Genomic DNA, 44,992 nt, shown 5'->3' on the forward strand with positions numbered 1-44,992 from the left:
CGCACTGAGGGCACCGTGGACACGAGCCCGGTGCTTCGCCGGCTCGTGAGACCCGACTTCTGTCGCACGCATCGCGCTGACCGCTTGGTCCAGGACGGAGGAACGGCTCATCACCTCTGCGGTGGCCCACGCGGCGTCGAACGCTGCACGATGCAGAGCCGATCTGGCACGATCTGCCAGGACGTTCCTGGCGGACACCCGCTCGGGATCCCAGTTCATCTCGGTATCCGGCCGGGTTCGGTCGGCGGCGGACAGACAGCGCACTGCCTCCTCGACGTCGCCGACGACGAAGAACCATTGCGCGAGGGCATCGAGGACCATGACCCCGAACCACCAGTTCAGCCGACGACTCAGGTGTGCTGCATCGAGGACGAGCAGGCGCGCCGTGTCGAGTTCGCCCGATGCGAGCCGCGCAGAGGCCAGTTCCGATAGGACTGAGGTGAGCAACTCCGGGTCGCCGATCGTGCGAGCGAGTTCCACGCTTTCGGCGAGCAGCTGCTGGGCGCGCGCGGCGTCCGCCTCGGTCATGGCCAGGTGCCCGAGGTGACCCAGCGTCGTCGCGACGCGGGAGGCGTCGCCGGACTGACGGGCCAGTCTGAGTGCAACTTCGAAATGATCGCGTCCCAGACCATCGTCGCCTCGCCGGTATGCGAGGAGACCGAGTGCAGTAAGCAGGTCCACATGGAGCACGATCCCAGCACTCGCACGGCGTGCGAGCGCGAGCCCTCGCTGCAGCCGTTCATCGGCGGTCGCCAAGTCTCCGCGGTACACATCCGTCAGCCCGAGCGCACACAACGTTTCCGCCATCCCGTCCTCGTCCCCTGCCCGTTCGTACTCGCTCAGCGCTTCGTCCAGGGCCGAGAGCCATCGCTCCGATGAGAGGGCGTGTGTCGAAGCGAGCCGTTGCAACGCCCGTGCGCGGACCCGGCCGAAGACATCCACGCCTGTCACGAGCCCTGCCTCCAGCCAGCGCCGAGCCTCGCTGAGATCCAGATCTCCGATGGCGAGCCAGAATCGACGATCGAGCGCGCCGCCCAGTCGCAGGAGGCGCTCCCCATCGCCGCGCGCGAGCGCGTGGGCGAGGGCGGCGCGGATGTTGTCGCTCTCCACGGCGAGCCGGTGTGACTGCGCCGCCTGCTCGTCTCGTTCCACCACTTCCGCAAGTCCGATGTGGAAATCGAGGTGACTGTCTCTCACTGACATGAGTTCTGCGCCCGTGAGCTGATCCAGGGCGAACTGGCGGATGGTCTCCAACATCCCGAAGCGCACCGAGCCGCTCTCATCCGGTTCGACCTGCAGGAGGCTCTGGTCGACGAGATCACTCAGTTGGTCCAGCACATCGGCGTGCGGCCGGTCGGCGGAACCTGCCAGTACGTCGGCGGCGGCGGCAAGCGTGAAGCCGCCGACGAAGACGCCGAGGCGACTGAGATCATGTTGTTCCACTCGGTCCAGCAGCTCGTAGCTCCACGTGATGGTCGCTTGGACCGTACGCTGCCGATCCGGGACGTCGGTAGGTCCCGTGGCAAGGGCTGGGAGCCGACGATCCAGGCGATGCAGGAGCGCCTCCGCCGAGAGGACCTTCATCCGAGCGGCGGCAAGCTCGATTGCGAGGGGCAGGCCATCGAGGCGGCGACAGATCTCGACGATCGCATGCAGGCTGCGCTCGGTCAGAGCGAAGTCGGGTCGAACCGCCCTGGCGCGCTCGGCGAACAATGCGAGCGATTCGATGCCGCGGGCGATCTCCGTCGAGACCATCGCCTCCGGACCCGCGAGCTCGAGCGGGCTGACCAGATACTCCTGCTCCGCCGCCAGGTGCAGCGGAGTGCGGCTCGTCACCAGCACGCGAAGCGTCGGGCTCGCCGCGAGCAATCGGGCCACATCGGGGCTGGCGCTCACGATGTGCTCGAAGTTGTCGAGGATGAGCAGGGTCTCTGGCCTTCCAAGGCGCTCGGCAACCGCCGTGATGGTCGAGGATCCATCGAACTCGCCGACGCCGATGGCTCGGCCGATCGTCGCCAGCAGGAGCTGCGGTTCACGCAGGCCGGCGAGCTCGACGAAGAAGATGCCGCCCACGAAGCGCTTCGGTGATCGACGCGCAGCCTCGATGGCCAGACGCGTCTTTCCGATCCCACCGGGCCCGGTCAGCGTCAGCAGGCGCGAGTCCGCGAGGAGTCGCTGGACGCGATCGACCTCGCGCCCGCGCCCGACGAAGCTCGTCGTGTCCGCAGGAAGGGCCGACCTGCCCGCTGAGGCTCGCCCGTCTCGTGACTCCCCGACCCCTACTCCGGCGACCATGCCGGCCTCCCTTCGTGGGAGAAGTCCACGCCGGCTTCGACGGACGCCTGTGGAATCTGAGGCGTCCTTAAGGCGCTGCCCGATGCCGACAGTCCTCCTTATCACAAGGCTGGTCCCATCACCAACGAGAACATCAGGAGGAAGGTGGCAGTCATGGACACGCTGGACCGCCCCGTCGTTGACGAGGCTCGACTTCAGGCGCTGGTCGGGAAGGCAATGGGAGACCTCGGCGCAACACTTTCGACAGCGATGATCTCAATCGGCGATCGTCTGGGCCTGTTCAGTGCGCTGGCCACTGGAGCCGCCACCCCTGCCGAACTCGCGGCGCGAACCGGCACTCTCGAGCGCTACGTCCGCGAGTGGCTGGCTGCCGTCGCGGCCGGCGGATACGCGGAATACGACGCGGAGAGCGGCCGATTCTCGCTCAGTCCCGAGCAGCAGATCGCCCTGGCCGACGAGACGAGCCCGTACAGCGTTCTCGGCGGTTTCGAGTCGATCTTGGCGGCCACGCGCGCCGAGCCCATGATCGCCGAGCGCTTCACGACCGGGGAGGGTTACGCATGGGAGAACCACGACGCCCGCCTGTTCGAGGGCGGAGAGCGGTTCTTCGGAGCCATCTACGATGCGCGACTCGTGGCTGCCTGGATCCCGGCACTCGATGGAGTCGACCCCAAGCTCCGCGCCGGGGCCCTCGTGGCCGATGTCGGCTGCGGGCACGGTACATCCACCATCGCGATGGCCCGCGCCTTCCCCGCGTCCACGTTCGTCGGCTATGACAACCACGCGCCATCGATCGCCCGTGCGTCGGACCTGGCGGAGCAGGCCGGTCTGAGCGACCGCGTGCGCTTCGAGACCGCCACCGCGGCCGACTTCCCAGGCGATGGCTACGACCTCGTGGCTCACTTCGACTGCCTCCACGACATGGGTGACCCGCTCGGTGCGGCTCGACGGGTACGACGCGCGCTCAAGCCTGAGGGCACCTGGATGATCGTGGAGCCGCAGGCGCGCGATCGGCTCGAGGAGAACCTCAATCCCGTGGGCCGGCTCTTCTATGGCATGTCCACCCTCATCTGCACACCGCATGCCCTTTCGGAGGGTGGCGAATCCGCGCTCGGGGCACAGGCCGGTGAGGCCCGGATCCGGGCCATTATCGAGGCGGCCGGATTCCGACACATTCGGGTGGCCGCCCAGACCCCGTTCAACCTGGTCTTCGAGGCACGACCGTAACCCCCGGGACCGTATCGATCAGGGTTACCCGAGCAGATCGGCTCGGAGACGAGCGGATGCCGCGACGCGACGCTGCGGCATCCGTCAGCTCGCCTTCGGCTCGCGCTCCTCGCGCACGCGCTGGCCGACGACCGCGGAGACGCCGTCTTGACGCATCGAGACGCCGTACAGTGCGTCGGCGATCTCCATGGTGCGCTTCTGGTGGGTGATGACGATGAGCTGGCTCGAGTCACGCAGATCTTCGAACGTCGAGAGCAGGCGGCCGAGGTTGGCGTCGTCGAGCGCGGCCTCGACCTCGTCCATGATGTAGAACGGGCTCGGCCGGGCCTTGAAGATCGCCATCAACAGCGCGACCGCAGCGAGCGAGCGCTCGCCGCCCGAGAGCAGCGAGAGCCGCTCGATCTTCTTGCCGGCGGGCTTCACGCTCACCTCGATGCCCGTCGTGAGCATGTCGTCGGGATTCGTGAGCGTGATGCTGCCTGCGCCGCCGGGGAAGAGCACCGGGAACACCTCGGCGAAGGCCGCCTGGGTGTCGTCGAACGCGCTGCGGAAGATCGACTCCATCTTGGTGTCGATCTCGTCGATGATCGTGATGAGGTCTTTCCGGGTGTTCGCGAGGTCGGTCAGCTGCTCGCTGAGGAACTGGTGGCGCTGCTCGAGGGCAGCGAACTCCTCGAGGGCGAGCGGGTTCACGCGACCGAGCTGCGCGAGCTTGCGCTCGGCTGCGGCGAGGCGCTTCTGCTGCTCGCCGCGCTCGAAGGCCCGAGGCTCGCCGCCCTCGTCTTCGGCCGGGATCTGCTGCTCGGGGCCGTACTCGGCGATGAGCACGTCTTCACTGAGGCCGAGCTCGGACTCGGCGCGCTCGACGAGCCCACCGACGTGCAGCTTCTTCTCGTAGATGCGCAGTTCGAGTCCGTGCACGTCTTCGGTCACAGCGTGCAGGCGCTGCCTGACCGCAGCCTCGTCGCGGCGCACGGCTTGCAGTTCTTCGTTGCGGCTCGCCCGTTCGGCTTCGGCGCGACCCAGGGCGACGCGTGCCTCGGCGACCGACGCGTCGACCGATGCGAGCGCCTGCGGTAGCACATCGGCCACCCGGCGCGCGGCCTCGAGCTGTGCGCGACGGATCACCGCCCGGCGTGCGGCTTCGGCCGCTGCCTGGCGCTCGGCATCGAACTGCGACTGCATCGCCCGGATGCGCGCCTCTTCGGCCCGCACCCGCTCCTTCGCGGTCTCGAGCCTGAGCTTCGCCTCGACCTCGGCCTCGCGTGCCGTCTCGAGCGCCGCGAGCGCGCCCTCGCGAGCCGCAGTGTCGAGTACCGGTCGAGGCGTGGCCCGCACGCGCTCGAGCGCCTGCTTCGCGTCGGCGGCGGCGCGCTCGGCCTCGGCGACACGTTCCTCGGCGTTCGCCGCAGCCTGCCGTAGGCGCTCGGAGTCGGCCTCGGCCGCCTCGGCCTGCACGCGCGCCCGGTTGAGCTGCTCGGTGCGCTGGGCGAGTTGCGCGTCGAACTCCCTCAGCGCCGCGAGGGCGCGCTTGGATTGCTCCTTCGACTGCTCGACGATCTGCCGCTGCTCGGCGAGCTCGAAGCGGCTGCGCTCGATCTCGGTGCGCACCTCTTCGAGGCGCGCCGCCGCGTGGTCGCGCTCGGCGATGAGCTCGATGCGACTCTGCTTCTGCCCCGACCCGCCGCGCAGCACGAACCGGCCGATCACGGTGCCGTCCTTCGTGATCACGGTGGCGGGCCGCGTCGACGCGGCGATCGCCTGTTCGGCAGCTCGGGCCGCGGCGAGATCGTCGGCGATGAGCACCTCGGCGAGCAGTCCCTGCACCCCCGGGGGTGCAGTGACCACGGCCGACGCCGCGGTGAGTCCGTCGAGCTCCGGCAGCGGTTCGGCGACCGCACTCGATGCGACATCGGCGAGGGCCAGCGCGACCCGGCCCAGCTCACCCGTCTCGGCCCGGTCGAGCGCGCGGTACGCCGCCTCGCGGTCGTCGACGAGCACGGCGTCGGCGAGTGAACCGAGCGCGGCGGCGATGGCGGCCTCGTAACCCGGCTGCACCTGCATCGCCTCGGCGAGCAGGCCGCGAACGCCGTCGACACCGGCCGCCACGAGTGCCGCCGAGCCGTCCTTCTGGTCGAGTGCGAGCGACAGGGCCTGCGTGCGCGCTCCGAGCGCGCCATGCTCGCGCTCGCGCCCGTGCAGCTCATCGCGGATGCGTTCGATCTCGGCCTCGGCCTCGAACACCGCGGCCTGTGCGAGCTCGTAGGCCTCGTCGAGGTCGGTCTCGGCGGTCTCGCGGGTGTCGGCGGCGGCCTCGGCCTCGGCCAGCGCAGCGGCGGCGCGCGAGCGGCGCTCGGCCGATGCCTCGAGCGCGTTCTCGTGGCGCAGCACCTCGCCGCGCACGGCCGCGAGCTTGGACGCAGCGGAGTCGGCCTGGCCCGCAAGCTTCGAGAGCTCGAGGTCGTAGGCCGAGACGAGCGCGCTCTGGCGGGCGATGCCCTCGTCGACGGTGTCGAGTTCGGCGCGGCGGCGCATGGTCGCCTCATGTGTGTCGTCGAGGGCGGATGCCGCAGCACCGACGCTCTCGCGGATGTCGTCGAGCTCTGCCGCGGCGCTGTCGATCATCTCGCGGGTGACGCTCGGCGAGGCATCCGTCTCTTCGGAAGCGCTTTCGAGCAGTGCGATGCGCTGCCGGGCGAGTGAATCGAGCGACCGCAGGTTGCCCTGCGCCTGCTCGAGCGCGAAGCTCGTCGACCGCGCCCGGTCGACGTCGTCGCCCGACTGCGCCGCCTCGAGCCGCGTGACCTTGGCCTGGTGCCGCTCGAGCTGGTCTTGCAGTCCCAGCCGCTCGGCGTGGCGTTCATGCTCGCTGCGGCCGTGCGCGTCGAGGGCGCGGCGCAGGCCCACGACCTCATCGGCGAGCAACCGTGCCCGGGCATCGCGCACGACGGCGGCGATCGTGGCGGCCTCGCGGGCGACCTCGGCCTGGCGCCCGAGCGGCTTCAGCTGGCGACGGATCTCGCCAGCGAGGTCGGAGAGGCGCGTGAGGTTCGCCTGCATGGCATCGAGCTTGCGCAGCGTCTTCTCTTTGCGGCGCCGGTGCTTGAGAATGCCGGCGGCCTCTTCGATGAAGCCGCGCCGGTCTTCTGGGGTGGCACGCAGCACCTGGTCGAGCTGGCCCTGACCGACGATGACGTGCATCTCGCGGCCGAGCCCTGAGTCGCTCAGCAGCTCCTGCACGTCGAGCAGGCGGCACTGCTCGCCGTTGATGGCGTATTCGCTGGCGCCGTTGCGGAACAGCGTGCGCGAGATCGTGACCTCGCTGTACTCGATCGGCAGGGCGCCGTCGCTGTTGTCGATCGTCAGGCTCACCTCGGCGCGGCCGAGCGGACCACGGGTCGACGTGCCCGCGAAGATGACGTCCTCCATCTTGCCGCCGCGCAGCGTCTTGGCGCCCTGTTCGCCCATGACCCAGGCGAGCGCGTCGACGACGTTCGACTTGCCCGACCCGTTGGGGCCGACGATGCAGGTCACGCCCGGTTCGAACGCGAACGAGGTCGGCTGTGCGAAGGACTTGAAGCCCTTGAGCGTCAAGCTCTTGAGGTACACGTCCCACCCTCCCCTGTCCGCGAGAACGCTGCGGACTACGGTAGCCGAGGTTCGGGCGGGCGAAGCGCACGCGCGCCGTGCGCGAACGAAGCCGCCCTTGCCGTGGACCGAGCGCCTCGATAGCCTGAACGGCTGTCCGATCGGCAGCGCACACCGACGTCAGGAGACCACCATGGCGGTCGAGATCCGACCGATCACGATCCCCGACCGGCTCGGCACCCCCGAGTCCGCCGAGTTCGAGCGTTACGCCGAGCTCCAGACCGCCATCGAGGTCGAGCGCTGGGGAGACGACCGGTTCGCCTATACGCCGGCCGAGATGCTCGCGATGTACCGCGACGACCCGTACGAGATCAGGCGGGCCTTCGCCGCGTGGGACGGCGATGCGTGCGTCGGACGTTCGATCACATGGGGCGAGCGCGATGCCGACGCGAAGAGCGGCATCGTCATCGTCGAGGTCGCCGCAACGCACCGCCGTCAGGGAATCGGCAGCAGATTGCTCGACCACGCCGAGGGCGTGATCACCGCCCTCGGAAGAAGCACCAACACAGGGTGGGTCGACTATCGCCTCAGCGACCTCGACCTTCCCGGGCCGCGGCTGTCGGCCCCCGACGGCGACGCCTCGATCCCAGCCGACCTGCCGAGCGTTCGGTTCGCGACCAGCCACGGGTACGTGCTCGGGCAGCTCGAGCGTTCGAGCGCGCTCGAGGTCGGCGGCCGCAACGAGGAGTTCCGCACCGAGTCCGCGCGGCGCGAGGCTGGGGCATCCGACTATCGCCTCGTCGGCTGGATCGACAACGTACCCGGCGCACTCGTCGACAGTTACGCGGCGGCACGCGCACGCATGGTGCTCGACGTGCCCGCCGGCGGCCTGACGATCGATGAGGAGCACTGGGACGCCGATCGCGTGCGCGCGCACGAGTCGCAGGCCACCCGCGGTGGGCGCACCCTGCTCGTGCAGGCCGCCGTCGCCGCCGACGGCTCGATCGCCGGGTACACCGAGCTCGAGCTGCCGCCCGGTAAGCGGGTCGTCTACCAGTCCGACACCCTCGTCGTCGCCGCCCACCGGGGCCACGGCCTCGGCATGCGAATGAAGCTCGCGAACCTCGTGCAACTCGCCGAGGTGGCGCCCGAGCGCACGACGGTCTACACCTGGAATGCCGACGAGAACGAGCACATGCTCGCCATCAACATCGCCCTCGGATTCGAGCCGCACGGCCTCTCGGCCGAGTTCCAGCGCGGCTGAGCGGCTGGGGATCGAGCGCGGTCAGGCGCCCGCCGCCGCCGCGCGCCGCGGCGCGCGCTGCCGCTGACACCGCGGGCACCGGTGCGACGAGCGGTTCATGAATGGCTCGCGCACCATCGGCGTGCCGCACCGCGGGCACGGCAGTCCGGCGCGTCCGTAGGCGTTCAGCGAGTGCACGAAGTAGCCGGATGCCCCGTTGACGTTGACGTATTGGGCGTCGAAGCTCGTGCCGCCCTCGGCGAGTGCCTTGGCGAGCACCTCGCGCACGGCGGCGAGGAGTTCACGTGACCGCCTGGCGCTGATCGACGAGGCCTGCTGCTCGGGATGCATTCGCACCGCCCAGAGCGACTCGTCGGCGTAGATGTTGCCGATGCCGCTGATGACGCCCTGATCGAGCAGCACCCGTTTCACGCCACTCGACCGGCGAGCGAGGGCCGCGACGAACCCGGCATCGGAGAATGCCGGGTCGAGCGGGTCACGCGCGATGTGGGCGACCTGCGTGGGAATGGCGCGCGCCCACTCACCCGTGACGTCGGCCGAGAACCCGGCCACCTCGCCGTCGATCGTCGGCACGAGGCGGTCGACCGCCAGCGAGCCGAAAGTGCGCTGGTCGACGAAGTCGACTCGGAGTTCGCCGTGTTCGGGGTGCTCGAGGTGCAGTCGGATGCGGGCGTGGCGATCGTCGCCCGGGTGGTCGGGCGTGCGCAGCAGGATCTGCCCGCTCATGCCGAGATGGCCCACAATCGCCCGCTCAGCCCCGATCGGCAGCCAGAGGAACTTTCCCCGGCGCACGGCGGCGTCGATGCGCGCGCCGGTGACGAGCGTCTCGAACGCGCCGCTCGTGCGGTCGTGCCGCGTGAGCGCGCGTTCGTCGAGCACATCGGCGGCGGCGATGCGCGCGCCGGTCACCGCCGGAGCGAGCCCCGCGCGAACGACCTCGACCTCGGGAAGCTCGGGCACGTCAGCGGGTGGGGTTGAGGCGGGTCCACGCCTCGAGCGCAGCGGCCATCTCGGCTTGCTTCTTGCTCGAGCCCTCGCCCGAGGCTTCGACGAGGTCGCCGACGGTCACCGTGGCGACGAAGTGCTTGTTGTGATCGGGTCCGCTCTCGACGACCGAGTACGACGGCGGGGGTGCTGCGCGGCGCGCCGCGATCTCTTGGAGGCTCGTCTTCGGGTCCATCGCGGCGCCGAAGCGCGTGGGGTCTTGCATGAGGGGACTGATGAGGCGCAGCACCAGGTCGGTCGCAGCGTCGCCTCCGGCGTCGAGGTAGACCGCGCCGATGATCGCCTCGACCGTGTCGGCGAGGATCGACGGCTTGTCGGCGCCGCCCGTCATCGTCTCTCCGCGACCGAGGCGAACGTAGGGCCCGACGCCGATCGCGCGGCCGACCTCGGCCAGCGCGACACTCGAGACGAGGCTCGCGCGGCGCTTGGCCAGTTCGCCCTCGTCGAGGTCGGGATGGTCGCGGAACAGCTGCACCGTGACCGCCTGCCCGAGGATGGAGTCACCGAGGAACTCGAGGCGCTCGTTCGTCGGGATGCCGCCGTTCTCGTACGCGAACGACCGGTGCGTGAGCGCGAGCAGCAGCAGCGCCGGATCGATCTCGACCTGCAGCGTGCGCTGCAACTCGTCGAGCGTGCGATCTTCAGCCTGCGTGCGCTCCGTTCGCGTCACGACCGGTCGTCGGTGCGTCTCGGGCCGACTAGACGTCGGCGACCTTGCGGCCCTTGTACTCGAGGAAGAGCGGGGTTCCCGCCGAGTCCTCGACGACCTTCGCGCGGTGCGGAAGGCTGTAGGTGACCTTGCCGTTCTCGACGGTCTTGACGAGCGTGGGGACCTCGGCCTTCCACTGCGACCGGCGCGCGTGGGTGTTGGCGCGTGACTTCTTCCGCTTGGGAACAGCCATGACTATCTCTCTTCTCTCTGCTGAGCAGCACCGGATTCGTGCTCCGTGCCGTTGTCTTCGGAAGCCTGCAATCCCGCGAGCGCGGCCCAGCGAGGGTCGCGCTGCTCAGGGGTGACGAGTTCCGGATGATCGGCCAGTCGGAGCCCGGTCTCGGGGTCGAGACCCGGGCAGTCCGGTCGGCACACCGGCTGGAACGGCAGTGACAGCACTACCGCATCTCGGATGAGTGATTCAAGATCCACGTGGTCATCTTGAACCTCATACTCGATGGCTTCTCCAGAATGATACGCGAAAAGCTCTTGGAACTCGACTTGGACCGGCAGCGCGATGTCGATGAGGCACCGCCCGCACTCGCCCTCGGCCGTCGCATCGACCTCGGCGGTGACGAGGACGCCCTCGTGCACCGACTCGAGGCGCACGTCGAGATCGATCTCGGATTCGGGGCGAACCGACACGAGACCCTCGCCCATCGCATCGTCGACGACAACGGTGAGCTGCTCTTCGCGCATCTCGCCCGGACGGTTGACGAGGTCGCGCACGTTCAGTCGGTAGGGAGAATGCTTGATGGCCACGATCGACGATTCTACGCGCCCGCGGATTGGCGTTCGCCGAACGCCGACTGCGCGCGATCGACGAGCGAGCGGGGCACCAGCACGGCCCGTAGGCGGTCGACCATTCGCTCATCGGCGGCGAGCGCGTCACGTGCGACGGCGAGCTGCCCGATCAGGTCGAGGTCGGCTGCGACGGGGCGCCCGGAAGGACCGTAGCGCTCGTGCTCCACGGCGTCGCGAAGCGCGATCAGGGCGGCCTCGGCGTCGGCGTCGGCGAACGCCTCGCGGTCGGCGACACGTGATGCCACTGCGCGCGGCGTGTCGACGATGCCCACGTCGACCCCGAGGTCGCGTGCGGTCGAGGTGAGCTCGGCCCATGCGGCATCGGCCGGCCGTTCGCCGCGCATGATGCGGCGGTAGCGGCTGGCGCGCTGCCCCGCTCGCAACGCGGCCGGCGCGAGCAGCACCGCGGCGACGAGCAGGGCGACCACACCGCCGCGCAGCCACCAGCTGTCGGTCGCGCTGAGACCGCCGCTCGTGCCGCCCAGCCCGCCACCGGGGTCGACCGCAGCGCGGCCGCTCGCGCTCGGCGCCGCACTGCCCGACTGCGGTACCGGCTCGTTGCCGCTCTGACCGGCGCCCGGGCGCGAGTAGTCGGGCACGAGCCCACGGCCGGGCGTCGGTTCGAACGGCACCCACCCGACCCCTTCGAAGTACAGCTCGGGCCACGCGTGCAGGTCGTGAGAGTCGACCTCGATGCGCTGCACCCCGCCGACGCGCTCCTGTGAGGGGCTCCCCTGTGTGTAGCCGACCGAGATGCGGGCCGGAATGCCTGATTCGCGAGCCATGACCGCCATGGTCGACGCGAAGTGCACGCAGTAGCCCGCACGGGTCTCGAGGAACTGGGCGATGACGTCGAACCCACCACCGTCGTAGCCCTCGTCGACCGGCGCCTCGGTGGAGTACTCGAAGTCGGGCGAACGCAGGAACGCCTGGATGGCGACGGCGGCGTCATATGGCGTCGCCGCAGAGCCGACGACCTGCACCGCGGTGTCGGAGATGACCTGCGGAAGATCGTCGGGAAGGGCGAGGAACGGAGCGAGTTCATCGGGAAGCCGGCGATCGGCGTTGCGCAGCTGCGACGGCGTCGGGTCGATCTCGAGCCAACTCGCCTGGTATTGCTGCCCCGAGGTGTCGGCATCGACGCCCCGCACCGTGAGCGATCCGTCCTCCCAGAACCAGGAACCGCGCAGGCCGTCGACCCGCGTCGTGGGATAGGGCACGGGCAGCCAGGTCGTGCGCACCTGGTCGATGGTCACGTCGATCGGATGCTCTTCGGTCGCCACCTCGCTCGAGAGCCCGTCTGGTTCGGGCATCGCATCGACGGTGTTGTCGCCGTCGATCTGCGCCTCGGTGACCCCCCACGCGGCGCCTTCGAATCGGTCGAGCGTCAGCAAGGTGAAATAGGGCCGCTCGCCGTCGGGCGAGAAGTAGTGGAACGCCGGTCGGGGATCGGGTCGGCGTAGATCACGGCCCAGGTCGATGAAGGGGCTGACGCCACGTCCGAAGATCGAGCCGGGGCTTCCGGTGCCGAGCAACAGGCTCGTCGAGATACTCGGGGTCGCTGCGGCCAGCACGGCGGCGACGACGAGGCCGGTCCCGGCGAGCCCCAGCGTTGCGCCGAGCGTCGACGCGATCGGTACGCGGGCCGGCGAGATCACCGTCGCGGCATCGTCACCTTCGTCGCCGGTCGCGATTCGGGCACGGCGCCGCACCCGCACGTCGACGCGCAGCATCAGCAGGTAGGCCGCCGCGGCGAGCACAAGGGTCGGCGCCTCGGCGCCGGCCTCGATGATGAATCCGGGGATGAGGATCGGCACCAGCGCGGGAGCGGCGGCGAGTGCGGGCATGCGCACCGTCTGCACGAGAATGTCGATGCAGACCGCGAGCAGCCCGACGCCGAGCGCGAGCGCGAACGAGAGCGCCGGCACGGGGATCGCTGGCACCGACTGCTGCTGAATGGTGCGCTCGGCACCACCGAGCAGTTCGCCGAACTCGGTGAACGTGGCGTTGCTGGGCACGATGAGGGCGATGCTCGTCGCGCCGCCGAACAACAGGGTGAGCAGGAATACCAGGATCACGAGCTCGAGTACGGGCACGAGCGACGCGGGGGTGCGGATGGACCGTAGGCCGGCGCCGCCGAAGAGCGTGCCCGCCGCCACGAAGGCGCACATCCACCACCAGCCGCTGCCCGAGATCAGCGGCCCGAGCGCCATCGTCGCCACTGCGATCAGCAGGAACGACGCGGCGGTGAGCGCAAGTCGCTGGCCGCGTGAGAGGGCGATCGGGTCAGGGCGCATCGGCTCGCCCATCGTGCCCGGCCGCATCGGCGTGCCGCGTCGCCAGGGGCGAGTCGGCGGCGACCGTGACCGGCGCGGTCCTCGATCGGGCGCCGCGCCGCGGGTCGGCCGTGCCGGCCCAGGCCCCGCCGATCTCGGTCGGCTTGCGCACTCGCACGACTCGCCAATCGGCGTCTTCGAGCGTGTCGACGACCCGTGTCGAAGTGCTCGCGGTCACGAAGGCGACCGCAGGCTCGAACCCCGGGCGCAGGGCGACCAGGGTCGCCGCGTCGTGCTCGTCGGGCTCGACGAGCACCGCGAATCCCGGCATGCGCGCCTCGCGGGCGCGGGCCGGAGCCGATGATGCCGCCGTCGATGTACGTCTCTCGGGTGATTCGACGCGCACCGGCGATTCGAGGCGGGCGAGGTCTTCGAGCATCGCGCCGTCACCACCGGGCATGTGGTATTCGCCGTCGCTCGTCGAGGCGATGCCTCCGCGCGCGGGGTCTGCGACCGCGTCGCAGCGCACCTGGTAGCCCAGGTCGAGCAGGTGCATGCCGATCGAGGCAGCGATCTCGATGCCCAGCTCGAACCCGGCGTGCACGCGGTCATCGAACTCGTGCTTCGTGCCGTGCGCACGTGCCGACAGCGTCGTGTCGAGCAGGATGCGCGCCTCTGGGTCGCCGCGCTGCTCCTCTTCGCGCACCATCAGCTCGCCGCGGCGGGCTGTCGCCGCCCAGTTCACCCGGCGCAGCGGGTCGCCGTAGCGATACTCGCGCGCGATCAGCTCGTCGGAATTCGGGTGTGTTCGACGCTGCAGCCCGTGCAGCACGCCATCGACGCTCGCCGCGGTGCCGAGCGCGGCATCGAGCGGCGTCACCCGGGGGGTCACGATGAGCTCGCGGGGGTTGCCGACGTCGCGGTCGATACGGGCGAGCGCGAATGGGTCGGTGACGCCGACGCGAAGCGGCCCCACCGCATAGACCCCGCGCCGCGAGACGCGCAGACGGTACTCGAGGTGCACGGTGTCGTCGCCCGACGGGAGCATGCGTTCGAACGGCCCGATCGCGGGCAGCACCGTGTCGGGCGGGGCGACGAGGTCGTCGGGCACGCGGTCACGCCAGTGTGCGCCGTCGAACGTGCGCTTCGAGCGGTTCTTCACCGAGAGCGCCACCCACGTGGACGTACCGGCGGCGATGGTCGCCGGAGTGAACGTGCGGAAGACGGTGAGCCGTGGCGGGCGGAGTGAAACGAAGAGCGCCGCGATCACCGGCATCGCGATCGCGACGAATGCAAGCAGCAGGATGTCGCGCAGGTCGAACCAGAGCGACACCGCCCCGAGCCCGGCTCCCATCAGTACGAGCGCGCCGCCACGCCTCGTGAGTCGCGGCCAGGCGGCGACTCGGGCGAAGCTGGGGCGCTTCATGATCAGTTCCTTCGAGCGCTGCCGACCGGGACCGGCGTCTCTCCTACGATGCGTCGCACGATGGCGTCGATGAGCGGCCCGCTGTCGCGGTCGTGGCTGCCGAGCGCGCGGCTCGTGGGCACGAGGCGGTGCGCCAGCACGGGTACGGCGAGTGCGTCGACGTCGTCGGGGAGCACGAAGTCGCGACCGTGCATCGCCGCGTGCGCCTTGGCCGCGCGGATGAGCTGCAGGGTCGCGCGGGGGCTCGCCCCGAGGCGCAGCTGGCGGTCGTCGCGGGTGGTGCGGGCGAGCTCGACCGCATACTCCTTGACGGGTTGCGACGTGAACACGTGCTGCACGGCGGTGATCATGGCCCGCAGCTCGTCGAGCCCGACGACTGAGCCGAGGTCGTCGATCGGGCTCGAGGTCTCGCGGGTGGCCAGCATCGCCAGTTCGTCGGCCGACGACGGGTAGCCCATGGAGATGCGCGCCATGAACCGGTCGCGCTGGGCCTCGGGCAGCGGGTAAGTGCCCTCCATTTCAACGGGATTCTGCGTCGCCACGACCGTGAACGGCGCATCGAGCCGGTAGGTGGTGCCGTCGGCGGTGACCTGGCGTTCCTCCATGCACTCGAGCAGCGCCGACTGCGTCTTGGGGCTGGCGCGGTTGATCTCGTCGCCGATGACGAGGTTCGCGAACACCGGGCCGCGCTTGAACTCGAACTTGCGGCTCGCCTGGTCGAACACCGAGACGCCCGTCACGTCGCTGGGCAGCAGGTCGGGCGTGAACTGGATGCGGCTGACGGTGGCGTCGACCGAGCGTGCGAGCGCCTTCGCGAGCATCGTCTTGCCGACACCGGGAACGTCTTCGATGAGCAGGTGACCCTCGGCCAGCACCACGGTCAGCGCCGCGGTGACCGCCTCGCGCTTGCCGGCGATGACGGTTTCGACGTTCTGCACGATGGCGGCCGCCCGCGAGCCGACCGCGTCGATGCTCAGGGTCGCGCCCGACGCGACGGGCCCTCGCGTCTCGCCCACAGCTGCGACCGCCTCGCTCATTGGGTCATCGCCGCCTGCAGGTAGTCACCGACGACGGCCGGCACGTATGGGGCGACATCGCCGCCGAGCGCGGCGACCTGGCGCACGAGCGAGCTCGAGACATGCGCGTTCGCCGGGTCGGGCAGCAGGAAGACGGTCTCGACACCGGCGAGGTGCCGGTTGACGATCGCCATCGGAGTCTCGTATGCGACATCGAGTTGCGAGCGGATGCCCTTGACGAGCACCGATGCCCCGACGTCGGTGCAGTAGTCGACGAGCAGGCCCATGCTCCACGAGGCGACGACGATGCGGCCCTCGATGCCGGCGTCGGCGATGGAGCGCTCGATGAGCGACACGCGCTGCGCGATCGGCAGCAGCGCCGACTTGTCGGGGTTGTGCACGACGACGACGTGCAACTCGTCGTAGAGCCCCGCGGCCCGTGCGATGACGTCGAGATGGCCGAGCGTGACGGGGTCGAACGATCCTGGGACGACGGCGATCCGCTGCATACGCCCAGCGTAATGCCCGGCAGGCACCGTTTGAGCACCCGGCGAGAGTCTCAGCCCTTGCTCAGGTAGCCGCTGGCTTCGTCATCGAGGCGCCGTCGCACCGCCGCGGCCAGCGCCGGATGCGCCGCGAGCCCCGGGTCGCCGGCGAGGATCGTCTCGGCGACTTCGCGGGCGTCGGCGATGACGTCGCCGTCTCGAGCGACCCGCAGCAGCTTCAGCGATGAACGACCGCCCGACTGGTCGGCCCCGAGCACGTCACCCTCTTGACGCAGTTCGAGGTCGACCTGCGCGAGATCGAAGCCGTCGAGCGTCGCCGCCACCGCATCGACCCGCTGCCGGGCGAGGGAGCCCGGCACCGAGTTGGTGACGAGCAGGCACAGCCCCGGCACGCTGCCCCGGCCGATGCGGCCTCGCAGCTGGTGCAGTTGCGAGACGCCGAACCGCTCGGCGTCGACGACGACCATGACGCTCGCGTTGGGCACGTCGACGCCGACCTCGATGACGGTCGTGGCGACGAGCACGTCGAGGTCGCCGGCGGCGAAGGCGCGCATCGTGGCGTCTTTCTCGTCGGCGCTCATGCGGCCGTGCAGCGGCGCCACGCGAGCGTCGGCGAAGCGCGGGTGCGCCGCGAGTTCGGAGAGCACCGAGGCCACGGATGTCGCGGGCCCCGCCACATCGGAAGGGGCATCGGTCTCGCCGTCGTCTTCGACGACCTTCGGCTCGATGGCGGGGCACACGACGAACCCCTGCCGCCCCAAGGCGAGCTCTTCGGCGAGCCGTTCCCAGACGCGGGGCCGCCAACCCGGCTTCTCGGCGAGCGGCACGACGTGCGACTCGATTCCGGCACGGCCTGCAGGAAGCTCGCGGATCGTCGAGATGTCGAGGTCGCCGAACACCGTCATGGCGACGGTGCGCGGGATCGGGGTGGCCGTGAGCACGAGCACGTGCGGCGGCTCGGCGCCCTTCAGGCGCAGCGCCTCACGCTGTTCGACCCCGAATCGGTGCTGCTCGTCGACGACCACGAGGCCGAGGTCGGCGAACGAGACCTGGTCGCCGATGAGGGCGTGCGTGCCGACGACGATGCGGGACTGGCCGGCGGCCGCCCGCAGCAGCGCCTTCTTGCGCTCGGCCGCCGGCAGTTGCCCCGTGAGGAGCGTGGGCATGAGCTCGACCGAGAGCTCTGGACCGAGCATGCGGGCGATCGAGCGCAGGTGCTGGGCTGCGAGCACCTCGGTCGGCGCGAGCAGCGCCGACTGGCCGCCGGAGTCGGCGACCGCGAGCATGGCGCGCAGCGCGACGACGGTCTTGCCCGAGCCGACCTCGCCCTGCACGAGGCGATTCATCGGCACGGGCTGCCCGAGGTCGTCGGAGATCTGGGCGCCGACGTCGACCTGGTCGTCGGTGAGCGTGAACGGCAACGCCGCGTCGAAGCGTTCGAGCAGACCGCCCGGTCGAGCCTCGCGGGCGACCGCGTGGTGGGCGCGCAGTTCGGCGCGACGCTCGAGCAGCGCGGTCTGCAGCACGAACGCCTCGGTGAACCGCAGCGTGCGCCGAGCCGCCTTCCAGTCGGCCTCGCGTTCGGGGCGGTGCACCGCCTCGAGCGCCTCACGCTGCCCGTGCAGCCCCCGAGCGGCCCGCACCTCGATCGGAATGGGGTCGTCGACCGTGCCGAGGCCGTCGAGGAGGAACGCGATCGACTTCGCGATCTGCCAGCTCGCGAGCGTCGAGGTCGCCGGGTAGATCGGGATCGGCGCCTCGACCCAGCGTCGGGTGGCGGCGTCGTTCGCGCCGAGCTCGATCGACTCGTCGAAGAGCTCGTAGTCGGGGTGGGCCAATTGGCGCGCGCCCTTGTAGTCGCCGACCTTGCCCGCGAAGATGCCGCGTCGCCCCGGGCGCAGGTCGTGCTCACGCCACCTCTGGTTGAAGAAGGTCAGCGTGAGGATGCCGGTGCCGTCGGAGATCTTCGCCTCGACGATCGAGCCGCGGCGCTGGCGCATGTCGCGCACCCGCACCTCGAGCACCTCGGCCACGATCGTGACGTTCTCGTCGAGCGGGAGGCTCGCGAGCGCCGTGAGCTCGCCGCGCAACGCGTACCTGCGCGGATAGTGCGCGAGCAGGTCGCCTACCGTGCGATGACCGAAGGCTCGCTCGAGCGCCTGAGCGGTGCGCCCGCCGAGCGCGCCCGACAGCTTCGTGTCGAGCGTGTAGCTGCCCGGGACCGCCTCGCCCGGGGCATCCGCCTCTCGCGCCGTCATTCCTCGATCGTAGGCTCCGCCGCCGTCAACGCCGCGATCTCGGCCTGCACGTACCGGTCGTCGGGCCGGGCGACGGCGAGCTCGCGCTGCATCGCCAGGGCCTCGTCGGTGCGGCCGAGGCTGCGCAGGCACCGTGCCACCGACCATCGCGCGACGTGGCGCTGCTCGGCGGTGCCGTAGGCGTCGGCGGCCTCGACCGCCTGCTCGAACTGCATGAGCGCGCCGGTGAGCCGCCCCGAGTCGTGCAGGGTCCAGCCGAGATTGTTGTGCAGCGCCACGCCCCAGCGCAGCACCCGGGGGTCACGCGAGCCGTCGAGCACGTCGAAGCCCTCGGCGGCCCACTCCTCTTCGTGCCCGGCGTCGTTGAGCGCGAGCATGTGCAGCGCGTCGAGCACGAGGAACGTCGACCCCGCGAGCGCCGCTTCGCGTACGCCGCGGGTCAGTTCGGGTACCGCGTCGGGTCGGCGATCGGATGCCGCGATGCGGCCTCGTTCGATCGACACGCGTGCCCGCAACTCGGCGGCGAACGACTCGGGGTCGCCTGGCGTCGACGCGATCGCCGCGACGGCGTCGAGCACCGCGAGGGCTTCGTCGGTGCGTCGCTGGATGCCGAGGGCGCGGGCGAGCTGGGTCGACATCACGGCGCGCAGGTGCGGGCTGTACGCCGCGTCTGCGGCGGCCGCACGGAACCGTTGCTCGCTCGCCTTCGGATCGCCGAAATCCCAGAGGCGGTCGAGCAGCAGCTGCTCACTCCCCCGATGCTTGGACGGTTCGGCGGGCGGGGCGTCGGTCGAGCCGGTGGCTTCATCAGTCAGGGCAGGCACGCTTCCATCATGGCAGCGGCGCGACCCCGCAGTTATGCTTCCGGGAGCATGACGCGCATCATCGCCGGTTTCGCCGGATCCCTCATTCTGCAGGTGCCCCGCTCGGGCACCCGTCCGACGAGCGACCGGGTGCGCGAGGCGATCTTCTCGGCGCTCGAGTCGCGCGACGCCATCGACGGCGCGGCGGTGCTCGACCTGTACGCCGGTTCGGGCGCCCTCGGCCTCGAGGCAGTGAGCCGCGGCGCCGCCGAGGCCGTGCTCGTCGAGCGGGCCAAACCCGCCGCCGACGTCTGCCGCCGCAACGCCGACGCCCTGAAACGACGTGCTCGCGGCCACGCCGTGCGGGTGAGCGTCGCGCAGAAGGTCGTCGCCGCGTATCTCGAAAGCGCCCGCGGCCCATTCGGCCTGGTGTTCATCGACCCGCCGTATGACCTCCCCGAGGCCGCCCTCGCACACGACCTCAGGCTGCTCGCTCCGCTGCTCGCCGACGACGCCGTCGTCGTGGTCGAACGCGGCTCGCGTTCCGCCGAACCCGAATGGCCCGCCGGAATCTCACTCGACCGCCGTCGCGACTACGGCGAGACCACGCTCTGGTGGGCGACCGCCGACCTGGTCGACGGCCCTGCCGACGACGCGGCGCTCGATGACGAGACCGCCGAGGCGCCCGATCAGCCGGCGCGGCCGTCCCAGCCGGCGTAGGGATCCCAGCCCTCGGCAGCCACGGGAGCTGCGTCGACGAAGAGCTCGCCCGTGCCCTCGACGACCCGGCCGATGGCGTCGAACTCGGCCGGCAGTGCCGCGTGCGGCGGGAACGTGGCGAGCAGGCCGTGGTCTTCAGCGCCGGCCAGCGCGAGCCGAACGTCGGCGCCGAGCGTGGCCGCGTCGAAGTCGAGGCCGACACCGCTCGCCTCGGCGAGCCGGCGTGCGTCGCGGGCGAGCCCGTCGGACACGTCGAGCATCGCGGTCGCGCCGGCGAGTGCCGCTGCCACGCCCGCCGATACGGGCGGGCTCGGTGCGAGCTGTGCCGCGATGAGCTCGGGATGCCGCGCACGAAGGGCCGCGGCCAGCTCGCGATCGGGCTCGCCCGAGGCATCCGTGCCCTCGGCGAACAGCAGGCGGAGCCCGCGCGCCGCGTCGCCGCGCACGCCGGCGTGCGCGACCACATCGCCGACCCGCGCGCCCGACCGCAGGATCGGGGCGCGGCCGTCGAGGTCTCCGAACGCGGTCACCGCGATCGTGAGCACCGATGACGCGGAGAGGTCGCCGCCGACGACGCCGGCACCGGGTGCGAGCCGGGCGAGCCCCTCGCGCAGGCCGTCGGCGATGCCCTCGAGCAGCGAGACGGGAGTCGTGGGCGGCGCGGCGATGGCGACGACGAGCGCCGTCGGGCGTGCACCCATCGCGGCGACGTCGGTGAGGTTCGTCGCCGCGGCCTTCCAGCCGAGCTCGAACGGCGTCGACCACGCGAGCCGGAAGTCGGGGCCGTGCACCATCATGTCGGTCGTGACGACGAAGCGACCGTCGGGAGCGCGCACGACCGCGGCGTCGTCACCGACCCCGAGCAGCGCCGCGTCGCCCGGGGTGAGGCGCGGCAGGATGCGCGCGAGCGTCGCCGACTCGCCGAGCTCGGCGACGGTCGACGGTTCGGCGGAGGCGGCGCCCATCGGGTCGGATGCGGCGCTCATCGAGTCGGACACCAGCTCAGCGTATGCCAATGCCGGATACGCTGAGGGTGATGGAACACGCAGTCGCGCCCGCCGCCCGCCGGTGGTTCGCCACCGCCCTCATCGCCCTCGGCGTCGCGCTCGCGACCGCGGGCTGCAGCCCTGCGGTGCCCATGGATGCCGCTGTCGACGCGAGCAGTCCCGACTGCGCCGCCGTCACGGTGCGGCTGCCCGACGTGCTCGCGAGCGGCACCTCGGCCGAACAGGCCGAACGCGAGACGAACGCGCAGGCGACCGGGGCGTGGGGGTCGCCTGCCTCGGTGCTGCTGCGGTGCGGCGTCGAGGCGCCGGGGCCGACCACCGACCGCTGCGTGAGCGTCGACGGCGTCGACTGGGTCATCGACGAGTCCGATGAGCCGCGGTACCGCTTCACCACCTACGGCAGGACACCTGCCGTCGAAGTGCTCGTCGACAACGACGTGGTCTCGGGAACGACCGTGATCGCCGAGCTCTCGCCCGCCGTCGCGGTGATTCCCGCCACCGGCGAGTGCACGACCACCGGCACATCGATCGAAGACGCCATCGGCTGACGGTTCACCCCTGTCGGCCGATCCCCGCCCCGACCCGTCGGCTGATCCCGTCCCAACGGCCCGGCCGTCGAACGTGCATCGGCATAGGCGGTTCCGGGGGTGCTTTCGCGCCAGTCGCACCGTGTTTCGGCCGCGAAAGTGGCAGAAAAGCACCCCTGGAACGAACCTGAGGCGGGTGAGGGACGCTGGGGTCAGCGGGCTCCCGCCGCGTACCCGACCTCGATGAGCTCGGTGATGAGGTCGGCGTAGCTCAGCCCCGAGTTCAGCCAGCAGGTGGGGAACATCGAGATGGGGGTGAATCCCGGCATCGTGTTGATCTCGTTCACGACGAAGCCCTCGCCCGTGAGGAACACGTCGACACGGGCGAGCCCCTGCCCGCCGACCGCCTCGAACGCGCGACGGGCGATGCGCTGCAACTCGAAGAGCTCGCCGTCGCCGAGATCTGCCGGGCAGATGAGTTCGACGCCCGCGGCATCGAGGTACTTCGCATCGAAGTCGTAGAAGTCGCGACCGGTCACGACCACCTCGCCGGCGACACTCACGCGCACGCCCTCGCCAGCCGGCCCCTCGAGCACGCCGCACTCGATCTCGCGTCCGACGACGGCCGCTTCGACGAGCACCGCCCGGTCTTCGGCGAAGGCCAGGTCGAGTGCACCGTGAAGCGCCGACCAGTCGGTCACCTTGGTCACGCCCACCGACGAGCCGGCGCGAGCCGGCTTGACGAACACCGGCAGGCCGAGGCCGTGCACCCGGCGCTTCCACAGCTCGGGGTTCTCGTCGAGCGCGGATCGCGTCAGGGTGACCCACGGCGCCACCTCGATGCCGGCGCCCTCGAGCACGGTCTTCGTGAAGTGCTTGTCCATGCCGACCGACGAGGCCAGCACGCCGTTGCCCACGTACGGCAGCCCGACGAGTTCGAGCAGCCCCTGGATCGTGCCGTCTTCGCCGAAGCGCCCGTGCAGGATCGGGAACACGACATCGACGTCTCCGAGCGACCGCTCGCCCGAGGCATCGGACACCGTCAGCTCGCGTGACGACGCGCTCTGGGGCCAGCGCACGCGGGTGCCGTTGTCGACGACCTCGGGCAGGTGCGCGGGATCGAGCCCGAACCGGGCCGGGTCGTCGGACTCGAGCACATACGCGCCGTCGCGGGTGATGCCGACCGGGATCACCTCGAAGCGGCTACGGTCGATCGCCCCCAGCACCCCGCCCGCCGTGGCGCAGCTGATCGAATGCTCGCTTGAACGCCCGCCGAACAGCAGAACCACCCTCAGCTTGTCCATCTTTGGTCCTTTCGCCCTGGGGCTCGTCGTCGGTCGTGAGATGGGGCGCGATGTCTTTCGGGTCGAGCGTGCCCGCGAGCACCTGCCGTACCTGTTCGACGATGGGCATCTCGACGCCCTTCGCCCGCGCGAGCTCGAGGATCGGCCCGACCGACGCGAGACCTTCGGTGGTCTGCTGCATCTGGTTCACGACGTCATTGAGGTGGTAGCCCTGGCCGAGCAGCCGCCCCGCCGTGTTGTTGCGTGAGAGCGGCGACTGGCTCGTGGCGATGAGGTCGCCGAGACCGGCGAGGCCCGAGAGGGTTTCGGGGTGCGCACCGAAGGCGACCGCGAAGTCAGTCATCTCGACGAGACCGCGCGTGATGATCGACGCCTTCGTGTTCTCGCCGTAGCCCGCACCGTCGACGATGCCGATCGCGACGGCGATGAGGTTCTTGAGCACGCCGCCGAACTCGGTGCCGATGACGTCGGTGTTCACGAACGAGTGGAAGTAGCGGTTGCGGGCGATGGAGGCGACCGCCTGGGCGGTCTCGAGGCTCGTCGACGAGACGACCGCCGCGGTCGGCTGCTCCTTCGCGATCTCGAGGGCGAGGTTGGGGCCCGAGATGACGGCGATCTGCGACTCGTCGATCGGCAGCACCTCGGCGATGACCTCGCTCATGCGCTTGCCGCTGGACTTCTCGACGCCCTTCATGAGCGAGATGACGATGGCGTTCGCGTTCAGGTGCGGCGCGAACATCGTGAGGTTGTCGCGCAGCGACTGGCTCGGCACCGACACGTACACCTGCTCGGCGCCGGCGAGGGCGAGGTCGAGCCGGCTCGTGGCGCGCACGCCCAACGGCAGGTTCACGCCGGGCAGGTAGTCGCTGTTGCGCTTGGCCTCTTGGATCTCGCGGGCGACCTCGGGGCGGCGCGCCCACATGACGACGTCGGCGCCGCCGTCGGCGAGGATCTTCGCGAACGTCGTGCCCCAACTGCCGGCGCCGAGTACGGCGACGCGCTTGCCCGCGACCTTTCGGGTGTGGCTCCTAGTCTTCAAGGCGACCCGTCTCTTTCTGGCCGTGGGCGGCGGGATCCCAGCGCTCGGGCGGCGCCTCTTCGTCGCGCACCTCGGCGAGCAGCGCGGCGATCGCGTTCATGAGCTCGCCCGTGGCTTTCAACAGGCTCGACTGATCGAGGGGCTTGCCACGATAGGCGCTGAGGTCGAGCGGTTCGCCGATGATCACGTCGATCGTCTTGCGCGGGAACAGGCTGATCTTCTTGCCGTAGCGCGGCATGAGCGCCTGTGTGCCCCAGTGCGCGACGGGAACGATCGGGATGTCGCGCTCGAGGGCGATGCGCACCGCCCCGGTCTTGCCGCGCATGGGCCAGAGGTCGGGGTCGCGCGTGAGCGAGCCCTCGGGGTACACGACGACCATGCGACCCTTCTCGACGAGCTCTTCGGCCGCGCGCAACGCCGCGTGGCTCTTGCTGCCCGCCCGCTCGACCGGAATCTGCCCCGAGGTGCGCAGCAGCCAGCCGAGCACGGGGTTCGTGAAGAGCGACGCCTTCGCGAGGAATCGGGGCGCACGCCCGAGCTTCCAGCTCGCGGCACCGATGACGACCGGGTCGATCTCGCTGTAGTGGTTCGGCGAGAGCACGAAGGCACCCGTCTGCGGCATGCGTTCGCGGTGGTGGAAGCGGAAGCGCACCGCGAGGTTGAAGATCGGCAGGACCAGTGCGGCCAGGACCCAGAAGAACGAGGGGCGGCGGGTCTCCGAACGTGCCTTCGCAGGATGTTCGGCAGACGAGTCGTCGTGTGGCACTCCCCTATTATGCTTCGAGCTCGAAGTCGGCTCCGAGCAGTTCGAGCTTCGTGATGAAGTTCTCGTACCCGCGCGCGATGATGCCGACGTTCGAGACGGTCGAGCGACCCTCGGCGGTGAGCGCCGCGATCAGGTGGCTGAAACCGCCGCGCAGGTCGGGCACCTCGATGTCGGCGCCCGTGAGTTTCGCGGGCCCCGAGATGACCGCGGAGTGCTGGAAGTTGCGCTGCCCGAACCGGCAGGCGCCCGCCCCGAGGCACTCCTTGTGCACGTCGATCGACGCACCCATGTCGACGAGGGCGTCGACGAACCCGAACCGCTGCTCGTACACCGTCTCGTGCACGATCGAGACGCCGTGCGCCTTCGTGAGCGCGACCACGAGCGGCTGCTGCCAGTCGGTCATGAACCCCGGGTGCACGTCGGTCTCGATGATGACCGGCTTCAGCTCGCCGCCCGGGTGGAAGAAGCGGATGCCGTCTTCGGCGATCTCGAAATCACCGCCGACCTTTCGGAACACGTTGAGGAAGGTGAGCATCTCGGCCTGGCGGGCGCCGCCGACGAAGATGTCGCCATCGGTCGCGAGGGCCGCGGCCGCCCAGCTCGCGGCCTCGTTGCGATCGAAGAGCGCGCGGTGCGTGTAACCGTCGAGCTTGTCGACGCCCTCGATGCGGATGACCCGGTCGGTGTCGACCGTGATGATGGCGCCCATCTTCTGCAGGATGTTGATGAGATCCATGATCTCGGGCTCGATCGCGGCGCCCGAGAGTTCGGTGATGCCGTCGGCGAGCACCGCCGTGAGCAGCACCTGCTCGGTCGCGCCGACGCTCGGATACGGGAGCGAGACCTTGGCGCCGTGCAGGCCGGTGGGCGCAGACATGCGGATGCCGCTCGGGAGCTTCTCGACGATGGCGCCGAAGTTGCGCAGCACCTCGAGGTGGTAGTCGATGGGGCGGTCGCCGATGCGGCAGCCGCCGAGGTCGGGGATGAACGCCTCGCCCAGCCGATGCAGCAGCGGACCGCAGAACAGGATCGGGATGCGGCTCGAGCCCGCGTGCGCGTCGATGTCGGCCATGTGCGCCGTCTCGACCGCCGAGGGGTCGAGGATGAGCTCACCCTCTTCGGCTCCTGCGGTGACGGTCACGCCGTGCACCTCGAGCAGGCCGCGCACGATGCGCACATCGCTGATGTTCGGAACGTCTTTCAGCACACTCGGGGTGTCGCCGAGGATCGCGGCGACCATCGCCTTCGTGACGAGGTTCTTCGCGCCCTTCAGCTCGATGCGGCCACGCAGCGGCTTGCCGCCGTTGATGGTGATGCGGTCGACCGGAAGTCCGACGGCCGAACCGTGCTGCTTCGCATCATTCACGAGGGTGTTCACTCGGCTCCCTGGTTCTGCGGCTCCCGGATGGGGAGCGTCTTCGGCCGCCACGCCGCTCGATGTGCCTCGAACTCGGCGATGGCCTCTTCGTCTCGAAGGGTGAGTCCGATGTCGTCCAGACCCTCGAGAAGCCTCCACCGAGTGTAGTCGTCGATGTCGAAGGCGACCGTGAGCGCGCCTGCGCTCACCGTTCGTGCAACAAGGTCGACGGTCACGACTATTCCCGGGTCGGCTTCGACGACCTCCCAGAGCCGTTCGACGTCTTCGTAGGCGACCTGCGCCGCGAGCAGCCCCTGCTTGCCCGAGTTGCCGCGGAAGATGTCGCCGAACCGCGAACTCACCACGACGTCGAAACCGTAGTCTCGAAGCGCCCACACGGCGTGCTCACGGCTGGAGCCCGTGCCGAAGTCGGGGCCCGCGATGAGGATCTTCGCCCCCTGGTACTCGGGGTGGTTCAGTACGAACTCGGGGTCTTTGCGCCACTCGTGGAAGAGCGCATCGTCGAAGCCGGTCTTGGTGACCCGTTTCAGGAACACCGCGGGGATGATCTGGTCGGTGTCGACGTTCGATCGACGCAGCGGCAGTGCGCCGCCGCTGACCACGGAGAACTTCTGCATCAGCGTGCCTCGCCTTCGTTGGTCGAGTGGGCCGTCAGGCCCGAATCGAGACCCAGGTCCCACGGACTCGAGAGCGTGCCGCGGATCGCGGTGGCCGCCGCGACGAGCGGCGAGACGAGGTGCGTGCGCCCGCCCTTGCCCTGCCGCCCCTCGAAGTTGCGGTTGCTCGTCGAGGCGCACCGTTCGCCCGGTGCGAGCTGGTCGGGGTTCATGCCGAGGCACATCGAGCAGCCCGCGAAGCGCCACTCGGCGCCGAACTCCTCGATCACCTTGTCGAGCCCTTCGGCCTCGGCCTCGAGGCGCACACGCGCCGAGCCGGGCACCACCATGACGCGCACGCCCTCGGCCTTCTGCTTGCCCTTGATGATCGAGGCGAAGGCGCGCAGGTCTTCGATGCGGCTGTTGGTGCACGAACCCATGAACACGGCGTCGACCCGAATGTCTTTCAGCGGGGTGCCGGCCTCGAGGTCCATGTACTCGAGGGCGCGTTCGGCCGCGGCGCGCTCGTGCTGGTCTTCGATGGTCGCCGGGTCGGGCACGGCGTCGGAGAGCGAGACGCCCTGACCGGGGTTGGTGCCCCACGTCACGAACGGCTCGAGCGTGTCGGCGTCGATGAACACCTCGGCGTCGAACTCGGCGCCCTCGTCGGTGGCGAGCGTCTGCCAGTAGGCGACCGCGTCGTCCCAGTCGTCGCCCGTGGGCGCGTGCGCTCGGCCGCGCAGGTACTCGTAGGTGGTCTCGTCGGGTGCGACCATGCCGGCCCGCGCACCCGCCTCGATCGACATGTTGCAGATCGTCATGCGGCCGTCCATCGAGAGGGCGCGGATGGCGCTGCCGCGGTACTCGAGCACGTAGCCCTGACCGCCGCCGGTGCCGATCTTCGCGATGACCGCGAGGATGATGTCTTTCGCCGTGACACCCGGGCGCAGCGTGCCCTCGACGTTGACGGCCATGGTCTTGAACGCCTTCAACGGCAGCGTCTGCGTGGCCAGCACGTGCTCGACCTCACTGGTGCCGATGCCGAACGCCATGGCGCCGAACGCCCCATGGGTCGACGTGTGCGAGTCGCCGCACACCACCGTGATGCCGGGCTGCGTGAGGCCGAGCTGCGGGCCGACGACGTGCACGATGCCCTGCTCCTTGTCGCCGAGCGAGTGCAGGCGGATGCCGAACTCGGCGGCGTTGCGGCGAAGCGTCTCGATCTGCGTGCGGCTCGTGAGGTCGGCGATCGGCTTGTCGATGTCGAGCGTCGGGGTGTTGTGGTCTTCGGTCGCGATCGTCAGGTCGGGCCGGCGCACCGGGCGGCCCGCCATGCGCAGCCCGTCGAAGGCCTGCGGGCTCGTCACCTCGTGCACGAGGTGCAGGTCGATGTAGATCAGGTCGGGTGTGCCGCCTTCGCCCTTCTTCACGAGATGGGCTTCCCAGACCTTCTCGGCCAGCGTGCGCGGCCGCGCGGTGGTAGCGCTGTCGATGGGTGCGTTCATGCGTTCGTCTTCCTCAGGGTCTCGGTTTCAGCCGACGATGGACTCCGCGACGGGGAAGGCCTCAGAACGAAGCCCCGCCGCGGCGACGAAGCAGGAGTCGTGGCGCGCGCACCACTTCAGGTTACACCGTGTCGATCGAGAGCCGGTCCACGCGCAACCCGAGCTCGCCGAGGTACACGGTGGAACCCGCGGCCACCTCGGTCGGCGCACCGGGCGCCAACTCGACGAGCTCGCCAGAGGGCGGCTGCACTCGAACACCGTTGGTCGAGTGCAGGTCGATGACCGTCACCACGCCCGTTCGGGCGTCGATGACGGCGTGCGTCTTCGAGACGGACCTGGCGGGGTCGACGACCGAGACGGGCCTGGCGTCGGCGTGCAGTACGCCGGACGGCACGGGGTCGCGCCCGACCACGATGGGCACCGTGAGCAGCACCTCGAATCCGCCCGGTCCACTCAGGCGGAATGGGCCGGGCGAAGCGGATGCCGCGTGGGCCGCCTGCGTCGGCGCCTGCTCGACCGGTTCGGCCCGTTCAGCGCGGGGCGAGACGGCCGGCGGCGCGGGCGGGCCTGAAGGCACCGGCGTGAACGTCGGCAGCGCGCGCCCGGGCGCGCGAACCGTGCGCTCGGGCTCGGTCGTCGTCGGAGGCGGCGCTGCGGCGGGCTCGGGCGCGTTCGGGATCAGTCCAGGAGGAGGAACGATGAAGTCCGGCGCAACCACGCCACCACTCTAGCGCCGTGAACGGATGCGGTAGCGGGCGACGAACCTGCGCACGCGACCGACCGCGGCCGAGACCGCGTGGCCCGCGGCATCCGCTTCGGTCCACCGCTCGGTGACCGCCTCGTCGCTCACCGACTCGCCGTCGAAGACGTCGCGATCGACCGTCGCGGCAAGGGTTGCGAGTCGCAGGGGCACGCCGTTCTCGGTCGTGGCGGCGACGCCCTGCTCGACGACCTGGCGATCGAGCTCGTGGGCGGTCTGCAGGCGGGTCGCCTTCGCCGGCGGCTCGAACCCGAGCTCGGCGTACCGGTCGACGAGCTCGTCCCACGCGCCGGCTGCGCCGCGGTCGTTGGGTCCTCGGCGTCGCTTGGCACGCCGGCGCCGCTTCGCGAGGGCGACGAAGAGCAGCGGCAGCAGCACGATGGCGGCGGGGATGCCGACCGCGGCCGCGGTGACCCAGACCCACCCGGGGATCTGGAACGGCCGGTCGCGGTCTTCATCGTCGGTCTCGTCGATCTCGACGGTCGTGAGCAGCTCGTCTTCGACGTGTTCGGAGCGCGGGGGCTGGCGCACCTGCGGCTGCGGCTCGGACTTCGGCTTCGGCGTCTGCTCCTGCGGCACATCGACCTGGTCGGGGGTCGGCCGGAACGAGATCCATCCGACGCCCTCGAACGGCACTTCGACCCACGCGGTGACGTCGCCGCCGAGCACCTCGACCTCGTCATCGCCCTCTGCGATCTCGGGCGCGAAGCCCATGACCACGCGTGACGGGTAGCCGAGGTGGCGGGCCATGAGCGCCATCGCAGCGGCGTACTGCTCTTCGTCGCCGACCATCTGGGTGCGCGTGAACAGCTCGATGAGACGGTCGGCGCCGTGCCCGGCCCGCGAGGCGACCGAATCGGAGGCGAGGCCGTGGCTGAGGAATCCGTTGGTCTTCAGCGCCCGTTCGATGCCCCGCAGCTGCTCGATGGGGCTCGTCGCCTCGCCCGCGTACTCGTCGGCTTTCGCCGCGACCACGTCGGGCAGGTTCTCGACGGGCGTGAGGTCGAGCGACGCGACCGGGGTGTCGATGAGCTGCTCGGTGTCGGGCTCCCGCTGGATGCGCGCCTCGAGGCGGTACCGGGCGCCCTCGTCGATGCCGCTCGTGAGCACGGCCGTGCCGGCCGCCGCGTTGTAGCGCAGGTCGCCCCCACGATCGGCGGTCGCGCTGTCGAGCAGTCGCAGCGAGGACCCGTACCCGACGGTCGGAAGCCAGACGTCGCCATACGCCTCGACCGAGATCTCGACGTCGCGCGAACTGCCGAGGGTCGCGAGCTCGGGCGCGGGCAGCGTCTCGCCGACGATCGCGTACCCGCCGTCGGCGGCCGCCGACCCGGGGCCGGCCACATTCCAGAGCCGCCCGGTGTACGAGTCCATCGCGGCGAGCCGCAAGGTGTCACCTGGCTCGAGCCCGGTCGCGGTGAAGAGCGGCTCCTCGGCGAGGTCCTTCGTGTAGTTGCGGAACCCGGCGAGCGGGCTCGGAAACTCGAGCGGGTCGAAGGGCGGCACGATCTCGTCGCGCAGCACGAATCGCTCGGGCGCGACGGGGGCGATCGCGAGGCCGGCGACCGCCCCGATCGCGACGGCCCCGGCGACGACGACCGCCGAACCGCGCAGCTTCTGCGCACGCAGGCGCCTGGCGCCGTCGCCGCTCGCCTCGACGTCGGCGCCGCGACGCCAGGCCAGCCAGACGAGGGCGATGGTCGCGAACGCCACCCCGCGCACGCCGGCGAGGTAGGCCTCGTCGGTGCCGAGCAGGATTCCCGACAGGTAGAGCAGCACCGGGCCGATGAGCAGCAGGCTCGACCGCAGCACCGTGCGGCGCTTCGGCAGCCAGCGGATGACGAGCATGGCACCGACGAGCGACACGAGCCAGGCCGCGAAGTACGGCACCGCGGCGATGTAGTAGGGCGCCTCGACGGGCGTGCCGATCGTGACGATGTCGGCCCAGCCGTAGACCGCCCCCAGGGCGAGTCCGGTGAGCGAGGGAAGGCTCGGCAGCACGCCGAACAGCGCCAGCCCGGGCATCGTGAAGGGCGTTCCGAGCAGAAAGTAGGCGGCGAGGCCGAGCAGCACGGTCGTCAGCACGCCGAGGCGCAGCAGCGACCCGGCGACCGCGACGAGCGTGCCGATGACGATGCCCGCGACCGCGGCGATCAAGAAGTTGAGGTCGCCGAAGCTCGTCTCGTACCCGGCGATGCCGAGCAGCGACAGCACCGACAACACGATGAGGTCGGTGACGACGGTACGGGGCATCCGGTTCACGGGCGCACCCTCCGAACGAGTCGCTGCAGGTCGGAGAGCGAGCCGACCGTCACGACGGTCGTGCCGGCGATGCCGGCGATGCGCGATGGGGCGCCGACCTCGACCCGGAAGGCGAGCATCTGCGTGTCGGGCCCGACGACCGTCTCGACCGACCTGAAGTCGGCCAGCGGCACGGCCGAGCCGCCCACGACGATGGCCACACTGGCGACCGCAAGTCGCTTGGTGCCCTCGCGCACGAACTCGCGAAGGGAGTCGAACGCACCGTTCACGGGCTCGATGCGGCTGGTGTCGTCGAGCAGGGCCGTCGGCGTCGCGGTGCGCAACTTGCGCCCTTCGGTGACGACGTCGAGGCGGGTGCCGTCGCGGATGACCTGCACACCGAGCGAGGCGAGCACCGAGACGCCGAGCTCGAACTCGTCGTCGGAGGCGTAGTGCGAGCGCTCGGTCGACTGCAGCAGCACGAGCTGCGAGCGCCGTGTCTCTTCGTACTGGCGCACCATGAGCTGGCCGGTGCGCGCCGACGTGCGCCAGTGCACGTTGCGCAGTGCATCGCCCGGCTCGTAGGCGCGCAGCGCATGGAACGAGATGTCGTTGTCGGTGATCGTCTTCGTGACCTCGCCCTCGAGATCGCGCACGAGTCCCGCGGCTGAGGGCTGCAGCCTCGCCGTGACCGGGTGAACGAAGAGCTCGACGGGCTCGGTCCAGCGCACGACACGGCGCAGCAGGCCGAGCTGGTCGCCGCGCACCGACGCGGCGGGCCCGGCCACGATGACGGCACGTCGGTTGGTCGGCACCGCGAACAGCTCCTCATGCCGCTCGGCCGGCGCGATGGCGGGGATCACGAACTCCGCGAGCCCCGCGCCGACCGGAAGCTCGAGCCGCGACGGGATCGACGGCGCGCCGCCCACGTTCTCGACCACGAGTTGCCCGAGTGCCCGCTCGCCCGCGACGACGCGGCTCGGCTGCAGGGCGATGTCGACCCGGTACTGCATGCGCCCGAAGACGAACGGCACCGACACGAGCACGGCGGCCGCGAGGGTCGCCCCCAAGAATGCGAACTCGACCCAGCCGAAGCCCCACGCGAGCGCGAACGACACGACGACGGCACCGAGCACGAGCCATCCGGTCGTCGAGACGACCCCGGTGACGGGCGCCGTGAACGCGGCCACCCGCTTCGCCGTCGCCGCGATCCGGCCGCCGACAGAACGAGCGGATGCCGCGACCGAACGCCCGACGGCACGGAATGCGATGCGCGCCTGCGAGGGAACCCGGGGCGCACGTGCCTCGGCCGTCATGCCGCCCGGTAGGCCGGCGGGGCGACGTCGACGAGCACGCCCGAGACGATGTCTTCGGCGGCGACGCCGGCGAACTCCGACTCGGGGTCGACGATGATGCGGTGCGCGAGCACCGGCACGGCGAGGTCGCGCACGTCGTCGGGGGTCACGTAAGTGCGCCCGTGCGCGATCGCCCAGGTCTTCACCGTGCGGGCGAGGGCGAGGGCGCCGCGCATGCTGACGCCGAGCGACGAGTCCTTGTGCGCACGCGTCGCGGCGACGATCTGGTTGAGGTACGACAGCACGGCCGCATCGACGTAGACGTCGGAGGCCAGCTGCGCCATCGTCGTCACCGAGCTCGAGGCGATGATCGGCGAGACCTTCGACGCGCGCGCGCGGTTGGCCGAGTCGAGCAGCAGCGTCACGGCGGTGTCGTGGTCGGGGTAGCCGAGTGAGGTCTTGATGAGGAACCGGTCGAGCTGCGCCTCGGGCAGCGAGTACGTGCCCGCCTGCTCGACGGGGTTCTGCGTCGCGATGACCATGAACGGGCTGCCCACTTCGTAGCTCACGCCGTCGACCGTGACCCGGCCCTCCTCCATGACCTCGAGCAGCGACGACTGGGTCTTCGGGCTCGCCCGGTTGATCTCGTCGGCGAGCACGATCGACGCGAAGATCGGGCCGCGGTGGAACTCGAAGTGCCCCTTGCCCTGGTCGTAGATCGTCACGCCGGTGACGTCGGAGGGCAGCAGGTCGGGCGTGAACTGAATACGCGAGTGGGTGCCATCGAGCGTGTTGGCGAGCGCCTTCGCGAGCACCGTCTTGCCGGTGCCCGGAAAGTCCTCGAGCAGCACGTGGCCGTCGGAGAGCAGCGCGGTGACGACGAGCTCGATCACCTCGCGCTTGCCGAGGATCGCCTGGTCGATGTTGTCGACGAGCTTCGAGAAGGCGTCTTGGAACCACTGCGCCTGTTCTTGGGTCACTGCCATGCGTTCGTCTCTCTCTTCATTGCTCTGAGGTCGTGGTGCACGTGCTCACCACGTGTTGTAGGCGATGTTGTTCCACTGGCTTCCGCTGATGGCGCCCAGGGTGCGCGAGGTGCCGCCGCTGACGTTCTCGAACCGCACCGCGATCGTCTCGCCGGCCGCTCGCCTGCCGAGGTGGTTCTGCAGTTGCAGATTCCCGCTCGCGCCGATGTCGTAGGTTCCCTTCCAGTTGCTCCAGGAGCCGTTGACCGTCACGTAGATCTGATATCGGCCCGCATTCATGTTGTTCCAGGTGATGCGTACCTCGGCACATCCGCTGCCGCCGCTGTCGCACGCCATGCTCGGCCCCTTGCCGATCGAGCCTGACGGCACCGGCGGTGGTGCGTTCTGCACACCGACATTGGTCGATGCGATGCCGCTCGTGCCGCCGCCGTTGTTGTTCACGGCGACCACATCGACGCGGTGAGTGCCGGCGCCGACCCCGCTGAATGAGGCCGAGGTGCCGCTCACGGTCTTCCAGCTGCCCCCGGCGATGCGGGCCTGATAGTGCACGCCACCGCCGCCGGTGTCGCTCGGGGCGTTCCAGTCGACGTTCACGGTCGTCGGCGCGTATCCGGCTGCGTTCGCGGTCACGTTGCGGGGCGGGCTCGGCCGACCGTACGGCGTCTTGCTTGTGCCGGCCGATTGGGCGCTCCACCCGATGCCGTTCTCGGCGCGCACGGTGAACGTGTAGGTCGTGCCATTGGTGAGCCCGCCGATGGGCTGGTTGACACCCGCCGCCGAGGCGTCGAACATCTTCGATCCGCCGTTCCAGCGCACCTCGTAGCGGGTGATCGGCGAGTTGTTGGTCGCCGGCGCGGCCCAGCGCACGGTCGCGGCGCCCGACGCCGCCGTGACGGTCGGCGCATTCGGCGCGTCAGGCACGTCGCGCACGATCACCGTGACGCGTCCCTGCGTTTCGCGGGCCGGGTCTTTCGTGCCGTCTTGGATGCGGTAGATCACGCTGAGCGTGCCGGTGAACGCCGCGCCCGCGCGCACGGTGATGCCGGTGTCGGTGTGGCTGACCGACGCGTTCGACCCGACGTCGACCTGGTCGATCGCCGCGGCGACGACGCGCAGCGGCACGCCGTCTTGCTCGAACGGGTTGAAGTCGTTCGCGAGCACGTCGACGGGGATCGACGCCGATCGCTTCACGTACTCGGGCCCGTCGTCGTTCGCCTTCGGCAAGGCACGCGTCGATGAGACCACCTTGACGTCGATGTAGCCGGGCACGGTGAACTCGTTGAAGTTCACGTCGAACGTGAGCCGCGTGGCGGCACCCGGCTGCACGCCGAGCGGTGACGACACGCGCAGCGTCGCACCGTCGACGATCTCGGCGGCGATGTCGCCGGTCGTGCCCGAGAGGTTGGTGTAGGTGATGCGTTCGATGTTGTCGGGGTTGGGCTGGTCGCTCGACGAGCGCAGGTCGAGCTCGATCGGCGCCTCGCCGGCCTCGAGTGTCTCGGATCGCGGCGTGAACGTCGGCGGCGTGTCGTTGAAGTCAGGGTCGCCCACGGTGATCGGGATCGTGAGCACCGCCTTGCGGCCGATCGGGTCCTCGGCGCTCGAACCGTCGGTGACCTCGAACGTCAGCGATGCCTCGCCGCGATAGTCCTGCGCGGGGGCGTACCGCAGCGTCGTGCCGTCGACGAACGCCGGTTCGCGCGCGTTCGTCGACGACGCCGTCAAGACGAGGGCGGGATTGCCCGACGGCACCTCGACGAGGTCGGCGACGCTCCACTCGATCTGCCCGTTCATGGGCACGATGACCGCGCCGATGTCCTTGAGGAACGGGGCCGGGAACTTCGCACGCTCTTCAGCGGCGAGCTCTTCGGGGGTCTTCGGCTTCTGGGTCTCGGTGACGGGCTGCTCTTCGCCGCTCGGCACCGGCGGCACGATCACGAATGCCATCGCGTCGAGGTCGTCGAGCTCGTTCGTCAGCCGGTAGGCGACGGCATAGCGCTGGGGACCGGGTGTCACGTCGATCGTGCCGTCGTCGTGCACCTCGGCGCGGTCGGCGTTCGGGCCCTCGACAGTGACGACGAGGTCTTCGACGAGTCCACCGGGGTTCGTGGCGTCGCCGAGCGGGCTGACGGTGATGGGCGTGTCGTCGGCGACCTGCTCGGGCTCGATGACCTGGTCTTCGGCGGTCGGCGGCAGGATCACCGCGTCTTCGGTGACGGCGACCTGCAGGAACGCGGTGTCGGCGCCGCCGTGGCCGTTCGAGATCTCGTATCGGATCGTGTACGCCCCCTCGGCGTCGGGCGCCCCGACGACGACCCGCCGTCGGTCGCGGACCTCGGCCTCGATCCCCTCGTCGACCTCGGGCAGGTCGGCGACGTGCAGCTGGAATCCGCTCGGGTCGGAGTCGTTGAGCAGCACCTCGACCGACGCGGTGCGACCGGGCTTCATCTCGATCGTGTCATCGACGGCCTTCGGCGGCAGCTGCACGACCGGCCGCGGGATCACGCCGATGCGGATGGTGCCGGTCGCGGTGGCGCCGAGCGTGTCGCGCACCTCGTAGCTGAACTCGTCGGTGCCGGCCGAGCCCGAGAACGCCTCGTAGGTGAACGACGTGCTCGTGCGCTCGATGACGCGGCCGAGGTTGGGTGCCACGGTGATGCCGGTGAGCATCACCGAATCGCCGTCGGGGTCGAGGCCGTCGAGGGGCACGTCGATCTTGACCGCCGACCCGGCGAAGGTGCGCGAGGTGAGCGGCGTGGGCAGCGGTGCGCGGTTCTCACCCGCATCGCGTGCCACGACGGTGAAGCTCACCGTCGCCCGCGCAGTCTGCTCGAAGTCGTCGCCGATCGTGTAGACGGCCGTGTAGACCCCGGGCTGCTCGGGTGCTTGGTACCGCACCGTGTCGCCGTCGACGAAGGCGAGACCCGCCAGCCCGTCGGTGTCGGCGAGGTCGGGCAGCACGTGCAGCGCAGCCGCATCGGGGTGGTAGTCGTTGGCGAGCACCGGCACCGTCACGATGTCGCCGGCGCGCACGTTGACACCGTCGTTGATCGCCACCGGCGGCTGGTGCTTCACGAGGGGCGGCACCGGCACGACGGTGACCGTCGCGGTCGACGAGTTCACGCCGTCGGAGACGGTGTAGGCGAACTGCAGTTGCCGATCGAGGGCCGCCGACGCGGTCACCCGCGTCACGGTGTTCGTCAGGATCTCGACCGACACCAGCCCTTCGGTAGCCGCGTCGTCGATCGACTGTACGGCGAGCACTCGGCCCGACGGCGACACGTCATTGGCGAGCACCGGCACCGACAGCGGTTCACCGGGTCGCAGGTAGGCGGTGTCCTTCACGGCGATCGGCGCAGGGGCGGTATCGGGCGGTTCGGTCACCTGCACGCGTAGCAGGCCGACACTCACCGTCGCACCCGCGCCGAGGTTGTACAGGAAGATGTACTCGCCGGGCTCGCCGCTCGAGAAGGCGATCGTGCCGCGTTCGAGGTTCGGCGTGACGGATGCCCCGTCGGGCGCGCCTTCGACGCCGAGCAGCTCGAGCGCTGCGCCCGAGGGCGACAGGTCGTTGGCGAGGGGCTCGATGAGCTCGGTCTCGCCGACGAACACCTGCGCGAAGTCGGGGGTGCCGATGGGGTTCAGCGACCCGGCCGGCTTCACCTCGACGACGAGCGTGCCGGCGGCGGTCGTCTGGCCGTCGCTGACCGTGAACTTCACCTCTTTGAGGCCGAGCTCGGCCGATTTGTGCTCGAACGTGAGAAACCCGTCGGGGCTCGAGCGCACCGAGTCGCCTCCGGTCGGCGAGGCGTTCACGAGGAAGAGGTCGTCGCCGTCGGGGTCGTTCCAATCGGCGAGCACGTTGTACGAGATCTTCTGGCCCTGTTCGACGCTCACGGCGCCCGAGCGGATCGAGACGGGCGGCGCGTTCTCGGATTCGGGCACGATGCGCACGTTGACGGATGCCTCGGACACACCCGCGCGACCGTCGTCGACCGAGTACCTGAAGGACACCGAGCCTGCGGCGCCCTCGGCGGGCGAGAACTGCAGCGCACGCCCGCCGTCGATGAGCTCGAGCTTGCCCGAAGCCTCGGACACATCGCTCGTCGAGGCGACGGTGAGCACGTCGCCGTCGGGGTCGGTGTCGTTCTCGAGCACCTCGAGGATCGTGGTGCGCCCCGGGCGCACGCCGTACTCGTCGTCGCGCGCGAGCGGCGGCCGGTTCTGGTCGGTGCGCTCGGCGAGGGTGTCTTCGAAGGTCTGCTGCGAGCTCTTCTCTTCACCCTCCTCCTCCTCGCTCTCTTCGGGAGGGGTGACCTCTTCCCAGTTGTCGACGAGCCTGAGGTCGGAGTCGACGAGCCAGGCGTTGCCGTTGGTGAGGTTGTTCAGCACGATGACGTCGCGGTTGACGCGGAACTCGAGACGCGAACCGCCCGTGGGCTGCTCGATGTCGAGCAGCGTCGGCTCGGCGTCGCCGCATGCGGAGAGGTAGCGGCCGGTCTCGGCCCACGCGCCGTGCACGCAGCCGTCGAGCTGCACCGGCGCCGCGACATCCGCCGCGTTCGTCGTCGCCCCCGGCGACCCGTTGTCGAGCTCGCGCACCTCGCCGCCGTCGAGCGGCACCTCGAGCAGGCCCGCGGCGGTCGCGACGTAGGCCGCGTCGTGTTCGGCGCCCGACTGCTGCAGGCGCAGTCCGGCGTCGGGAAGCTCGACGGTGCGGTCGTCGATGATGAGCCGGTTCGCGTCTTCGTCGAAGACGACGGCCCGCTCGCCGACGGCCGCCACCTGATGCGCGCCGAGTTCGGGCACGGCGAGCTCGCTCGGCTCGTCGGCGCCGCGCTCGAACCGCATCAGGGTCGACTCGCCCTCGGCGGTCGCGAACACCGTGCCCTTCGGGCTCACCGCGACGTGCCCCTCGCCACCGAACTCGGCGATGGGATCGCTGCCGCGCCAGTCGAACGACAGCTGGTCGCCCGCCGCGACGGTCCACAGTTCGCCCTTCGGCGAGAGCACGGCGAGCACGTCGCCGCCGTAGGCGACCTGCGACGCCGGCGGCACGTCGATGCGCTCGACGAGCGTCGTGAACGACGGGTCGATGCGCTCGATCGAACCGACGCTCGGGTCGTAGATGAACGCGTCGCTGCCGTCTTGGAAGACGTCGACCTCATTCGAAGCGGTCGAGACGGCCGCGTCGAGCTCTTCGATCTGACGGTTCAGGCGGCCCGCGAGCAGGTCTTCGGCGTTGGTGACCCAGACCTCGCGAGCGTGCAACTCGGGGTCGGAGACGGGGTATCCCTGGTGCAGCACCGCGAAACCCAGCGGCACCCCGGCGAGCACCGCGATGGCCGTGCCCGAAGCGATCGTCTTGCGCGCGCGAACCCAGGCGATGAGTCGGTTCAAGGTCGTCTCCCGGGGCGTCCGTCGGTAGGGCTCGTCGGATGGGCCCGCTCAGAGTCGCGGGCCGGGCATCAACCTAACATGTCCCGGTGACGCCCTGGAATGGGGAGACCTCCCCGTCGGCCCGTTCACCCATCGTTCGCCGCGGGGCGGTCGCCGGAGGCGTCGAGCAGCACGAGATCGTCGGCGCTCACGAGCCGCGTGGCGACCGCATATTCGACGAGGCGGGCTCGGCGGTTCGTCGCCAGCTTGCCCCGCCCCCCGCGCAGTCCGTCGACGCCGAGCTTGTCGAGCTTCTCGCACACGTTGTCGAGTTTGCGATTGAACGTCGTCATGCTCCAGCCGAGCCTCGCCGCGGCCTCGGCCGAGCTCGGCACCGGTGCCCGGCCCGCGCTCGGCTGTGCGAGCACGTTCTCGGCGAGCGCGACGACGAGCTGCCGTTGGCTCGTCGTGAGGGCGACGGGCATCACCGTGGTGCTGCCGGCCGAGATCGTCGCGGTGAGCGACGTGTTGTAGAAGTCCTCTTCGGCGTGCACGGTGAAGTCGTAGGTGGTCGCGCCGGCGCTGAACATGACGTGCACGGTCTGGAACACGAGCGGCAGCTTGGCGCCGGGGGCGACCCACGCCTGCACACTTCCGGTGGCATCCGACACGGTCGCCGAGAGCAACTGCCCGACATTCGCGAGCCACCAGAGACCGTACTCCGACGAGAGCGTCAGGAAGGTGCGATGCAGGTACGGGTTGTCGTCGATCGTGAGGTCGGACTCGCGGCCGATGGTGAACGGCTCCCCCGCCTCGACGGTGTACCACTCGCCGCAGTACTCGACCTTCAACGGCCTCATCCGGAGCATCCCCTCACCGGCTCCGAGGTCTTGCTTCCGCGTTGCACCTGCACGTCGATGCAGATCGCCCCTGCGCCTGCACCGGCGACCGTGATGGTCGGCCCTTCGGTCACTTCGGTCTGCCCGCTGCCGTCGGCGCGCTTCCAGCGGTATCGGTCGCCGTCTTCGGCGCCGTCGTGCGAGACGGCGAAGGCGACGGATGCCCCGTCGGGGCTCGTGACGCCGGGCTCGACGGTCGGCGCCGGCACGGTCGCGGCGATCACGGCGTCCTCGCCGGGAGAGGTCGGCCCGGTCTCAGCAGCGGGTGGCGCGACGTCTCCCGACAGGGCGATCGTCACCCCGACGACCCCAGCCACGATGACGGCGGCGGCGATGCCGATGATCAGGCCCAGCCTCGAGCGCCGCGGCATCTGGCCGTCTACTGCCTCGGGCGCGACCGGAGCCCGCGATGGGCCGGATACGGGCACCGGCACGTGCACCGGCGCAGCGCGGCGCGGCCGCACGACCGTGGCGTCGGGCGCCTCAGCGGGCGGTGCGCCGATTCCGGCGGCACCGGCCCGGGTGCGCACCACCGTGCCGTCGTCGAGCGGCGCGACGGACGCCGATGCGACGTCGCCCGGCAGCTGCGGTTGGGCCGCGATCTGCTGGGGGGTGCGGGCACGCGTGCGGTCGTCGTCGGCCGCAGGCGCTTTCGGCGCCGGTGCGATCGGCTCGCCGCGCGGGGCCTGCGCCTCGACCGTACGCACCGACCTGGCGCGGGTGGCGTCAGCGGCATCGTCGTCGGCTGGTGCCTCGCGCGACGACGCGAGGTTCGGCACCTCGATGCTCGTCGCCGCATAGCCGAGCTCGAGCTCGATGCGCTGCAGCGCACGGGCGAACTCGACCGCGCTCGGGAAGCGGTCGTCGCGGCGCGTGGCCATGCCCTTCGCGAGCACGGCCGTGAGGCTGCGCGGCACATCGGCGCGGTCGATGGGAGTGATCGCACCGCGCTCGATGCGCCCCATGAGGTCGAGCGAGCCGTTGGGCCGGCCGGGGATCTCGAACGGCGTGCGACCCGCGACGAGCGTGTACACCGTGGCGGCCAGCGAGAACACGTCGCTGCGGGTGTCGGGCCTGGGGTCGTCCTCGAACATCTCGGGCGGCGACCACGGCACGCTCATGCCCACCGCCGACTGGCCCGACCCGGTCGCCGAGGCCTCGGGCGCGGTGACGGTGTGCACCGGCAGTTCGCCGTCGAGGTTCGACGAGATGCCGAAGTCGGTGAGCGCCGGCCAGCCGTAGTCGTTCGTCAGCACGTTCGCGGGCTTGATGTCGCGGTGCAGAATGCCGGCGGCGTGCGCGGTGGCGATCGCTCCGGCGAGCCGCACGCCGGTGCGGAGCGCGTCTTCGATCGTGAACGGCTGGCGCTTGTAGCGCTCAGAGAGGCTCGGGCCCGAGCAGTACTCCATGACGAAGTACGGGCGGCCGTCGCTCGACACGTCTGCGTGGAAGATCGTGACGATGAACGGGTGCGCCGACAGCTGCGCCATGAGGTTCGCCTCGGCCACGAACTGCGCCCGCGTGTCGCGGCCGAGCTCTTCGGTCAGCAGCACCTTGACGGCGACCTTGCGGCGGGGAAGCTTCTGCTCGTACAGGAACACGTCGGCGAATCCGCCGGAGCCGAGCAGGCCCATCGACGTGTATCCGGGCAGCTCGGGCGGGGTCGAGGGAGCGCGCCGCATCAGCCGCCGACCACCTGCAGCGTGCAGCCGCCGCCGAGGTCGACGACGGTGCCGATGAGCACGGGCGTCGGCTCGCCGGCGCGCAGCTTCACGGGCGGCATGCCCGGCGCGACCACGAGCGTGCCGTTGCGCGAGTGCAGGTCGGTGATGACGACCGTGCCGCCCTCGAGCGCCATGCGCACGTGGCTGCGCGAGATGTCGGGGTCGCCGTGGCCGATCGTGACAAGGCGCGGCAACCGCCCGCCCGAGACCTTGCTGACACTGGGCGCACGGCCGAGCACGAGTTCGTGGCCGATGGCCTCGAGGGATCCGTCGGGCATTCGCAACTGCGGCTGCGGCGCCTGCGGCTCGGCGTGCTCGGTGTCGTCGGCAGGAGCGGGCGTCGAGCCGCCGACCTTCGCTGCCTCACGCTCGGCCCGCAGTCGACGGATGTCGACGCTCGCGATCGTCAGGCCATCGTGGTCGCCCGGGCCGGCTTCGTCGTCACCCTGACCGCCCGACGGTGCGGGACTCGACGGTGCGGGAATCACGGGTGCTCCGAGGGCCGGCGCGGGGATCGCAGCCGGGATCGGCTCGACGGGGTCGATGACGGTCTCTTCGCCGAGCGGGGCGATCGTGTGTTCGGATGCCGCGACCGCGGCCGCAGCGACGACCGGCGCCGGGGCAGCAGCGGGCGCGGAAACCGTCGGCGTCGGCACGGCCGCCGCAGCGGCGGCAGGCACCGCCGCGGCGGAGGACGCGGCGCGCGCAGGCACGGCCAACCGCGCGGCCGTCACGACGCCGTCGACGATCGGGAACCAGTCGGCGGCGGCGTCGGCACCGAGCGCCTCGACCTCGAACTCGGCGGGCACGTCGAGCACGCGTTCGGTCCATGTGGAGACGCCGACGCCCGAGATGCGCGTGCCGCCCACTGCGACCTCGAAGTCGCCGCGCACGAGCACGCGCACGAGGCCGCCGGCGACCGCGCGCTCGGGCCAGGTGATGAGCGCGAAGTCGGGGGTGTTGCCGAGGCCGCGCGCCGTCAGCCGTTCGACGACCGCGGTCGTGGCGTCGGCCGACAGCGCCGGCCACAGTTCGCCGACCGTCGTCGCCGCGTCGTCGCCCCCGACGACCAGCACGACGCCGGGCCGCACTCCAGCGACCCGTCGCCCTGATGCATCGGACAGGTACTCAGCCATCTGCGCCCCCTTCGCCTCGCGGCCTCGTCGTCTCGACCGACCCGTCACCGCGGTCGCGGGTCGCGTCGGAATCGTCGTCGTCGCCTGCCCCGATCGTCGATTCGACGACGACCACGCTGACGTTGTCGCGCCCGCCGTGCTCGATCGCCGCGTCGACGAGCTCACCTGCCATGCCGGCGGCGTGTACGGCATCGCCCGCGAGGATCGACGCGACGCGCTCGTCGTCGAGCTCTTTCGTGAGGCCGTCGGAGCACACCAGGAACATCTGGCGCCCGGCCGCGGGAATGAGCCAGATGTCGGGATCGACGACCTCGTCGGCCCCGAGCGCGCGCGTGATGACGTTGCGGTCGGGGTGCCGTTCGGCATCGTCGGGGCTGATGAGCCCCGCATCGACGAGCTCCTGCACGGCCGAATGGTCGACGCTCAGCTGGTCGAGGGTGCGACCGTCCCACGCATAGACGCGCGAGTCGCCGATGTTGAAGACCATCCAGTGAAAGCCCACCCCGTCGCCGGTGTCGACCAGCACGACGCCCGCGAGCGTCGTGCCCGCAACGGCGGTGCCCTCTTCGCCCTCGTCGCTGAGCGCGCGCACCGCGTCGTTCGACGTGTGGATGGCGTCGAGGACCTGTTCGGGCGTTGGCGGAACCCCCGGCTCGAGATGCCGGCGGAAGGTGTCGACCACGGCCTGGCTCGCGGCATCGCCCCTGGCGTGCCCGCCCATGCCGTCGGCGACGAGGTACACCGGCGCCTCGGCGAGGAACGAGTCCTCGTTCACCGCCCGCACGCGCCCCACGTCGGACCGGGCGGAGTGGGCGATGAGCGCCGACCCGCGGGTCAGCGAGACGATGCCCTCGACATCACCTGGCACGGGTCTCCTCCGTCGGGTCGGGGTCGGGGTCGATGGGGCGTCGGCGGTCGTCGTCGGCGCGAGCGACGCCGCCGCCGGCGTCGCCCATACACGCTAGCAACTCCTGCGCGGACGCGTTGACCGCTGTGGACGCCCTATCGCTCGGCGCGGTCGGCCTCGCCCGCGCGGTCGGCCTCTTCGGTGAAGTGCGGCACCTCGTCCATGAGCTTCGCGCCGCGACGCTTCGACTCGACGCTCGCCTTGACGAGACTCGCGATCGTGGCGACGGCCATGGCTGCGACGATCACGCCGAGCGAGGTCCAGGTCGAGATCTCGGGCGCCCACTCGATCGGCTGGCCGCCGTTCAGGAACGGCAGCTCGTTGACGTGCAGGGCATGCAGCACGAGCTTCACGCCGATGAAGGCGAGGATGAACGCGATGCCGTACTTGAGGTACTCGAGTCGCTCGAGCAGACCGCCGAGCAGGAAGTAGAGCTGCCGCAGGCCCATGAGCGCGAAGACGTTCGCCGTGAAGACGATGAACGCACTCTGGGTGATGCCGAAGATCGCCGGGATCGAGTCGAGCGCGAACAGCAGGTCGGTGGTGCCGATCGCGATGAACACGATGAGGATCGGCGTGAACATGCGAGTGCCGTCGACCGTGGTCTTGAGTTTGATGCCGTCGTAGTCGTCGGAGATGCGCACGCGCTTGCGGAGCATCCGCACCACCAGGCCCTCGGACTCCTCGGCGTTCTCCTCGCGATGCAGGAACGCCTGCTGGATCGCGGTCCAGATGAGCCAGGCGCCGAAGATGTAGAAGATCCAGCTGAAGTTCTCGATGAGCTGTGCGCCGAGCAGGATGAAGATGCCGCGGAAGAGCAGCGCGAGCAGGATGCCGACCATGAGCACCTCCTGCTGCATCTTCTTCGGCACCGCGAACCGGGCCATGATGATCACGAACACGAAGAGGTTGTCGATCGAGAGGCTGTACTCCGTCAGCCAGCCGGCGATGAACTGCCCGGCGTACTCGCCGCCCGCGAACATGAGCATCAGCAACGAGAAGATGAGGGCGAGCGCCACGTAGAAGACGACCCACAGGGTCGACTCGCGGAACGAGGGGATGTGCGGGCGCTTGATGACGAGCAGCAGGTCGGCGATGAGGATCAAGGTCAGGACGACGAGCGATCCGACTTCGAACCAGACGGGAAGTGCGAGCACAGGGTGCCTTTCGGGGATTCGGGGACGGCGGAGGTCCGAAAGTCTCTCCCTGCTCCGCCGTGGCGGCCCCCACGACCGGAGCGCCTGCGGCGGCGCTCGTATTGACGATCATGGATCGAGGCCTTCACCTCGCGGGATACTCCCCTTCGCATCCGCGAGTCTAGCCGACGCAGGGGTGAGCGGTCAGCGAGTCGATGAGGGCGAACCGGCGGATGTCGCGGCCGAGCCACCCCCGAAACGCCGAATGCCCTCGCCGAAGCGAGGGCATTCAGGTGTTGTCGTAATCACATGAGTGACCCCAGCGGGATTTGAACCCGCGCTGCCGCCGTGAGAGGGCGGTGTCCTAGGCCGCTAAACGATGGGGCCGTATCGACAACTTGAAGAGTATGACACAGGCGTCGGGCGTCCGCCAAATCGACCACGGCCTTCTCAAAGTCCGGCGAGGCGCCGGGCGGTTTCGGGGTCGCGCATGGCTGACCGGGTGGC

General features: G+C 70.4%; 33 protein-coding genes and 1 tRNA gene (1 of these 34 only partly in view). 4 read left to right on the top strand and 30 right to left on the bottom strand.

Annotated features, from left to right (window positions below; translation table 11 throughout):
* Positions 1–2,295 carry the 5' portion of a LuxR C-terminal-related transcriptional regulator gene (locus tag ABD164_RS12145; RefSeq protein WP_344296464.1) on the bottom strand. Its footprint begins 201 nt before the window's first position, so the window shows 2,295 of its 2,496 coding nt (coding positions 1–2,295); its start codon is at positions 2,293–2,295; its stop codon lies beyond the left edge, outside the window.
* A 153-nt stretch (positions 2,296–2,448) separates the two neighbouring features.
* On the opposite strand from ABD164_RS12145, the gene ABD164_RS12150 reads away from it, so the two are divergent.
* On the top strand, positions 2,449–3,522 hold the full coding sequence (locus ABD164_RS12150; RefSeq protein ID WP_344296466.1) for a class I SAM-dependent methyltransferase: 1,074 nt from the start codon (positions 2,449–2,451) through the stop codon (positions 3,520–3,522).
* A gap of 84 nt (positions 3,523–3,606) precedes the next feature.
* Here ABD164_RS12150 and smc read toward each other — a convergent pair whose 3' ends face one another.
* Complete coding sequence (gene smc / locus ABD164_RS12155) at positions 3,607–7,131, bottom strand: chromosome segregation protein SMC (RefSeq protein ID WP_344296468.1); 3,525 nt, start codon at positions 7,129–7,131, stop codon at positions 3,607–3,609.
* A gap of 172 nt (positions 7,132–7,303) precedes the next feature.
* Here smc and ABD164_RS12160 point away from each other — a divergent pair, with 172 nt between their 5' ends.
* Positions 7,304–8,374, top strand: coding sequence for a GNAT family N-acetyltransferase (locus ABD164_RS12160; protein WP_344296469.1), 1,071 nt, complete (start codon positions 7,304–7,306; stop codon positions 8,372–8,374).
* Between the two features lie 21 nt (positions 8,375–8,395).
* Here ABD164_RS12160 and mutM read toward each other — a convergent pair whose 3' ends face one another.
* From mutM to ABD164_RS12210, 10 genes are read right to left on the bottom strand one after another with little or no spacing between them, the layout of a single operon-like run.
* Positions 8,396–9,334, bottom strand: a complete 939-nt coding sequence (gene mutM / locus ABD164_RS12165) for a bifunctional DNA-formamidopyrimidine glycosylase/DNA-(apurinic or apyrimidinic site) lyase (RefSeq protein ID WP_344296472.1) — start codon at positions 9,332–9,334, stop codon at positions 8,396–8,398.
* A gap of 1 nt (position 9,335) precedes the next feature.
* A complete protein-coding gene (gene rnc / locus ABD164_RS12170; protein WP_425545945.1) occupies positions 9,336–10,049 on the bottom strand; it encodes a ribonuclease III in 714 nt (237 codons plus the stop codon).
* Between the two features lie 28 nt (positions 10,050–10,077).
* Positions 10,078–10,281, bottom strand: a complete 204-nt coding sequence (gene rpmF, locus ABD164_RS12175) for a 50S ribosomal protein L32 (protein ID WP_022887809.1) — start codon at positions 10,279–10,281, stop codon at positions 10,078–10,080.
* A gap of 2 nt (positions 10,282–10,283) precedes the next feature.
* Complete coding sequence (locus ABD164_RS12180) at positions 10,284–10,853, bottom strand: YceD family protein (protein ID WP_344296474.1); 570 nt, start codon at positions 10,851–10,853, stop codon at positions 10,284–10,286.
* Between the two features lie 11 nt (positions 10,854–10,864).
* The gene (locus tag ABD164_RS12185) at positions 10,865–13,192 is read right to left on the bottom strand and encodes a transglutaminase TgpA family protein (protein ID WP_344296476.1); all 2,328 of its coding nucleotides are present in this window, start codon (positions 13,190–13,192) and stop codon (positions 10,865–10,867) included.
* Entirely contained in the window at positions 13,182–14,597 is a 1,416-nt protein-coding gene (locus ABD164_RS12190; RefSeq protein WP_344296477.1) for a DUF58 domain-containing protein, read from the bottom strand. Before ABD164_RS12190 ends, ABD164_RS12185 begins: the two co-directional genes overlap by 11 nt.
* Before the next feature lie 2 nt (positions 14,598–14,599).
* Positions 14,600–15,634, bottom strand: coding sequence for an AAA family ATPase (locus tag ABD164_RS12195; RefSeq protein WP_344296478.1), 1,035 nt, complete (start codon positions 15,632–15,634; stop codon positions 14,600–14,602).
* Positions 15,631–16,122, bottom strand: a complete 492-nt coding sequence (gene coaD / locus ABD164_RS12200; protein ID WP_344296480.1) for a pantetheine-phosphate adenylyltransferase — start codon at positions 16,120–16,122, stop codon at positions 15,631–15,633. Before coaD ends, ABD164_RS12195 begins: the two co-directional genes overlap by 4 nt.
* Positions 16,123–16,172: 50 nt before the next feature.
* Entirely contained in the window at positions 16,173–18,377 is a 2,205-nt protein-coding gene (locus ABD164_RS12205; RefSeq protein ID WP_344296482.1) for an ATP-dependent DNA helicase RecG, read from the bottom strand.
* Positions 18,374–19,201, bottom strand: a complete 828-nt coding sequence (locus ABD164_RS12210; RefSeq protein ID WP_344296484.1) for a tetratricopeptide repeat protein — start codon at positions 19,199–19,201, stop codon at positions 18,374–18,376. Before ABD164_RS12210 ends, ABD164_RS12205 begins: the two co-directional genes overlap by 4 nt.
* A gap of 48 nt (positions 19,202–19,249) precedes the next feature.
* Here ABD164_RS12210 and rsmD point away from each other — a divergent pair, with 48 nt between their 5' ends.
* Positions 19,250–19,900: a 16S rRNA (guanine(966)-N(2))-methyltransferase RsmD gene (rsmD, locus tag ABD164_RS12215; protein ID WP_344296486.1), complete on the top strand. Its 651-nt coding sequence runs from the start codon at positions 19,250–19,252 to the stop codon at positions 19,898–19,900.
* On the opposite strand, the gene thiL is transcribed toward rsmD, so the two are convergent.
* Positions 19,870–20,865: a thiamine-phosphate kinase gene (gene thiL / locus ABD164_RS12220; RefSeq protein ID WP_344296521.1), complete on the bottom strand. Its 996-nt coding sequence runs from the start codon at positions 20,863–20,865 to the stop codon at positions 19,870–19,872. The two genes, rsmD and thiL, sit on opposite strands and share 31 nt — an antisense overlap.
* Positions 20,866–20,936: 71 nt before the next feature.
* Between thiL and ABD164_RS12225 the strand changes: the two genes are divergently transcribed.
* Positions 20,937–21,455, top strand: coding sequence for a DUF3515 domain-containing protein (locus ABD164_RS12225; protein ID WP_344296487.1), 519 nt, complete (start codon positions 20,937–20,939; stop codon positions 21,453–21,455).
* A gap of 191 nt (positions 21,456–21,646) precedes the next feature.
* Here the strand turns inward: ABD164_RS12225 and ABD164_RS12230 are convergent, their stop codons facing one another.
* The 17 genes from ABD164_RS12230 to ABD164_RS12310 all read right to left on the bottom strand — a co-directional run bounded on the left by ABD164_RS12230 (position 21,647) and on the right by ABD164_RS12310 (position 44,872).
* The gene (locus tag ABD164_RS12230) at positions 21,647–22,738 is read right to left on the bottom strand and encodes a D-alanine--D-alanine ligase family protein (protein WP_344296490.1); all 1,092 of its coding nucleotides are present in this window, start codon (positions 22,736–22,738) and stop codon (positions 21,647–21,649) included.
* Entirely contained in the window at positions 22,638–23,777 is a 1,140-nt protein-coding gene (locus ABD164_RS12235; RefSeq protein ID WP_344296492.1) for an NAD(P)H-dependent glycerol-3-phosphate dehydrogenase, read from the bottom strand. The genes ABD164_RS12230 and ABD164_RS12235 overlap by 101 nt, the downstream gene beginning before the upstream one ends.
* On the bottom strand, positions 23,767–24,543 hold the full coding sequence (locus ABD164_RS12240) for a lysophospholipid acyltransferase family protein (RefSeq protein ID WP_344296494.1): 777 nt from the start codon (positions 24,541–24,543) through the stop codon (positions 23,767–23,769). The genes ABD164_RS12235 and ABD164_RS12240 overlap by 11 nt, the downstream gene beginning before the upstream one ends.
* 7 nt (positions 24,544–24,550) lie before the next feature.
* Positions 24,551–25,921 carry a UDP-N-acetylglucosamine 1-carboxyvinyltransferase gene (gene murA / locus ABD164_RS12245; RefSeq protein ID WP_344296496.1) on the bottom strand — a complete coding sequence of 457 codons (1,371 nt, stop codon included), beginning with the start codon at positions 25,919–25,921 and terminating at the stop codon, positions 24,551–24,553.
* A complete protein-coding gene (gene leuD, locus ABD164_RS12250; protein ID WP_344296497.1) occupies positions 25,918–26,538 on the bottom strand; it encodes a 3-isopropylmalate dehydratase small subunit in 621 nt (206 codons plus the stop codon). Before leuD ends, murA begins: the two co-directional genes overlap by 4 nt.
* Positions 26,538–28,022: a 3-isopropylmalate dehydratase large subunit gene (gene leuC / locus ABD164_RS12255; protein ID WP_344296498.1), complete on the bottom strand. Its 1,485-nt coding sequence runs from the start codon at positions 28,020–28,022 to the stop codon at positions 26,538–26,540. The genes leuD and leuC overlap by 1 nt, the downstream gene beginning before the upstream one ends.
* 121 nt (positions 28,023–28,143) lie before the next feature.
* Positions 28,144–28,740 (bottom strand): FHA domain-containing protein, encoded by a 597-nt coding sequence (locus ABD164_RS12260; RefSeq protein ID WP_344296500.1) that lies wholly within the window; start codon positions 28,738–28,740, stop codon positions 28,144–28,146.
* Positions 28,741–28,749: 9 nt separating this feature from the next.
* Positions 28,750–31,035, bottom strand: coding sequence for a transglutaminase TgpA family protein (locus ABD164_RS12265; RefSeq protein WP_344296523.1), 2,286 nt, complete (start codon positions 31,033–31,035; stop codon positions 28,750–28,752).
* Positions 31,036–31,040: 5 nt separating this feature from the next.
* On the bottom strand, positions 31,041–32,339 hold the full coding sequence (locus ABD164_RS12270; RefSeq protein ID WP_344296502.1) for a DUF58 domain-containing protein: 1,299 nt from the start codon (positions 32,337–32,339) through the stop codon (positions 31,041–31,043).
* Positions 32,336–33,304 (bottom strand): AAA family ATPase, encoded by a 969-nt coding sequence (locus ABD164_RS12275; RefSeq protein WP_344296503.1) that lies wholly within the window; start codon positions 33,302–33,304, stop codon positions 32,336–32,338. Before ABD164_RS12275 ends, ABD164_RS12270 begins: the two co-directional genes overlap by 4 nt.
* A gap of 45 nt (positions 33,305–33,349) precedes the next feature.
* Positions 33,350–38,704 carry an Ig-like domain-containing protein gene (locus tag ABD164_RS12280; RefSeq protein ID WP_344296505.1) on the bottom strand — a complete coding sequence of 1,785 codons (5,355 nt, stop codon included), beginning with the start codon at positions 38,702–38,704 and terminating at the stop codon, positions 33,350–33,352.
* Positions 38,705–38,829: 125 nt separating this feature from the next.
* On the bottom strand, positions 38,830–39,543 hold the full coding sequence (locus tag ABD164_RS12285; RefSeq protein ID WP_344296507.1) for an FHA domain-containing protein: 714 nt from the start codon (positions 39,541–39,543) through the stop codon (positions 38,830–38,832).
* Entirely contained in the window at positions 39,540–41,264 is a 1,725-nt protein-coding gene (locus tag ABD164_RS12290) for a protein kinase domain-containing protein (protein WP_344296509.1), read from the bottom strand. The genes ABD164_RS12285 and ABD164_RS12290 overlap by 4 nt, the downstream gene beginning before the upstream one ends.
* Positions 41,264–42,442: an FHA domain-containing protein gene (locus ABD164_RS12295; protein WP_344296511.1), complete on the bottom strand. Its 1,179-nt coding sequence runs from the start codon at positions 42,440–42,442 to the stop codon at positions 41,264–41,266. Before ABD164_RS12295 ends, ABD164_RS12290 begins: the two co-directional genes overlap by 1 nt.
* Positions 42,435–43,310 (bottom strand): PP2C family protein-serine/threonine phosphatase, encoded by an 876-nt coding sequence (locus tag ABD164_RS12300; RefSeq protein WP_344296513.1) that lies wholly within the window; start codon positions 43,308–43,310, stop codon positions 42,435–42,437. The genes ABD164_RS12295 and ABD164_RS12300 overlap by 8 nt, the downstream gene beginning before the upstream one ends.
* 134 nt (positions 43,311–43,444) lie before the next feature.
* On the bottom strand, positions 43,445–44,506 hold the full coding sequence (locus ABD164_RS12305; RefSeq protein ID WP_344296514.1) for a TerC family protein: 1,062 nt from the start codon (positions 44,504–44,506) through the stop codon (positions 43,445–43,447).
* Between the two features lie 293 nt (positions 44,507–44,799).
* Positions 44,800–44,872, bottom strand: a tRNA-Glu gene (locus ABD164_RS12310).
* Positions 44,873–44,992: the final 120 nt, after the last annotated feature.

This window comes from Agromyces neolithicus, assembly GCF_039529735.1.
Taxonomy (GTDB): Bacteria; Actinomycetota; Actinomycetes; order Actinomycetales; family Microbacteriaceae; genus Agromyces; species Agromyces neolithicus.

Coding starts and splice junctions, on each gene's coding strand:
- ABD164_RS12150 (WP_344296466.1), top strand. CDS start 2,449: ATGGACACGCTGGACCGCCCCGTCGTTGACGAGGCTCGACTTCAGGCG.
- ABD164_RS12160 (WP_344296469.1), top strand. CDS start 7,304: ATGGCGGTCGAGATCCGACCGATCACGATCCCCGACCGGCTCGGCACC.
- rpmF (WP_022887809.1), bottom strand. CDS start 10,281: ATGGCTGTTCCCAAGCGGAAGAAGTCACGCGCCAACACCCACGCGCGC.
- ABD164_RS12185 (WP_344296476.1), bottom strand. CDS start 13,192: ATGCGCCCTGACCCGATCGCCCTCTCACGCGGCCAGCGACTTGCGCTC.
- ABD164_RS12190 (WP_344296477.1), bottom strand. CDS start 14,597: ATGAAGCGCCCCAGCTTCGCCCGAGTCGCCGCCTGGCCGCGACTCACG.
- ABD164_RS12195 (WP_344296478.1), bottom strand. CDS start 15,634: ATGAGCGAGGCGGTCGCAGCTGTGGGCGAGACGCGAGGGCCCGTCGCG.
- coaD (WP_344296480.1), bottom strand. CDS start 16,122: ATGCAGCGGATCGCCGTCGTCCCAGGATCGTTCGACCCCGTCACGCTC.
- ABD164_RS12205 (WP_344296482.1), bottom strand. CDS start 18,377: ATGACGGCGCGAGAGGCGGATGCCCCGGGCGAGGCGGTCCCGGGCAGC.
- rsmD (WP_344296486.1), top strand. CDS start 19,250: ATGACGCGCATCATCGCCGGTTTCGCCGGATCCCTCATTCTGCAGGTG.
- thiL (WP_344296521.1), bottom strand. CDS start 20,865: ATGGGCGCCGCCTCCGCCGAACCGTCGACCGTCGCCGAGCTCGGCGAG.
- ABD164_RS12225 (WP_344296487.1), top strand. CDS start 20,937: ATGGAACACGCAGTCGCGCCCGCCGCCCGCCGGTGGTTCGCCACCGCC.
- ABD164_RS12230 (WP_344296490.1), bottom strand. CDS start 22,738: ATGGACAAGCTGAGGGTGGTTCTGCTGTTCGGCGGGCGTTCAAGCGAG.
- leuD (WP_344296497.1), bottom strand. CDS start 26,538: ATGCAGAAGTTCTCCGTGGTCAGCGGCGGCGCACTGCCGCTGCGTCGA.
- leuC (WP_344296498.1), bottom strand. CDS start 28,022: ATGAACGCACCCATCGACAGCGCTACCACCGCGCGGCCGCGCACGCTG.
- ABD164_RS12265 (WP_344296523.1), bottom strand. CDS start 31,035: ATGCCCCGTACCGTCGTCACCGACCTCATCGTGTTGTCGGTGCTGTCG.
- ABD164_RS12270 (WP_344296502.1), bottom strand. CDS start 32,339: ATGACGGCCGAGGCACGTGCGCCCCGGGTTCCCTCGCAGGCGCGCATC.
- ABD164_RS12275 (WP_344296503.1), bottom strand. CDS start 33,304: ATGGCAGTGACCCAAGAACAGGCGCAGTGGTTCCAAGACGCCTTCTCG.
- ABD164_RS12285 (WP_344296507.1), bottom strand. CDS start 39,543: ATGAGGCCGTTGAAGGTCGAGTACTGCGGCGAGTGGTACACCGTCGAG.
- ABD164_RS12290 (WP_344296509.1), bottom strand. CDS start 41,264: ATGCGGCGCGCTCCCTCGACCCCGCCCGAGCTGCCCGGATACACGTCG.
- ABD164_RS12295 (WP_344296511.1), bottom strand. CDS start 42,442: ATGGCTGAGTACCTGTCCGATGCATCAGGGCGACGGGTCGCTGGAGTG.